This window comes from Arthrobacter sp. Y3221160 (assembly GCF_059092585.1).
In genome coordinates this window covers 113,055-169,106 of sequence record NZ_JBNHHU010000002.1, presented here as the reverse complement: position 1 = coordinate 169,106, position 56,052 = coordinate 113,055, and the positions used below count along the sequence as shown (strand labels likewise).

54 protein-coding genes, 3 tRNA genes and 1 riboswitch (2 of these 58 running past the window's edge) are annotated in these 56,052 nt (G+C 66.6%); of the genes, 43 read left to right on the top strand and 14 right to left on the bottom strand.

Features of this window, described 5'->3' with window-relative positions:
- The 3 genes in view from AC5RWG_RS13830 to hutI are tightly spaced (each overlapping or abutting the next) and all read left to right on the top strand, a layout consistent with a single transcriptional unit that may run on beyond the window.
- Nucleotides 1-419, top strand: the 3' end of a protein-coding gene (locus tag AC5RWG_RS13830; protein ID WP_494026406.1) for an allantoate amidohydrolase. The gene continues 781 nt to the left of window position 1, outside the view; only the last 419 of its 1,200 coding nucleotides appear in the window; its start codon lies beyond the left edge, outside the window; the stop codon is at nt 417-419.
- Entirely contained in the window at nt 416-1,834 is a 1,419-nt protein-coding gene (locus tag AC5RWG_RS13825; RefSeq protein ID WP_494026405.1) for a formimidoylglutamate deiminase, read from the top strand. Before AC5RWG_RS13830 ends, AC5RWG_RS13825 begins: the two co-directional genes overlap by 4 nt.
- Entirely contained in the window at nt 1,831-3,060 is a 1,230-nt protein-coding gene (hutI, locus tag AC5RWG_RS13820) for an imidazolonepropionase (RefSeq protein WP_494026404.1), read from the top strand. The genes AC5RWG_RS13825 and hutI overlap by 4 nt, the downstream gene beginning before the upstream one ends.
- 44 nt (nt 3,061-3,104) lie before the next feature.
- Here hutI and AC5RWG_RS13815 read toward each other — a convergent pair whose 3' ends face one another.
- Nucleotides 3,105-3,761: a GntR family transcriptional regulator gene (locus AC5RWG_RS13815; protein WP_494023759.1), complete on the bottom strand. Its 657-nt coding sequence runs from the start codon at nt 3,759-3,761 to the stop codon at nt 3,105-3,107.
- A gap of 160 nt (nt 3,762-3,921) precedes the next feature.
- On the opposite strand from AC5RWG_RS13815, the gene AC5RWG_RS13810 reads away from it, so the two are divergent.
- The 9 genes from AC5RWG_RS13810 (at nt 3,922) to AC5RWG_RS13770 (ending at nt 12,637) form a co-directional block, all read left to right on the top strand.
- Nucleotides 3,922-5,001 carry an aromatic ring-hydroxylating dioxygenase subunit alpha gene (locus tag AC5RWG_RS13810; RefSeq protein ID WP_494026403.1) on the top strand — a complete coding sequence of 360 codons (1,080 nt, stop codon included), beginning with the start codon at nt 3,922-3,924 and terminating at the stop codon, nt 4,999-5,001.
- 8 nt (nt 5,002-5,009) lie between these two features.
- The gene (locus AC5RWG_RS13805) at nt 5,010-5,459 is read left to right on the top strand and encodes a hypothetical protein (RefSeq protein ID WP_494167166.1); all 450 of its coding nucleotides are present in this window, start codon (nt 5,010-5,012) and stop codon (nt 5,457-5,459) included.
- Nucleotides 5,447-6,517 (top strand): succinylglutamate desuccinylase/aspartoacylase family protein, encoded by a 1,071-nt coding sequence (locus tag AC5RWG_RS13800; RefSeq protein ID WP_494167165.1) that lies wholly within the window; start codon nt 5,447-5,449, stop codon nt 6,515-6,517. The genes AC5RWG_RS13805 and AC5RWG_RS13800 overlap by 13 nt, the downstream gene beginning before the upstream one ends.
- A 66-nt stretch (nt 6,518-6,583) precedes the next feature.
- Nucleotides 6,584-7,531: an ABC transporter substrate-binding protein gene (locus tag AC5RWG_RS13795; RefSeq protein ID WP_494139642.1), complete on the top strand. Its 948-nt coding sequence runs from the start codon at nt 6,584-6,586 to the stop codon at nt 7,529-7,531.
- Nucleotides 7,532-7,549: 18 nt separating this feature from the next.
- Entirely contained in the window at nt 7,550-8,488 is a 939-nt protein-coding gene (locus AC5RWG_RS13790; RefSeq protein WP_494139641.1) for an amino acid ABC transporter permease, read from the top strand.
- Nucleotides 8,485-9,282, top strand: coding sequence for an amino acid ABC transporter ATP-binding protein (locus AC5RWG_RS13785; protein WP_494139640.1), 798 nt, complete (start codon nt 8,485-8,487; stop codon nt 9,280-9,282). The genes AC5RWG_RS13790 and AC5RWG_RS13785 overlap by 4 nt, the downstream gene beginning before the upstream one ends.
- Nucleotides 9,283-9,290: 8 nt before the next feature.
- Nucleotides 9,291-10,259: a PDR/VanB family oxidoreductase gene (locus AC5RWG_RS13780; protein ID WP_494167164.1), complete on the top strand. Its 969-nt coding sequence runs from the start codon at nt 9,291-9,293 to the stop codon at nt 10,257-10,259.
- Between the two features lie 122 nt (nt 10,260-10,381).
- Nucleotides 10,382-11,650, top strand: coding sequence for a M20 family metallo-hydrolase (locus tag AC5RWG_RS13775; protein ID WP_494139638.1), 1,269 nt, complete (start codon nt 10,382-10,384; stop codon nt 11,648-11,650).
- A 207-nt stretch (nt 11,651-11,857) separates the two neighbouring features.
- Nucleotides 11,858-12,637, top strand: a complete 780-nt coding sequence (locus AC5RWG_RS13770) for a CPBP family intramembrane glutamic endopeptidase (RefSeq protein ID WP_494139637.1) — start codon at nt 11,858-11,860, stop codon at nt 12,635-12,637.
- A gap of 84 nt (nt 12,638-12,721) precedes the next feature.
- On the opposite strand, the gene AC5RWG_RS13765 is transcribed toward AC5RWG_RS13770, so the two are convergent.
- Nucleotides 12,722-13,363 (bottom strand): VOC family protein, encoded by a 642-nt coding sequence (locus tag AC5RWG_RS13765; protein WP_494002488.1) that lies wholly within the window; start codon nt 13,361-13,363, stop codon nt 12,722-12,724.
- A 227-nt stretch (nt 13,364-13,590) separates the two neighbouring features.
- Nucleotides 13,591-13,705: riboswitch (SAM riboswitch) on the top strand.
- A 67-nt stretch (nt 13,706-13,772) separates the two neighbouring features.
- Here AC5RWG_RS13765 and AC5RWG_RS13760 point away from each other — a divergent pair.
- Nucleotides 13,773-15,098, top strand: a complete 1,326-nt coding sequence (locus AC5RWG_RS13760; RefSeq protein ID WP_494014236.1) for a bifunctional o-acetylhomoserine/o-acetylserine sulfhydrylase — start codon at nt 13,773-13,775, stop codon at nt 15,096-15,098.
- Between the two features lie 80 nt (nt 15,099-15,178).
- Nucleotides 15,179-16,249 carry a homoserine O-acetyltransferase MetX gene (gene metX / locus AC5RWG_RS13755; RefSeq protein WP_494139719.1) on the top strand — a complete coding sequence of 357 codons (1,071 nt, stop codon included), beginning with the start codon at nt 15,179-15,181 and terminating at the stop codon, nt 16,247-16,249.
- 95 nt (nt 16,250-16,344) lie between these two features.
- Here the strand turns inward: metX and AC5RWG_RS13750 are convergent, their stop codons facing one another.
- Together AC5RWG_RS13750 and AC5RWG_RS13745 are read right to left on the bottom strand one after the other, a co-directional pair.
- Nucleotides 16,345-17,511: a winged helix DNA-binding domain-containing protein gene (locus tag AC5RWG_RS13750; RefSeq protein ID WP_494139636.1), complete on the bottom strand. Its 1,167-nt coding sequence runs from the start codon at nt 17,509-17,511 to the stop codon at nt 16,345-16,347.
- Between the two features lie 12 nt (nt 17,512-17,523).
- A complete protein-coding gene (locus AC5RWG_RS13745; protein WP_494139635.1) occupies nt 17,524-18,366 on the bottom strand; it encodes an SGNH/GDSL hydrolase family protein in 843 nt (280 codons plus the stop codon).
- 152 nt (nt 18,367-18,518) lie between these two features.
- On the opposite strand from AC5RWG_RS13745, the gene AC5RWG_RS13740 reads away from it, so the two are divergent.
- Both AC5RWG_RS13740 and AC5RWG_RS13735 read left to right on the top strand, forming a co-directional pair.
- Nucleotides 18,519-19,583, top strand: coding sequence for an alpha/beta fold hydrolase (locus tag AC5RWG_RS13740; RefSeq protein ID WP_494167163.1), 1,065 nt, complete (start codon nt 18,519-18,521; stop codon nt 19,581-19,583).
- A gap of 148 nt (nt 19,584-19,731) precedes the next feature.
- Nucleotides 19,732-20,382, top strand: a complete 651-nt coding sequence (locus tag AC5RWG_RS13735; RefSeq protein ID WP_494167162.1) for an alpha/beta hydrolase — start codon at nt 19,732-19,734, stop codon at nt 20,380-20,382.
- A gap of 18 nt (nt 20,383-20,400) precedes the next feature.
- Here the strand turns inward: AC5RWG_RS13735 and AC5RWG_RS13730 are convergent, their stop codons facing one another.
- A complete protein-coding gene (locus AC5RWG_RS13730) occupies nt 20,401-20,628 on the bottom strand; it encodes an RNA-binding S4 domain-containing protein (protein ID WP_494002482.1) in 228 nt (75 codons plus the stop codon).
- 185 nt (nt 20,629-20,813) lie between these two features.
- Between AC5RWG_RS13730 and AC5RWG_RS13725 the strand changes: the two genes are divergently transcribed.
- The 4 genes from AC5RWG_RS13725 to AC5RWG_RS13710 all read left to right on the top strand — a co-directional run bounded on the left by AC5RWG_RS13725 (nt 20,814) and on the right by AC5RWG_RS13710 (nt 25,339).
- Nucleotides 20,814-22,202: a glycine--tRNA ligase gene (locus AC5RWG_RS13725; RefSeq protein ID WP_494014230.1), complete on the top strand. Its 1,389-nt coding sequence runs from the start codon at nt 20,814-20,816 to the stop codon at nt 22,200-22,202.
- Between the two features lie 83 nt (nt 22,203-22,285).
- Nucleotides 22,286-23,194, top strand: coding sequence for a GNAT family N-acetyltransferase (locus tag AC5RWG_RS13720; RefSeq protein ID WP_494002480.1), 909 nt, complete (start codon nt 22,286-22,288; stop codon nt 23,192-23,194).
- A 3-nt stretch (nt 23,195-23,197) separates the two neighbouring features.
- Nucleotides 23,198-24,601 carry a YibE/F family protein gene (locus AC5RWG_RS13715; RefSeq protein WP_494167161.1) on the top strand — a complete coding sequence of 468 codons (1,404 nt, stop codon included), beginning with the start codon at nt 23,198-23,200 and terminating at the stop codon, nt 24,599-24,601.
- Nucleotides 24,602-24,670: 69 nt separating this feature from the next.
- The gene (locus AC5RWG_RS13710) at nt 24,671-25,339 is read left to right on the top strand and encodes an HAD family hydrolase (protein ID WP_494167160.1); all 669 of its coding nucleotides are present in this window, start codon (nt 24,671-24,673) and stop codon (nt 25,337-25,339) included.
- A gap of 124 nt (nt 25,340-25,463) precedes the next feature.
- On the opposite strand, the gene AC5RWG_RS13705 is transcribed toward AC5RWG_RS13710, so the two are convergent.
- From AC5RWG_RS13705 to AC5RWG_RS13695, 3 genes are read right to left on the bottom strand one after another with little or no spacing between them, the layout of a single operon-like run.
- Entirely contained in the window at nt 25,464-25,949 is a 486-nt protein-coding gene (locus AC5RWG_RS13705; protein WP_494167159.1) for a hypothetical protein, read from the bottom strand.
- Nucleotides 25,946-26,974, bottom strand: coding sequence for an aromatic ring-hydroxylating dioxygenase subunit alpha (locus tag AC5RWG_RS13700; RefSeq protein WP_494167158.1), 1,029 nt, complete (start codon nt 26,972-26,974; stop codon nt 25,946-25,948). Before AC5RWG_RS13700 ends, AC5RWG_RS13705 begins: the two co-directional genes overlap by 4 nt.
- Before the next feature lie 10 nt (nt 26,975-26,984).
- A complete protein-coding gene (locus AC5RWG_RS13695; RefSeq protein ID WP_494167157.1) occupies nt 26,985-28,070 on the bottom strand; it encodes a pyridoxal phosphate-dependent aminotransferase in 1,086 nt (361 codons plus the stop codon).
- Between the two features lie 297 nt (nt 28,071-28,367).
- Between AC5RWG_RS13695 and AC5RWG_RS13690 the strand changes: the two genes are divergently transcribed.
- From AC5RWG_RS13690 to AC5RWG_RS13640, 11 genes are all read left to right on the top strand, one after another.
- Nucleotides 28,368-29,312, top strand: a complete 945-nt coding sequence (locus AC5RWG_RS13690; protein ID WP_494167156.1) for an ABC transporter substrate-binding protein — start codon at nt 28,368-28,370, stop codon at nt 29,310-29,312.
- Nucleotides 29,313-29,361: 49 nt separating this feature from the next.
- Nucleotides 29,362-30,282, top strand: coding sequence for an amino acid ABC transporter permease (locus AC5RWG_RS13685; protein ID WP_494167406.1), 921 nt, complete (start codon nt 29,362-29,364; stop codon nt 30,280-30,282).
- Entirely contained in the window at nt 30,279-31,046 is a 768-nt protein-coding gene (locus AC5RWG_RS13680) for an amino acid ABC transporter ATP-binding protein (RefSeq protein ID WP_494167155.1), read from the top strand. Before AC5RWG_RS13685 ends, AC5RWG_RS13680 begins: the two co-directional genes overlap by 4 nt.
- 22 nt (nt 31,047-31,068) lie before the next feature.
- Entirely contained in the window at nt 31,069-31,803 is a 735-nt protein-coding gene (locus tag AC5RWG_RS13675; protein WP_494167154.1) for an IclR family transcriptional regulator, read from the top strand.
- 192 nt (nt 31,804-31,995) lie between these two features.
- On the top strand, nt 31,996-33,114 hold the full coding sequence (locus AC5RWG_RS13670) for an alpha-hydroxy acid oxidase (RefSeq protein WP_494167153.1): 1,119 nt from the start codon (nt 31,996-31,998) through the stop codon (nt 33,112-33,114).
- Between the two features lie 93 nt (nt 33,115-33,207).
- Nucleotides 33,208-34,605, top strand: coding sequence for an FAD-binding oxidoreductase (locus AC5RWG_RS13665; RefSeq protein WP_494167152.1), 1,398 nt, complete (start codon nt 33,208-33,210; stop codon nt 34,603-34,605).
- A gap of 219 nt (nt 34,606-34,824) precedes the next feature.
- Nucleotides 34,825-36,006 carry a tRNA dihydrouridine synthase DusB gene (gene dusB, locus AC5RWG_RS13660; RefSeq protein WP_494167151.1) on the top strand — a complete coding sequence of 394 codons (1,182 nt, stop codon included), beginning with the start codon at nt 34,825-34,827 and terminating at the stop codon, nt 36,004-36,006.
- Nucleotides 35,999-37,294, top strand: coding sequence for a deoxyguanosinetriphosphate triphosphohydrolase (locus AC5RWG_RS13655; protein WP_494167150.1), 1,296 nt, complete (start codon nt 35,999-36,001; stop codon nt 37,292-37,294). The genes dusB and AC5RWG_RS13655 overlap by 8 nt, the downstream gene beginning before the upstream one ends.
- Nucleotides 37,295-37,402: 108 nt before the next feature.
- Nucleotides 37,403-39,502 (top strand): DNA primase, encoded by a 2,100-nt coding sequence (dnaG, locus tag AC5RWG_RS13650; RefSeq protein ID WP_494167149.1) that lies wholly within the window; start codon nt 37,403-37,405, stop codon nt 39,500-39,502.
- A gap of 80 nt (nt 39,503-39,582) precedes the next feature.
- Nucleotides 39,583-39,655, top strand: a tRNA-Asn gene (locus tag AC5RWG_RS13645).
- Nucleotides 39,656-39,776: 121 nt separating this feature from the next.
- Nucleotides 39,777-39,849: transfer RNA gene (locus AC5RWG_RS13640), tRNA-Asn, on the top strand.
- A gap of 50 nt (nt 39,850-39,899) precedes the next feature.
- Here AC5RWG_RS13640 and AC5RWG_RS13635 read toward each other — a convergent pair.
- Nucleotides 39,900-41,318, bottom strand: coding sequence for a GH1 family beta-glucosidase (locus AC5RWG_RS13635; RefSeq protein ID WP_494026391.1), 1,419 nt, complete (start codon nt 41,316-41,318; stop codon nt 39,900-39,902).
- Between the two features lie 207 nt (nt 41,319-41,525).
- On the opposite strand from AC5RWG_RS13635, the gene AC5RWG_RS13630 reads away from it, so the two are divergent.
- The 6 genes from AC5RWG_RS13630 to AC5RWG_RS13605 all read left to right on the top strand — a co-directional run bounded on the left by AC5RWG_RS13630 (nt 41,526) and on the right by AC5RWG_RS13605 (nt 46,971).
- Nucleotides 41,526-42,458 carry a phage holin family protein gene (locus AC5RWG_RS13630; protein WP_494026390.1) on the top strand — a complete coding sequence of 311 codons (933 nt, stop codon included), beginning with the start codon at nt 41,526-41,528 and terminating at the stop codon, nt 42,456-42,458.
- Between the two features lie 89 nt (nt 42,459-42,547).
- Nucleotides 42,548-43,177: a CDP-alcohol phosphatidyltransferase family protein gene (locus AC5RWG_RS13625; protein ID WP_494023776.1), complete on the top strand. Its 630-nt coding sequence runs from the start codon at nt 42,548-42,550 to the stop codon at nt 43,175-43,177.
- A 42-nt stretch (nt 43,178-43,219) separates the two neighbouring features.
- Nucleotides 43,220-44,134, top strand: a complete 915-nt coding sequence (locus AC5RWG_RS13620; RefSeq protein ID WP_494002471.1) for a DMT family transporter — start codon at nt 43,220-43,222, stop codon at nt 44,132-44,134.
- A gap of 52 nt (nt 44,135-44,186) precedes the next feature.
- Nucleotides 44,187-45,383 (top strand): glycosyltransferase, encoded by a 1,197-nt coding sequence (locus tag AC5RWG_RS13615; RefSeq protein ID WP_494026389.1) that lies wholly within the window; start codon nt 44,187-44,189, stop codon nt 45,381-45,383.
- A gap of 88 nt (nt 45,384-45,471) precedes the next feature.
- A tRNA-Ile gene (locus AC5RWG_RS13610) sits at nt 45,472-45,545 on the top strand.
- 235 nt (nt 45,546-45,780) lie between these two features.
- A complete protein-coding gene (locus AC5RWG_RS13605; protein ID WP_494026388.1) occupies nt 45,781-46,971 on the top strand; it encodes an acyl-CoA dehydrogenase family protein in 1,191 nt (396 codons plus the stop codon).
- Here AC5RWG_RS13605 and AC5RWG_RS13600 read toward each other — a convergent pair.
- Nucleotides 46,968-47,474, bottom strand: a complete 507-nt coding sequence (locus AC5RWG_RS13600; protein WP_494026387.1) for a murein hydrolase activator EnvC family protein — start codon at nt 47,472-47,474, stop codon at nt 46,968-46,970. The two genes, AC5RWG_RS13605 and AC5RWG_RS13600, sit on opposite strands and share 4 nt — an antisense overlap.
- Before the next feature lie 375 nt (nt 47,475-47,849).
- Here AC5RWG_RS13600 and rpsB point away from each other — a divergent pair, with 375 nt between their 5' ends.
- The 6 genes from rpsB to AC5RWG_RS13570 all read left to right on the top strand — a co-directional run bounded on the left by rpsB (nt 47,850) and on the right by AC5RWG_RS13570 (nt 52,872).
- Nucleotides 47,850-48,734, top strand: coding sequence for a 30S ribosomal protein S2 (rpsB, locus tag AC5RWG_RS13595; RefSeq protein WP_494002468.1), 885 nt, complete (start codon nt 47,850-47,852; stop codon nt 48,732-48,734).
- A gap of 117 nt (nt 48,735-48,851) precedes the next feature.
- The gene (gene tsf, locus AC5RWG_RS13590) at nt 48,852-49,691 is read left to right on the top strand and encodes a translation elongation factor Ts (RefSeq protein WP_494002467.1); all 840 of its coding nucleotides are present in this window, start codon (nt 48,852-48,854) and stop codon (nt 49,689-49,691) included.
- A 169-nt stretch (nt 49,692-49,860) separates the two neighbouring features.
- A complete protein-coding gene (gene pyrH, locus AC5RWG_RS13585; protein WP_494023778.1) occupies nt 49,861-50,604 on the top strand; it encodes a UMP kinase in 744 nt (247 codons plus the stop codon).
- A 94-nt stretch (nt 50,605-50,698) separates the two neighbouring features.
- Complete coding sequence (frr, locus tag AC5RWG_RS13580) at nt 50,699-51,256, top strand: ribosome recycling factor (RefSeq protein WP_494014218.1); 558 nt, start codon at nt 50,699-50,701, stop codon at nt 51,254-51,256.
- A gap of 23 nt (nt 51,257-51,279) precedes the next feature.
- Nucleotides 51,280-52,182, top strand: coding sequence for a phosphatidate cytidylyltransferase (locus AC5RWG_RS13575; RefSeq protein ID WP_494002465.1), 903 nt, complete (start codon nt 51,280-51,282; stop codon nt 52,180-52,182).
- A gap of 99 nt (nt 52,183-52,281) precedes the next feature.
- Complete coding sequence (locus AC5RWG_RS13570; protein ID WP_494002464.1) at nt 52,282-52,872, top strand: DivIVA domain-containing protein; 591 nt, start codon at nt 52,282-52,284, stop codon at nt 52,870-52,872.
- A 16-nt stretch (nt 52,873-52,888) separates the two neighbouring features.
- On the opposite strand, the gene AC5RWG_RS13565 is transcribed toward AC5RWG_RS13570, so the two are convergent.
- The 4 genes in view from AC5RWG_RS13565 to AC5RWG_RS13550 are tightly spaced (at most 47 nt apart) and all read right to left on the bottom strand, a layout consistent with a single transcriptional unit that may run on beyond the window.
- Nucleotides 52,889-54,394, bottom strand: coding sequence for a sodium/solute symporter (locus AC5RWG_RS13565; RefSeq protein WP_494026386.1), 1,506 nt, complete (start codon nt 54,392-54,394; stop codon nt 52,889-52,891).
- Nucleotides 54,391-54,912, bottom strand: a complete 522-nt coding sequence (locus tag AC5RWG_RS13560) for a DUF485 domain-containing protein (protein ID WP_494014216.1) — start codon at nt 54,910-54,912, stop codon at nt 54,391-54,393. The genes AC5RWG_RS13565 and AC5RWG_RS13560 overlap by 4 nt, the downstream gene beginning before the upstream one ends.
- Entirely contained in the window at nt 54,909-55,631 is a 723-nt protein-coding gene (locus AC5RWG_RS13555) for a LytR/AlgR family response regulator transcription factor (protein ID WP_494002461.1), read from the bottom strand. The genes AC5RWG_RS13560 and AC5RWG_RS13555 overlap by 4 nt, the downstream gene beginning before the upstream one ends.
- Nucleotides 55,632-55,678: 47 nt before the next feature.
- Nucleotides 55,679-56,052, bottom strand: partial view of a sensor histidine kinase gene (locus AC5RWG_RS13550; protein ID WP_494002460.1) — the end only. 844 nt of this gene lie beyond the right edge of the window; 374 of the gene's 1,218 nt are visible here — the last part of the coding sequence; its start codon lies off the right edge, out of view — the gene reads right to left on this strand; its stop codon occupies nt 55,679-55,681.

Genomic DNA, 56,052 nt, shown 5'->3' with positions numbered 1-56,052 from the left:
GCCTCCAGCCGGTGCCCGGCGGCACCAACGTGATCGCCTCGCGGGTGGACCTGTGGCTGGACGCCCGGCACCCGGACGACGCCGTCACCGCGCACCTGGTCGAGGCCATCCACGGGAAGGCCCAGAAGATCGCCGCCTTCGAGGGCTGCTCCGTCTCGCTGACGGAAGAGTCCTACAGCGGAACCGTGCACTTCGACTCCGCGTTGCAGCGCCAGCTGGAGAACGCCCTGCCCGGCGCGCCGGTGCTGGCCACCGGTGCCGGGCACGACGCCGGCGTGCTGGCCTCGCGGGTGCCGTCCGGCATGTTGTTCGTGAAAAACCCCTCCGGCATCTCGCACTCCCCGGAGGAATACGTGGAGCCCTGGGACGCGGACGCCGGCGCGGAAGCCTTGGCGGATGTGCTCGAGGCACTGCTGTGAGCAGCATCTGGTGCGAACGCGCCTGGCTGGGCCCCGCCGGCGTGGCCGAGGGAGTCCTGCTGGATTGCGACGACGCCGGGACCATCACGCAGGTGGGCACGTCGCCCCGGCCCGATCCGGCCGACGCCGTGCTGGTGCTCGACGGCGTGGTCTTCCCCGCCGCCGCCAACGCGCACTCGCACGCATTCCACCGGGTGCTGCGGGGCCGCACCCACGCCGGCCGGGGCGACTTCTGGACGTGGCGGGAGCAGATGTACCGCGCGGCCGGGACACTGACCCCGGAGAACTACGAGCGCCTGGCGACGGCGGTGTTCGCGGAGATGGTGGCGGCCGGCTTCAGCAGCGTGGCGGAGTTCCACTACGTCCACCACCGCCCGGACGGCAGCCCGTACGGGCCCGGAAGCGCGGCCGGCGGGAGCCGCGGCGGGCACCGGTCCGGTCCGGCGGGCGATGATCCGGAGACCCCCGGGTACGGCGGGCACGCGATGGAACTGGCGCTGTGCCGGGCCGCCGAGGCGGCCGGCATCCGGCTGACCCTGCTGGACACCTGCTACCTGGCCGGCGGCATCGGCGTCCCGCTGGCGCCGGAGCAACAGCGCTTCGGCGACGGCGACGTGCAGGCCTGGCTGACCCGGCTGGACTCGCTGCGCCGCGTGGTTGCAGACCGGTTCGACCCGGCGCGGATCACGGTGGGCGCCGCCCTGCACTCGGTCCGCGGGGTGCCCGAGGCCGCGCTGCCGCTCATCGCCGAGCACCTGCCCGAGGGCCTGCCGCTGCACATCCATCTCTCCGAGCAGCCGGCCGAGAATGAGGCCTGCCTGGCCGCCTACGGGGTGACGCCGGCCGGCCTGTTGGCCCGGCACGGGCTGCTGTCGCCACGCCTGAGCGCGGTCCACGCCACGCACCTGACCGCGGGTGACATCGCGCTGCTCGGGGACGCCGGTGCCACCGTGGTGATGTGCCCGACCACGGAAGCCGATCTTGCCGACGGCATCGGCCCGGCCCGGGAGCTGGCGGACGCCGGCGCCCGCATCGCCGTCGGCACCGACCAGCACGCCGTCATCGATCCCTGGCTGGAGATGCGGGCGCTGGAACACGGCGAACGCCTGGCCAGCGGCCAGCGCGGCCGGTTTGCGCCGGCCGAGCTGCTGGATTCGGTGTCCGCCGGAGCGACCTCCGCGATGGGCACCCCGGTGGCCGGCATCGCCGTCGGAATGGCCTGCGATCTGGTGGCGGTGAACCCCGGCAGCGTGCGCACGGTAGGCTCGGAGCCCGGGCAACTGCCGCTGAGCGCCAGCGCAGCGGACGTTTCCGCCGTCGTCGTTGCCGGTGACCTGCTGGCCGTTAACGGCCGCCACCGGCGCCTGGGTTGGCCGGCCGAGCTGCTGGCCGACGCCCTGAAGGAGTTTGAATGAGCACTGTCGTCACCAACATCGGCGAACTGCACACGCAGGACCCGGCCCGCGGCGCGGACTCCGTGCTGCACGACGCTGCCGTGATCATCGAGGGGGAGCGCATCTCCTGGCTCGGGCCCGCGGCGCAGGCCCCCGATGCCGACGAACAGTTCGACGCCGGCGGGCGGGCCGTGTTGCCGGGCTGGGTGGATTCGCACACGCACCTGGTCTTTGCCGGAGACCGCACCGCCGAGTTCGAGGCACGGATGGCCGGCCAGTCCTACCAGGCCGGCGGGATCGCCGTCACCACCGGCGCCACCCGCGAGGCCAGCGACTACGACCTCACGCGCCTGCTGCTGGCCCGGGTGGCGGAGGCGGCCGCCGGCGGCACCACCTACCTGGAGACCAAGACCGGCTACGGCCTGGACGTGGAGCAGGAGGCCCGCAGCGCCCGCATCGCGTCCACCGTGGCCGACGAGGTCACCTACCTCGGCGCGCACCTGGTGCCGGCCGGCATCGACGCCGACGACTACACCGACCTGGTCTGTGGGGACATGCTCGCGGCGGTGAGGCCGTACGTGCAGTGGGCCGACGTGTTCTGCGAACGCGGAGCCTTCACCGAGGCCCAGTCACGCCGGGTGCTGGCGGCCTGCCGCGACGCCGGCCTCGGACTGCGCGTGCACGGCAACCAGCTGGGTGAAGGTCCCGGCGTGCGGCTGGCCGTGGAATTCGGGGCAGCCAGCGTGGACCACGTCAACTATTTGAACGACGGCGACGTCGCCGCGCTCGCCGGCAGCTGGGCCGGCTGGGACCGGGCCAGCGGCACGGGGGAGCGCGGCACCGTGGCGACCTGCCTGCCGGCCTGCGACCTGTCCACCCGCCAGCCGCTGGCGCCCGGCCGGCAACTGCTCGACGCCGGCGTGGAAATCGCCCTGGCGTCCAACTGCAACCCGGGGACCTCATTCACGAGTTCCATGAACTTCTGCGTCACCACCGCCGTCCTGCAGATGGGACTCAGCGTGCACGAGGCGGTCCGGGCCGCCACCTATGGCGGGGCGCTGGCGCTCGGGCGGCATGCCGGGGTAGATGCCGAAGGCCAGCGTGCCGTGGGTTCCCTCGCCGTCGGCCATCGGGCCGACCTGCACCTGCTCAACGCCCCGTCGGCCACCCACCTCGCCTACCGACCCGGCATGCCCCTGACCGCCGCGGTGTGGCGGGCGGGCGTGCGCTCGGCCGTGGGGGCCTAGGGCGTCCGGTCCGCCACCCGGCTCCTGAGGTCCGGGAGCGGCCGTCAGCCGATGTGCTCGTACCGGTTGGGGTCCTTGACGTCGTGGCAGTGCGCAAGGACCTCGACGGCACGCTCGGCGTCATGGTCCTTCAGTGCCTGGAGAATGCTGCGGTGGTCGTGGATGACCTTGGCCTGGTGCTCCGGTCCCTGCCGGTACGTCAATGTGATCCGGTGCTGGATGGGATGGTTCCAGATGGAGGAGATCACGCCGCGCAGGTAGTCGTTGTCCGAGGGTTCGATCAGGGCCAGATGGAAGGCCCTGCCCAACCGGAAGAGTTCACCGCTGTCCTGCGGGTCGACGATTTCCGTCTCGTCCACGAGGCCGCCGAGCCGCACGAGTTGCTGCGGCGTGTAGGACCCAATGGCGTCCCGGACCGCGAGTGATTCCAGGGCGTAGCGCACCTTGAAGACGTTCTCGATCTCACGCTCGTCGAGCTGGTTCACGATATAACCCTTGCCCGGGACGAGGGTGGTCAGTCCTTCCAGCGTCAGCTGGGTGAGCGCGTCGCGGACGGGCGTGCGGGAGACACCGTATTGTGCCGCCACGGACTCCTGGGCCAGGGCTGAACCCGGTTCGATGGATCCGCTGATGATGTCGGCGCTCAGCTGCTCGTGGACCCGGACCGCCAGCGGCCTCACGTCATTCGGTATCGCAGCCACGATGGCCTCCTTTTGGGTTTCATTGAGTGCACTTTATAGCCCTGCCGCCAAGCAGGACATGGATTTCGAGGCAAAAGCGGCCAAACGCGTAACTTGCCAACGTTTAGCTGAAAGTGCTTGACGTCACATTGCGGCTCTGAATACAGTGTATACACACCTGTTGGAGGAGAACCTTAAAATGTATGTGCTGAACACTTGGTACGTGGCGGCGTGGTCGACGGAGGTCACCCGCAAGCCGGTGCGGCGGGTCATCTGCGAGCAGCCGATCGTCCTGTTCCGGACCCAGGACAACGAAGCCATTGCCCTTGCGGACCGCTGCGCGCACCGCGCCTTCCCGCTCTCGGAAGGCCGCACCATCGGCGATTCGGTGGAGTGCGGCTACCACGGTTTCACCTACGGCCCGGACGGCATGTGCACCAAGGTGCCGGCCCAGTCCTCGATCCCGGAGCGCGCGAAGGTGCGCAAATACCCCGTGGTGGAGCAGGACGGATGGATCTGGGTGTGGACCGGCGATCCGGAACTGGCCGACCCGGCCGACGTCCCGGACACCCACTGGATGGTGGACCCCGAGTGGGCCACCGTCACCCATTCGTACCACTTCAAGTGCCGGGCCGACCTGATCCACGACAACCTGCTGGACCTGACCCACGAGTCCTTCCTGCACAAGACCACCGTGGGCGACGACTACATCTACGAACACGGCATCACCGTGGAAGTCGAGGGCAACGTGGTCAGCGTCGACCGCCTGATGCCCTCGGTCGAAGCGCCGCCGCTCTATGCCGAAACCATGGACGCCCGCGGGCTGTTCGACCGCTTCCACTGCACCGAGTTCTTCGTGCCCAACCTGCACGTTCTGCACTCCGGCATCACCGGGGAGGGCAAGCCGCGCGAAGAGGGCTTCCTGATCAAGGTCCTCAACGGGATCACGCCCATCGACCAGCACAATTCCTGGTACTACTACGCCTTCAGCCGTAACTTCGCCGTCGACAACGAGCAGGCGACAGAGGATCTGCGCGTTGGTTTGGCCACCGTGCTGGACGAGGACGCATCCGCGCTGGAGGCCCAGGAGATCGGGATGCAGACCCGGCCCGAGGGCGAGTTCGATGTCCTGATCGCCCAGGACGGCGGCGTCGCGAAGGCGCGGCGCATCCTGGCCGCGCTGATCAAGAAGGAGCAGCAGGCCAAGTCCGCGATGGGTTCGGCCGCCCGCCGGGAGCCGGTTGCTCCCGTGACGGCCTAGGCGCCGGCATGTGGATGCTGATCAGGGCAAACGCCCTCGGTGCGGAGACCTCGGCGGACTCGGGAGCCAAGATCCTGGCGGCATGCCCGGATTCCGCGGAGCGCGGCGACCCGTGGCGCTGGACGGTGGAACTGGATGAATCCGGCCCCGAGCCCGCCGTCGCACTTGAAGCCGATGAGAACTACATCGCTTCCGACAGCCGGCGCTACACCGGCAACTACACCGGCACCCTGCAGCGCGGGCCCGGCGAGCAACTGCTGGTGACCGGACTGGCCGGCGAGGCGCTCGTCGCCGCGCAGGGCGGCCCCTGGCAGCGCTGGCTGCGCGCCGGTGACACCTTCATTGTTGAAGGCGAGGACGGCGAGGAGATCCGGCTTTCACTGGCCGGGGGCGCATCCGCGGTCCAGGTCATCACCCTCGCCCCGCGGAAGGCCAAGGTGCTGCGGTGGGTCCCCTGACCGCCGGTGGCAGCGTCGACGCTGCCCGGCGCATCACGGATCATGCCCTGCATGGGATCGAGCTTGGCAGGCCCGGCAAGCAGTTGGGTTTTGCCGGTCTGTCGCATTCAGACAACGTCCATGACAACGGGCTGATCCCGGTTCCCCTGGCAGTGATTTCTTCGGGGCCGGGACCGACGGCGCTGCTGGTCGCCGGCACGCATGGCGATGAGTATGAAGGCCAAGTCGTGTTGCATGAACTGATCCGTTCTTTGGAGCCCGAGGACGTGACCGGGACGGTGATCATCGTGCCGGCGGCGAACGCCCCGGCAGTGCGTGCCGGTACAAGGGTGTCGCCGATCGATGGGGGGAACCTCAACCGTAGTTACCCGGGCGGGCGGCGCGGGGGACCCACCGACCAAGTTGCCGACCTGATCGCAGGGACGCTGCTGCCGCTAGCCGACGTTGTGATCGACCTGCATTCGGGCGGATCCAATTCCACGTACCTGCCAAGCATGTTTTTGTACCGGGGCCCGGACGAGCAGGCGTGGGCGCGGAAAGTGGCCGCGGCTCGGGCGATGGGATTGCCCTATGCGATAGCCGTGCCACCCCGGCTTGAACCTGGTTCGCTCAGTTCCGCCGGCGACGACGCAGGTGCACTGACGCTTTCCACCGAACTCGGCGGGGGAGGCACGATACATCCGGGCGTCTTGGCGGGCGGGCGGCGCGGCGTACGCTCGCTGCTGGCCCACATGGGAATCATGCCGGCACAGTACGACACCGTCCTGCAACCGGCAGCCGCGGAAGCAGCCGAACCCGTCTGGCTGGAGTTGGTGCCCGATTCCCCAGTGATGGCCACCACTGCCGGGCTATTCGAACCCCTGGTGGAACTGGGCCACCGGGTCCGGGCCGGTGACCCGGTTGCACGGGTCCATGCCATCGATGACCTGCAGCGGCCGCCGCAAACCTACACCGCCCCGGTGAACGGCATGGTGGCCATCCTGCGCAGGCCCGCACTCGTCTCGCTCGGCAACTACATGCTGCACGTAGCACCCGAAATTGAAGCACCGAGGCACTGACCGTCTCCTGGTCAGTGCGGATATCCAAAACCGGACAACGCTGTCCGGACTTCGAAAGGAAAATCCATGCGTCATTCACGTCAACGCGCCCCCCGATCAACCGTCCTCGCCGGTTCAGTCCTGCTGGCCCTGTCACTGGCTGCCTGCACCAACGCGTCCCAGGCCGTGCCGGAACCTGCAGGTTCCGCTGCTCCGGGCGGCTCCAATGCTTCCTCGGAGGCTGTGGCCCTCAACGAGGCGGCCAGAGACTTGCTGCCGGAGGAGATCCGGGCCGCCGGAACCCTGCGCGTTGCCTCCGACCCGACCTACGCGCCGTTCGAGTACTACGACACGGATAACAAGACCATGATCGGCTACGACGTCGACTTCTCGGACGCCATCGGTGCTGCCCTGGGCTTGGAGATTGAACACGTGCCCGCGACCTTCGACACCATCCTGCCGGGCCTGGCCTCCGGAAAGTACGACATGGCCATGTCGACCTTCTCCATCACCCCGGAACGCGAGAAAATTGTTGACTTCGTGCCGTACCTCAACGGGGGCTCTGGCGTCGCCGTCCTTCCCGGGAACCCCCAGAAGATCTCGATGGATCCCATGAGCATGTGCGGCAAGAAGATCGCCGGCCAAAAGGGATCGATCCAATCCATGGAGTACCTGCCCGAATTCTCCAAGGAATGCACGGCAGCGGGCAAGGAACCCATCACTATTCAGAACTTTCCCGGGCAGACGGACGCCAACCTTGCCCTGACTTCCGGTCGCGTAGACGCTGTGGTCGCAGACAGCGTTTCCTTGGCCTACCAGGCAAAGGAAGCCGGGGATAAATTCGAGTTGGCCGCCGGCGAGGACTACGACCCGATCCCCACCGGCATCGCCCTTGCCAAGGACGGCGGGCTGCAGGAAGCGGTTACTGAGGCCACCCGAGGCATTCTGGACAGCGATTACTACGAGGAAATGCGCGCCAAATGGGCCCTCCCGGAGTCGGTTCTGATCACCTCCGAAGCCCTCGACAAGAAGTAGCGGAGAGGAAGCATCCGCATGACTGCCGTGACTACCCGAAACGAGCAAGTAGCCCCTGCCGGCGATGGTTACACCGTCGTCAAGGCAAAGCATCCCGGTCGGTGGCTGTCCGCAGCCGTCATCATAGTGATCGCCGGGCTGCTTTTACGATCCGTGATGACGAACCCCAACTTCGGATGGGACGTCGTGGGCCTGTACCTGCGCGACGTGTCCATCGGCCGCGGCATCCTCGTCACGCTTGGCCTGACGGCGATCAGCATGGCCATCGGCATCGTGCTCGGGGTCGTCTTCGCAGTCATGCGGCTCTCCGTCAATCCGGTGGTACGTAGTGCCGCGTTTGCGTACGTTAACTTTTTCCGGGGCACGCCGGTGCTGGTGCAGCTGCTGTTTTGGTTCAACCTGGCTGCGCTGTACCCGGTTATCACCCTCGGCATTCCGGGCATTGAACTGGACGCAAACCAGTTGATCACTCCCATGACGGCAGCGATCCTCGGTCTTGGCCTGAACCAAGGTGCCTACATGTCCGAGATTGTCCGGGCGGGCATACTGTCCGTTGACCACGGGCAGACAGAGGCAGCCGAGGCCCTGGGTATCACCCGCATGCAGACCATGCGGCGGGTGGTGCTGCCCCAGGCAATGCGCGTCATCATCCCTCCCACCGGCAACGAAACCATCGGCATGCTCAAGACCACGGCGTTGGTCAGCGTGATCTCGGTGCCGGAGCTCTTGTACTCGGCGCAGATTATTTACGCGCGGACCTTCGAGACCGTCCCGCTGCTGATCGTCGCAAGCCTCTGGTACCTGTTGATTACCTCGGTCCTGACCATCGGCCAGTACTACCTGGAGCGGCGATTTGCCCGCGGCAACCAGCGGAACCTGCCGCCGACGCCGCTGCAGCAGTTGAAGCGGTTTTTCGCCACCCATGACGCGCTCTCCTTGAAAGGCGGCAAGAAATGACGGTTACCCACGGCGTTGAACCGATGGTGAGGGCCAACGCGATCTGCAAGAACTTCGGTTCCAATCAGGTATTGAAGGGCATTGATTTGGAAGTGCAGCCGGGGGAAGTGGTCTGCCTGATCGGCCCCTCGGGATCCGGCAAGAGCACGTTCCTGCGCTGCATCAACCATTTGGAAACAGTCGACGGCGGCCGCATGTGGGTGAATGGCAAGATCGTGGGTTACGACCTTAAAGGCAGCAAGCTGTACGAACAGAGCCACAACGACATTTGCAGCAGCCGTACCGAAGTGGGAATGGTCTTCCAGCAGTTCAACTTGTTCCCGCACATGACGGTGTTGGAGAACCTGATCGAAGCACCACGGCTTGTCCGAAAGGAAAAGAAAGCCACGGCCGTGGCCCGGGCGATGGGACTGTTGGAAAAAGTAGGTCTGGCGGAAAAAGCCGAGGCTTACCCGAGGCAGCTCTCCGGCGGCCAGCAACAGCGGGTGGCCATTGCGCGCGCCCTGTGCATGGAGCCACGGCTGATGCTCTTTGACGAGCCGACCTCGGCCCTTGACCCGGAGTTGGTGGGTGAGGTCCTGAAGGTGATGAAGGACCTGGCCAACTCCGGCATGACGATGGTCGTGGTGACGCACGAGATGCACTTTGCCCGGGACGTCGCGGACCGGGTGGTGTTTATGGCGGACGGCTACGTAGTGGAGCAGGGGCCGGCCCGCGAGGTGATAACCAACCCGAAGAACGATCGCACCAAGGCCTTCCTGGCCTCTGTTCTCGCCGAACCGGCAGCAGCCTGATACCCACCGTGAGGGCAATCATGAATGAAGATTTTTTTGACGTCGAAGTTCGCTCAATCCGGCAGGAGTCCAACTGTGTAGTCTCCCTGCAGTTGGAACATCCGCTGGGCGAGGATCTGCCGGAGTGGGACGCCGGCTCACATGTGGACGTCCTCCTTCCCAACGGCCTCTTGCGCCAATACTCGCTCTGCTCTGAGCGGACGAACCGTGCTGCCTGGCGGCTGGGCATACTCCGCGAACCCGACGGGCGCGGCGGCTCGGCCTACGTGCACGACATGCTGAGGCCGGGAACCAAAATTCAGGTCCGGGGACCGCGCAACAATTTCGTCCTGGCACCTGCCGGCAGCTATGCCTTCATCGCCGGCGGCATTGGCATTACCCCCATCCTGCCGATGATCCGCGAGGCCGCCGCCCTCGGAGTCCCATGGCGTCTGCTCTATCTGGGGCGGAGCCGCTCGTCGATGGCGTTTCTCGATGAGATCCAGTCGCTTGGGGGAGACATCCATATCCACGCGGATGACGAAAGCGGCTTCTACCCGTTGGCAGAACTGTTGGGGGACCTACCCTCGGAAACACACGTTTACGCCTGCGGTCCCGGGCCATTGCTAAATGTCATCCAGACGATTGCCGACGGGTGGGAAGTCCCTGCGCGTTTTCATTGTGAGCGCTTCACCGCCACCGGCGATAACTTACGTATGCCGGTGGGCGGCAATTCGGCGTTCATCGTTGAACTGGCCGATGGGACGGAGGTCCCGGTGGGCTCGGATGAGACCATCCTGCAGGCCCTTGAGTCGGTCGGGATCACCCCTTTGAGCTCCTGCCGGGAGGGAATCTGCGGCACCTGCGAAACTCCTGTGCTGGGCGGCGAAATCGACCATCGTGACTCGCTGCTCTCCGACGACGAACGCGAGTCCGGAGACACCATGATGATCTGCGTCTCCCGGTGCAAGGGCAAGCGTCTGCTGCTGGATTTGTAGGCGAGCGCCTTGCAGCCGAAGGCACCACAGCCCTTCATCTCACACCAGGCCCTTCCCCCAGCCGGTGAACAGACGGCAGCCTTAAGGGTGAGTGCGTAAAACGCCGCCTTAGGAGTAGAAACATGCAGGATGCGGCATCGCTGGAGCCGGTCCAGGAACGTCTATGGGCCGATCTGATAGATCTCTCACAACTACGAGAATCCGACTCACCTGGGTGGAGCCGCCCGGTCTTCAGCGATCCTTATTCGGCGTCCCGCATCTGGGTACAATCCCGCATGCGGGACGCCGGCCTCGAAGTCACTGTTGACCCTGCAGGAAACATCGTCGGCCGACTCCGAGGGCGCTATTCCGGCCCGCCGCTAGTCACCGGGTCACACACCGACACCGTGGTAGGAGGCGGACGATTCGACGGGATCGTCGGAGTGCTTGGAGGCATAGAAGCTGCGCGCCGCTTCCGCGAGACTTCCACGATGCTCAATCATGATCTGCTGGTCGTCGACTTTCTGGGTGAAGAAGCGAACCCCTACGGTGGATACTGCCTCGGTAGCCGTGCGGCAGCTGGCGCGATGAGGACGGAGGATCTGAACCGTACAGACTCAGTTGGCAACAGACTGGGCGACGCGGTGGCACGCTTCGGCGTGGATCCAAACGGCATGCTTGCACGCTCGTGGGCGCAAAACGAACTACACGGGTACCTCGAACTGCATGTGGAGCAAGGCCCGATCCTTGAGCAGAAGGGAATCGATGTAGGAATTGTTACCTCAATCGTTGGCGTTCACACGCTGCTCGCCACCTTTCTCGGCAGATCGGATCATGCCGGCACTCGTAACATGGATGACCGGCGGGATGCATTGGTCGCTGCAGCCAAGGCCGTCCTGGCCGTCGAACGGGAGGCCTGTGAAGCACCTGTCCATGCGGTCGCGACCAGCGGCAACCTGCTCGTTGAAGCAGGTTCTGGAAACGTGATTCCGGGTCGAACAACGCTGATGGCAGAATTCCGCAGCGACAATCAGATCTGGCTCTCTGGTGTGCGGAGAAGGGTAGCCGATCAAATCCTTCGGCAGAGCGCCGAAAGCGGAGTGGAAGCACTCCTTGACTGGGCGGCGGAAACTCCTGTCGTACCGGCTAACGCATCAGTACAGAACGTGACGGCATCAGCACTCGATGGCCTCGGGCTCCCCTGGATGCCCATGCCGAGTGGCGCCGGTCACGACGCTGCGCACCTGGCAGCCCGCTGCCCTGCTGGAATGATCTTCATCCCATCTCACAACGGCCGAAGCCATTGCCCGGAAGAGTGGACAGACGCCGTGCACATCAGTAGAGGAGTGCATGTGCTGGCAGCCAGCCTTCTAAAAATGGATCGGACGGAAACCTTGAAACCTGATTTCTAGCCGCGCGATTCCTGGCGGTCATTACACTACTGGCACCTAGCCGGTTTCTAATGGACTCCCGTCTTGGGTGGCGAGATCGATCACCGCGACCCGCTGCTCTCCGACGATGAACGCGAGGCCGGAGACCCCATGAGGATCTGCGTCTCCCTCTGAAAGCACTCCACGCCTTGTATCTGCGCCCGCGGTTCTCTTGGGAAGATGGGGGCTATGGACAAGCAGAAGGTCGCCACCGCGAGCACGCCGCGCACGGTCAAGTACTACCGGGCGGAAGTGCTCATCGTCCTGGGACTCTCGCTCGGGCAGTCGGCGGTCTATGCCGTGGTGAACCTGCTGGAAAAAATGACCCGCGCTCCGCTGGCCTCGCAGACGACCACGCTGAACCCGGTGCTGAACGAGCGGGAGCTCTTCGATTTCGTGTACCAAATGCTCGGCATCGTCTTTGCGCTGGTGCCGGTGGCCTTGGTGCTGTTTTTGATGACCGTTCCCGGACGGTCGGCCTTCCGGGCGATCGGGTTCACGTTTTCCCGGCCCCGGCTGGACTTCGGCTTGGGCTTCCTGCTCGCGCTGGTGATCGGTGTCGGGACGCTGGGCGTTTATGCCGCCGGCCGGGCCCTGGGTATCACCACCGCCATTGTCCCGGCGGCCCTGGACGAATACTGGTGGACGGTTCCGGTGTTGATCCTGTCCGCGCTGCGGCATGCGGTCCTCGAAGAGGTGGTCATGGTGGGCTATCTCTTCAACCGCTTCGCGAGGTTCGGCTGGGGCATTTGGTCCGCGATCTTCGTCAGCGCCGCCCTGCGCGGGACCTACCACCTCTACCAGGGCATCGGGCCGGGCATCGGGAACTTCCTCATGGGTTTGGTCTTCGGCTACGCCTATACAAAGGCCAAGCGGGTGATGCCGCTGGTGGTGGCGCACGCGCTGCTGGATATTGCCGGTTTCGTCGGCTACACACTGCTGGGGCCGGCCATCGGCATCGGCACGTGAAACCGGCCGGGCAGCGCAGCGGCGCCCGGCCTTGCGATCAGGGCGCCGCTGCGGCGATCGACGACGTCGATCCTCTCGAAAGACTTACAGTTCGACGATTCCGTTGGCGGTTTCGAAGCGGACGGACAGGATGCCCGGCGTACCGTTCGGTGCCGTCCAGGCGACCTTGACGTCGTCCAGCAGGCCGTCGACCGGCGTGCCTAGCCAGTCCGCCACCCGCTCGGAAGAGCCGGCGATGGTCAGGCCGATCAGCTTGACCGTGGCGGGGCGGGCGTTGGACGGGTGCAGCGGTTCGGTGCCGTCATCCCAGCGCAACATGTAGGGCACCTGCGGGTCGGCGATGAGGCCCTTGATCCCGATCTGCTGCCAGCTCAGTTCCTGCCCATCCGGGAACTTGCGGTTGCCGGGAACCGCGTGGCGGCCCAGCCGTTCTTCGAACGGGGTCAGGTCGTCGACCGCCACGCACCAGCCCATCCAACCGCCGCCGGCTTCCGACCGCGCCCGCACTGCCTGGCCAAAGGGGGCCTTGTCGGAAGCGGGGTGGTCGAGCACCTCCACGACCTCCAGGTAGTGGTGGTCGGTGAGGGGGAAGATCATATTGCGGGTGCCGAAGCGGGGGTGAACCCCGCCCTTGACGGCGTCGATGCCCAGGGCTTTGGAGATCCGCTCTGAGGTGGCAGCCAGACCGTCGGGTTCAGCGGCATAAGAAACATGGTCGAAGCGCATGGCATTATCTTGGCACTTTGTGAACCCGCTCTCGACTTAGGGTGACCTAAGTCACTCAATTTGCGGCTCGTGGTGAACGCGCCGTTCCGGACAGCAAATCCGCCTCCCCGGCACGCGCCGGCAACAGTGACGAAGCGGACGGTCGGACAGGCGGTCCGGAGACCGGTGCCCAGTCATAAGGTGTCATATTGTTGCGGCCGCCGGCTTGTCTGCGGAGACTGGAGGCAGGTCATGAGTGCCAGCGCAAAACCCCGGTTTGCTGGCCGGCAACCCTCCAACCGCGGTGGGGTGCCCCGGGTGAAGACCAGGCAGCCGCCATAAGGCGGTGCGCAAGCGCGGGTCACACCCGGGACAGACATGCCGGCACGGCCGGATCCCGGATGGCCCCTTCCAGTGAAGGAGTTGCACCATGTCCAACGCCGATTGGTCCTTTGAAACCCGTCAGATCCACGCAGGGCAGGAGCCGGACGCCGCCACGGGCGCCCGCGCACTGCCGATCTACCAGACCACGTCGTTCGTGTTCCCCAGCGCGCAGAGCGCGGCCGACCGGTTCGCCCTGTCCGAACTGGCACCCATCTACACCAGGATCGGCAACCCCACCCAGGAAGCGGTCGAGACCCGGATCGCCAACCTGGAGGGCGGCGTCGGCGCCCTGCTGCTTGCTTCGGGCCAGGCCGCGTCGACGTTCTCCATCCTCAACCTGGCCGAGGCCGGCGACCACATCGTGGCCAGCCCCAGCCTGTACGGCGGCACCTACAACCTGCTGCGCACCACGCTGCCCAAGTTCGGCATCGAGGTCACCTTCGTCGAGGATCCGGACAACCTGCAGCAGTGGCGCGATGCCGTCAAGCCGAACACCAAGGCGTTCTTCGGCGAGGTCGTCTCCAACCCGCGCCAGGACGTGCTGGACCTGGAGTCGGTCAGCGCCATCGCCCACGAAAACGGCGTGCCGCTGATCGTTGACAACACCTTGTCCACCCCGTACCTGATCCGCCCGATCGAGTGGGGGGCCGACATCGTGCTCCACTCGGCCACCAAGTACCTCGGCGGCCACGGTACGGCGATCGGCGGCGTGATCGTCGACGCCGGCACGTTCGATTTCGCCGCCGACCCCGAAAAGTTCCCGGGGTTCAACACGCCGGACGACACGTACAACGGGCTGGTCTTCGCCCGCGACCTCGGCGTCAACGGCGCTCTGGGCGCCAACCTGGCCTACATCCTCAAGGCCCGGGTGCAGTTGCTGCGCGACCTGGGGTCCGCCATCTCGCCGTTCAATGCCTTCCTGATTGCCCAAGGGCTGGAGACGCTGAGCCTGCGCGTGGAGCGGCATGTGGCCAACGCTCAGAGGGTGGCCGAATTCCTGGAAGAGCACGACGACGTTGCCTCCGTCGCGTACCTCGGCCTGCCCTCCAGCCCCTGGTATGAGCGCGGCCGCAAGTACGGCCCGAAGGGGACCGGCGCCATCGTCGCGTTCGAAATCAAGGGCGGCATCGAGGCCGGCAAGCGCTTCGTGGACGGCCTTGAACTGCACTCGCACGTGGCCAACCTGGGCGATGTGCGCTCGCTGGTGATCCACCCGGCGTCGACCACCCACGCCCAGCTCTCGGCCGCGGAGCGGGTCGCGGCCGGGGTAACCGACGGGCTGGTCCGCCTGTCGGTGGGCATCGAGAACGTCAACGACATCATCGCCGACCTGGAGGCCGGTTTCCGCGCCGCCAAGGGTGCGGACGACTAGGCAAGCAGGTAGAGCGCAGCGTGACGATAGTGCAACCGCAGGAACTGGTGGAACAGGCGACCGACGGCATCCTGCGCCGGATGCCGGTTGGTGCGCTGGAGTTGGAAGCCGGCGGCTATCTGCCCGAGGTGGTCCTCGGCTTTGAAACCTGGGGCACCTTGAATGCGGACGCGTCCAACGCCGTCCTGATTCAGCATGCCCTGACCGGCAGCACGCACGTCGCACGCGGCTGCTCGGACGAGGACGGTTGGTGGGACGATCTGGTGGGCCCCGGTGCCACGATCGACACGGAGCGCTATTTCGTCGTGGCCGCCAACATGATTGGCGGCTGCTACGGCTCCACCGGTCCCTCGTCGCCGGCTCCGGACGGGACGCCGTGGGGTTCACGCTTCCCGTTCGTCACGATCCGCGATTCGGTCCGGGCCGAGGCGCGGCTGGCCGACGCGCTGGGGATCCGGCGCTGGCACACGGTGCTCGGCGGGTCGATGGGTGGCGCCCGCGCGCTTGAATGGGCGGCTACGTTCCCGGAGCGCACGGCCCGGTGCGCCGTCCTGGCGTGCGGCGCCGCGAGCACCGCCGAACAGATTGCCTTCGCGCAGGCGCAGGTCGCGGCCATCCGGCTGGACCCGTACTTCTCCGGCGGCGACTATTACGGGGGCCCCGCTCCCGAGGCTGGACTGGGTATCGCCCGGCGGATCGCGCACATCAACTACCGCTCGGAGCCGGAGCTGGAGTACAGGTTCGGCCGCAAGGCGCAGGCGGAGGAGCAGCCGTTCGGCGGCATTACGCCGTCCGCCCGTGGCCGCTATGCCGTGGAAAGCTACCTCGACTACCAGGCGGACAAGCTCGTCGCGCGCTTCGACGCCAACAGCTACATACTGCTCACCGAGGCCCTCATCAGCCACGACGTTGCCCGGGGCCGGGGCTCGCTGGAGCAGTCGCTGGGCGGCCTCACCGACACGCAGTTCTTCGTCGCCGCGGTGGATTCCGACCGCCTGTACTTCCCGGAACAGTCGCGGCAGCTGGCCGAGGCGCTGCCCGGGGCGGTCAAGGTCCACACCATCGAGACGCCGCTGGGCCACGACGGTTTCCTCACCGACATCCACCAGCTGCACGAGGCCCTCACCGAGGCGTTCTTCGCGCCCGCCTGACTTTTCGGCCCGCGTGACAGCGGCCTCGGTACGACGTCGGTGCGCGCCCTCCGCGCCGATTGCCACCGCCGCGCCCGATCGGGGGGAGCGGAGCGTCAGGTCAGTTCGAGCGATACCGGCCGCCGCAGGAAGGCCGCGTACCGTTCCACCGCGTCGTCCACGGCCTGCCGCTCCGGCTCGGTGAAGAACCGCAGCGGCTTGAGCCGCAGCTCGGCGGAGCCGGGCCGGAGGACGTGTCTCCAGTTGCCGGCCATCCGTCCGTCCAACAGCAGCACGTGGATCGGCACGTCGCCGCCCGGCGCCGCCGGCGCGCTGCCGCCCAGATAGCCGCGGGTTTTGGTGTAACCCATGACGTATTCGTCGTAACACTGGATCAGGTCCGCCCGCGGGTGTCCGTCGCCCGCCGCGGCTGCGGCGCCGCCGATCGTCCCGGCGGCGGGGGAGTACCAGAGCTGTTGCCCCTCGGTTTCGAACAGTTCCAGTCCGTCTCGGCCCCCGGCTTCGAGGCCGCGCTTGACGTCCGCCTGAGGCAGTTTGGACCAGTCGGAACAGTCCTTCAAGGTCGCCGGTCCGCGGCTGGTGAAGTACCGCCCGGTCAGTTGGGCCAGCGCCGCGTCGCGGTCGAAGTCCGCGGCCAGCGGCGGTACCCGCTCGTCGAAGGCCGCATACGTTTGCTGCACGGCGCCCGACCTGGCCGTCCGCGGAGGCCCGTTCACCAGCACCCGATCCATTTCCGCATGGAACACCAGGTGCCCCAGCCGCTGCCCGCGCAGCGTCGCTCCGTTCAGCCTCGCGCCGTCGTCCTTCAGCAGCGCCGCCTGGGCGAGCCGGGCGGCGAGCTCGTCCCTGGTGAGGTGCCGGCCTCCGGCGACGGCCGCGGCCAGCACGTCATTGCTGCGCGCCACCGTTGCCTCATCCAGTCCCAGCTGCCGGTCCCGGCCCTTGTTCCCTGCCTTGAGGCGGGGGCCGGAGAGCAGCATCAGCCAGCGTAGGTCCCCAGCCGCCACAAAGTGCCAGGTGGGCCGCAGGACATGCGTGCGCAGGATGCGTCCGCCGGCGATCGCCGCATCCACCTCCGCAGCGTTGTCCCGTGCCGGTCCGCCGCAGCGCTGGGCCAGCGACCAGCGGGCATAGGCATATTCCTGGGACTGGAAGGCGAGCAGCCAGCGCAGGGCGGCGGCGGCGTCGTCCCGGGGGCTGTCCCACAGCCGCTGTGCCCGCAGCCGGTGACGGCGGATCTCCTGGGGACTCGGCTGCTGCACCGGCTGCTCCTGTTACCCGGCCGCGCCGGGAGGCATGCCCGGACCGAAGAAGGGGTCGGCGGCCGGCCGCTTGGGCAGGATCCCGTCGCCCGAGGACTGGTGGCGGACCCGGCGCAGGACCCACGGGACCAGGTGCTGGCGGGCCCATACCAGGTCCTCGGTGCGGGCGGTGCGCCAGTTCTTGGGTGGCAACGGTTTGGGCGTCTCGGGCTGCAGCGAATGCTCCACGTTGAGGGCGTCCAGCACCATGGCCGCGATGGTGTGGTGCCCCAGCGGGGAGAAATGCAGCCTGTCAGGTGCCCACATCTGCGGTGCCTTCAGCTGGCGCAGCGCCCACATGTCGGCCACGACGGCGTTATGGCGTGCCGCCACCGTGCGCAGGTTCTCGTTGTAGATGGCCGCCTTGCCGCGGACACTGCCGATGACGGGCGTATCGCCGATGTCGGGCGCGGTAAACAGGACGATGGTGGCTTGCGACGCTGCCAGCCGGGTGACGGCGCGGTCGAACTTCTCGGCCAGGGCGTCCGGGTCGCCGCCCGGCCGGATCACATCATTGCCGCCCGCGCAGATCGAAATGAGGTCCGGCTGCAGGGCCAGGGCCGGTTCGACCTGTTCATCGATGATTTGCTGCAGCAGGCGGCCGCGGATCGCGAGGTTCGCGTAGGCGAAGTCATGGTGGCCGCGGGCGAGTTCCTCGGCCACGCGGTCGGCCCATCCGCGGTGTCCGCCCGGGCTCCCGGGGTCCGGGTCGCCGATGCCTTCGGTGAACGAGTCACCCAGGGCAACGTAACGGCTCCAGGGATGGCGGGCCGCGGCGATGGGCGCTTGTGTTTCGGAAAGGGACAAGTTACTCACAAGTACATTCTCCCAAGAAGGCGCGGGGATGCACAGGCGGTGGGAACCAATAGCTGAATCACCTTTCAGAAAGTGATGGTCAGCGCTCGGTTTACCGACTACTGTGTGCTTGACGCGGCCAACGGCGGCCGCCTCGACCTCGAGGAGCAGGGATGGAATTGCTGGCGGGAATCGTGGCGCGGCGTGTGCCGACGGAGCGGCTGACGGTGAACATCCTCGAGCGCGACGGCGACCGGCCCGACGGCACGCCGGTGGTCCTGGTGCATGGGAATGTTTCCTCCGCGCTGTTCTGGCAGGAGGCGATGCAGGCGCTGCCGGCCGACTACCGCGTGCTCGCCGTGGACCTGCGGGGTTTCGGCCCGACGGACCCGGCGCCGGTGGACGCCGGCCGCGGGCTGCGTGACTTTTCGGACGATCTTCATGCCACGCTGGAAACCCTGCAACTGGCGCCCGCGCACCTGGTGGGGTGGAGCATGGGCGGTGGCGTGGTGATGCAATACGCGCTGGAGCATCCGGTCCGTAGCCTCACGCTTCAGGCTCCGGTCTCGCCGTACGGCTTCGGCGGGACGGCTGGACCGGAGGGGCGCAGGCTCACCGCGGACGACGCCGGCACCGGCGGCGGGGGCGCCAACCCCGACTTCGTGGCGCGGTTGGAAGCCAGGGACACCAGCGGCGACGCGCCTGCCTCGCCGCTGTCGGTGTACCGCTCGACCTATGTGCACGCCGGGTTCCAGTCGCCCTACGAACACATCTGGGTTGAATCGATGCTCAGCACCAAGACCGGCCCCGACAACTATCCGGGCGATTCCGTCCCCTCGCCGAACTGGCCCGGCTTCGCTCCCGGACGCAGGGGGGTGCTGAACACGATGGCGCCGGGGGTCTTCGACGCCAGCGGCATTGTTGACCTGGCGGACAAGCCGGACATCCTCTGGATCCACGGCGACAGCGACGCAATTGTCTCCGATGCTTCCTTCTTCGACCTGAACTGCCTCGGCAAGGCCGGTCTGGTGCCCGGCTGGCCGGGGGAGGAGGCGGCCCCGCCGCAGCCGATGGTCGCGCAGACCCGGGCGGTGCTGGAAAAGTATGAGGCCAACGGCGGGCGCTTCACCGAGGTGCTGCTCGACAACTGCGGACATTCGCCGCACGTGGAGTATCCGGAACGGTTCGTCGCCGAGCTGACGGCGCACGTCGAAGCAAGCGGTTCGTCGCCGAGCTGACGGCGCCCGTCGAACGGAGCGGCGGGGCCGGCCAGCCCGCGGGCGGCACCCTCCCGGGCACCGGCTCGGGTGCCCGGGCCCTGGGAGATCCGACACCTTAGAAGCTTTAACTTTCAAGCAATGGGCTCTTTGTGCCATCATGGAACCCATGACTGAAACTGCTTATCAGCCCGTCGTTGCCTGGTCCAAACCCGAACAGGAGCGGGCGGGGACGCCCCTGCTGGTGCTCTTCCACGGCTACGGATCCCACGAGCAGGACCTGATGGGCCTGGTGCCCGGACTGCCGGAGGAATTCACCGTGGCGGCGGTGCGCGCGCCGGTGGCGATGGGACCCGGCTTCACCTGGTTCCCCCTGATGCACGAGCCGGACTTTTCCGTGGGCAAGGTCACGAAGGCCGTCAGCGACGTGGTGTCCTGGCTGGACGGAGTTAAGGACCAGCACAGCAGCGTTTCGGTGCTGGGTTTTTCCATGGGCATGGCGGTGGCCACCTCGGTGCTGCGGCACCGCCCGGAGGAAATCGCCGCGGTGGTCGGCCTGTCCGGCTTCGCCGTGCCCGCCGGGGGCAACGATTTCTTCCGCGACGATGCGGTCAAGGCGATCAGGCCCCCGCTCTTCTGGGGCCGGGACCAGGCGGACCAGGTCATCACCCCGGACAAGATCGAGTTCACCCACGCCTGGACGAACGAGCATGTGGACCTGACCAAGGTCCTCTACCCCGGCATCGGCCACGGAATCAACGCCCAGGAACTGGCGCATGTGAAGGAGTTCCTGACCTACAAGGTGCTGCAGGGGAAGTAGCAAACGGCTGCGTGCGGGTCAGCCGCGGCTGACCCGCACCGTTTGGCCGTTGCAGCTGACCGTATCGCCGGCGTGCAATTGCCGGCCGCGGCGCGTTTCGATGTCACCGTTGACCTGGACGAGTCCGTTCTCGACGAACTCCTTGGCCTGGATCCCGTCGTCGGCGAGGTTGGCCAGCTTCAGCAGCTGGCCGAGCCGGATCATCTCGTCGCGGATCGGCACGTCATGGATATCGTCGGAAGCCATGGAACCATCATGCCTGATGCCTGTCGATGCATCCGCGCGGTTCGGGTTCGGGTTCCCGTTTTCGGTAGGCTAACGTTGTAGCTTCGCTATGCGCCGATCCGTGCCTGCAGCAGCCGGGCGGATCTGTGCCATGACAACCCTCGGACCGCACCCAGCGGCCCTGGAGAGATACGGAGAACCACCTCATGGCAGCAGCCAAATCAGCCCTCGATTCGATTATTTCGCTGGCCAAGCGCCGCGGCTTCGTGTTCCAGGCTGGTGAAATTTACGGTGGATCCCGCTCCGCATGGGATTACGGGCCGCTCGGCGTCGAGCTGAAGGAAAACATCAAGCGCCAGTGGTGGCAGACGATGGTCCGCGGCCGCGACGACGTGGTCGGACTGGATTCGTCGGTCATCCTGCCGCGCCAGGTCTGGGAAGCGTCCGGCCACGTGGACGTCTTTTCCGACCCGCTGGTGGAGTGCCTGAACTGCCACAAGCGCTACCGCGCCGACCACCTCGAAGAAGAGTACGAGGAGAAAAAGGGCCGCGCCCCGGAAAACGGGCTGAAGGACATCGCCTGCGTCAACTGCGGCACCAAGGGCGAGTGGACCGAACCCCAGGAATTCTCCGGCCTGTTGAAGACCTTCCTGGGCCCGGTCGCCCAGGAAGAAGGCATGCACTACCTGCGCCCGGAGACCGCGCAGGGCATCTTCGTGAACTTCAACAATGTCCTGACCACCTCGCGGAAGAAGCCGCCGTTCGGCATCGGCCAGATCGGCAAGAGCTTCCGCAACGAGATCACCCCGGGCAACTTCATCTTCCGCACCCGCGAGTTCGAGCAGATGGAAATGGAATTCTTCGTGGAGCCCGGGACGGACGAAGAGTGGCACCGGTACTGGATCGACGCCCGGCTGCAGTGGTACGTGGACCTGGGCATCAAACGCGACAACCTCCGCCTCTTCGAGCACCCGCTGGACAAGCTGAGCCATTACTCCAAGGGCACCACCGACGTCGAATACCGCTTCGGCTTCCAGGGCTCGGAATGGGGCGAGCTGGAAGGCATCGCCAACCGGACGGACTTTGACCTGTCCACCCACTCCAAGCACTCCGGCACCGACCTGAGCTACTTCAACCAGGCCACCAACGAGCGCTACACCCCGTACGTGATCGAGCCGGCCGCCGGGCTCACGAGGTCCTTCATGGCCTTTTTGGTGGACGCGTATACCGAGGACGAGGCACCGAACGCCAAGGGCGGCGTGGACAAGCGCACGGTGCTGCGGCTGGACCCGCGGTTGGCCCCGGTCAAGGCCGCCGTGCTGCCGCTGTCCCGCAACGAGGACCTCTCGCCCAAGGCCAAGGAGCTGGGGGAGGCGCTGCGCAAGAACTGGAACATCGACTTCGACGACGCCGGTGCCATCGGCCGCCGCTACCGCCGGCAGGACGAGATCGGCACGCCGTTCTGCATCACGGTGGACTTCGACACGCTCGAGGACCAGGCGGTGACCATCCGTGAACGTGACTCGATGGCTCAGGAACGGGTCTCCCTGGACAAGGTCGAAGCATATCTGGCAGCCCGCCTGATCGGCGCCTGAACCGGCCGCGGACCGCGCGTCCGCAGCCGCTGCGGCAACCGTCCGGCCGCCCGATCAGGGCAGCCCACCCCTAAAGGAGAACCATGGCCCAGCTGACCTACCGTGACTGGCGCGAGGACGATGACCTGGCCCTGCTGGAGGTCTGGGGCGACCCGGAAACCGGCCAGGCCGGTCACTTCCGTGCCATGCTCCGCCCGTCCGCCGACCAGCCGTGGTCGCGGTGCATCGTTGCCGAAGACCAGGGGATAGCCGTTGCCGCCGGCACCGTGTACGAGACCAGCCTGCATCCGGACCGGCTGTGGGTGTACGTCGAGGTTGCCCGCGACCACCGCGGCGCCGGGGTCGCCCGTGACCTGCTGTCACGGCTTCGCGCCGAGGCCGAGCACGCGCCCTCGGGCGTGCGGAAGCTGCGGGCGAAGGTGGAGCCGGACACCTCCGGCGCCGCCTTCGCCCGGGCCGCCGGCCTGACCCAGATCCAGAGCTCGCGCGTGGTGCTGGTCTCGCCCGGCGCGCTGCCGCTGCCCGACCTCGGGGAAACCGGTCCGCAACTGGAGGAGGCGGCCACCGGGTCGGTGGAACTGACCCGGGCCGTGGCCGACTTCTACAACTCGGTGCACGTGTGGGACCGGGCGGACATGACCGTGGGACGCGCCCAGCAGATGCTGCTCAGCGAGAGCGCGGGGGCCGGCGGCGCGGTGGTGCTGCGCAGCGCCCCCAAGTCCGACGGCGGCACCATCCAGGCTTTCGCCGTCAGCTACACGCACGAGCGCACGGACGCCCCGGCGGACGTGCTGCTGGGATACGACACCGCGCTGCCGGCCGAGGACGCCGAGGCCGCGGTGCGGGCGCTGCTGGCCATGCTGGTGGCGCAGTACCCGGTGCAGCTGGAGGTGGACGACTCGATGACCGCTGTGCTGGCCGTGCTGCAGCCGCTGCTGGACTCCGGTCTCGCGCGCCAGCTGGGTCCGGAAACCTCCATCGTCAGCGACTGACGGATGGGGCACAGCCACAGCCATGGGACTTCCACGCCCGGCGCCGCCGCACTCGCCGCGCGGCGGCGGGCCAACGTGCTCCTGGCGGCCATCCTGCTGCCGGTCACCGTCCTGACCCTGGTGGGCATGATCCTGCTCTGGCCCTCCGGGGACGGAGCCGGAGCCGAGGTCCCCGACCCCTATGCCGCGGCGCCCGGGGTGACCTTCGACGTCGGCACCGTGCAGAGGGTGGAGCTGGAAGACTGCCCCACCTCGCAGGCGGCGGTGGACGCCGGCATGGAAGCACAGGAGTGCCTGGTCGCCTACACCCAGCCCGACGCCGGCGGCTCGCCGCTGCCCGTGGAGATCACGCCGGAGATCGCGGCCTCGCGCGGCGTCGAGGCCGGCGACACCATCCGCTACCTGAATCTCTCCGGCGTCATGGGCGGGCAGGAGGGGGCCTACGTCTTCGTGGACTTCGTGCGCAGCGTCCCCATGGTGCTGCTGGCCGTGCTCTACGCCCTGGTCGTGGTGGCCGTCGCCCGCTGGCGCGGCTTCCGCGCCATGCTGGGGCTGGTGGGCGGTTTCCTGGTCCTGGCGCAGTTCATCCTGCCGGGCCTCATGGAAGGCAAGCCGCCGCTGCTGCTGGCGCTCATCGGCTCGGTGGTCATCATGGTCGGGGTGCTCTACTTCGCCCACGGCTTCTCCGCCCGCACGTCCACCGCGTTGCTGGGCACCCTGTTCGGCCTGGGCGTGACCGCCCTGCTGGCGGCCTGGGCCACCGACGCCGCCTACCTGACCGGCGTGGACGACGACTACACCTACCAGCTGATCAACCTGGGCGGCAGCCTCTCCGTCTCCGGGCTGATCATGTGCGGGTTAATCATCTCCGGACTGGGCGTGCTCAACGACGTCACCATCACCCAGTCGTCGGCGGTGTGGGAAATGTACGAACTGGCTCCCGGTGCCTCTGCCAGGCGCCTGTTCACCGGGGCCATGCGCGTGGGGCGGGACCACATCGCCTCCACCGTCTACACCATTGCCTTCGCCTACGCCGGCGCGTCCCTTCCGGTACTGATCCTGGTGTCGCTGCACGACCGGCCGCTGTTCGCCACGTTGACCAGCGGGGAACTGGCCGAGGAGATTGTGCGCACCCTGGTCGGATCCATCGGCCTGGTCCTGGCCATCCCGATCACCACGTTGATCGCGGTGCTGGTGGTCAAGGCCACCGGCATCCGTGGTCCGGTGGCGGCGGGGGAGCGGTCAGGCCCCCGGCACCTCATGGCCGGAGCCGCCGCCGATCCCGACGCGGGGGTAAGGGGGCCCGGCGGGGCCGCCGCAACCCGCGCGCCCGCCGACGCAGGGGTGCGGGACCCCGGGGCGGAAGCCGCGGCGGGCCACGGCAGGCCCGCCGACCCGAGCGGCTAGACTGCACACATTGGTGCCGTGTCCGGGCCGGTGCCGAAAGAACCATCGCCGTCGTCGGGAGGAGTGTTTATGAAGGGCGTGCTGTTTGACGTGGACGGGACGCTGGTGGATTCGAACTACCTGCACGTGCTGGCCTGGTGGCAGGCCTTCCGGCAGGCGGGTCTCGACGTCCCGATGGCGGCCATCCACCGTTGCGTGGGAATGGGCGGCGGCAGGCTTATCGCGCAGCTGCTCGACGAGGACCGCGACCAGTCCCGGGACGAGGACCTCAAGGCCGCCCATGGAACCGTCTTCTCCACCTTTTGGCCGGCCCTGCGCCGCTTCGACGGTGCCCGCGAGCTGGTGCGCCGGTCCGCCGAGGAGGGATTGGCCGTCGTGCTGGCCTCATCCGCCGAGGGAACGGAGCTGGAAGTGCTGCGCCGCGTGATCGACGCCGACGGGTCCATCACCGCCGCCACCAGCTCCGCGGACGCGGAGAACAGCAAACCGGCGTCGGACATCCTGCAGGCGGCCCTGGACGCGGCGGGCCTGCAGCCCGCAGACACCGTTTTCGTGGGCGATGCCGTGTGGGATGTCCAGGCGGCCGGAGACCTCGGGATTCCGTGCATCGGCCTCGAATGCGGCGGGACCCCCGCTGCGACACTGCTCCACGCCGGTGCGGCAGAGGTGTACCGGGACCCGCAGGACCTGCTCGAACACTTCACGGACAGCGCCCTCGGCGGCCTGCTGCGCAACTGACGCAGGCCACCGGGCGCAACGAACAGAAAGCGCCCGGGGCCTGCCCCCATAAGGTGAAGAACTCGTTCAGATCTTATAGGTGACGATCGGCGTGCCCGTCGCGGGCCAAACAGACCAGGAAACCCTAAGGAACCCAGCCTATGGCGCCGACGCCCTCCAGCCGCACGACGGCCACGGAGGCGGCCGCGCCATCGTGCGGTTCGAGTGACAAGACGAACGGATCATCACCCTCCAGGATCATTACGTCCAGCTCGCCGAGCCGGTGGCGGCCCTCGGCGAGCGCCAGACCGCGGCCCACGATGACAGCCACTACCTCCTGCGGCCCGCGGTCGATCCCGTGTAGGTCGTCTACCTGGAGCACCTCGATCGACGGCGTGGCAGCTGCCGGATCGGCGCACACTTCCAGCCGTGAGACGGATCCATCGCCGCGCGGCAGCTTCGCACTGACCCGCCGAACAGGGTGCGATTTGTCGGCCTCCGGACGATCCGCCGGGAGCAGCCGGAGGTCCCATTGCCACAGCTCACGCCGGGGTGTGTCCGGGGAGGCGGCAATCTCGAGGCAGCCGTCGTCGACGTCGCGGTGCGAATTTGACCTTAACAGCAGCCTCATGCCAGTTGCCCGCTGTTCGCCAGTTCCTTGGCCTCGGCGGCTAACATGCGGGACATCAGCCGGCGGGCCTTGGCCACACCGGCGTCCTGGGCAATCAGCACATCCGGCAGATGGGCCGGGCGCCGCTCCATCTTCTTCTGCTGCAGAGCCAAGGCGTCCTCGTCTTCGCGCAAGACGTCCCCGAGGCTCTCCTTGAGCAGCGCGTTGATGCCCTCGTCGCCGACCGCGAAGTTGCGGCAGAAGGCGTAGAAGTACCAAGCTGTGCTCTCAGTTTCGGGGGTGATGGCATTGAGGACCTCGAGCAGGTGCCCCTCCTCGCGCGTGCCTCCCGGCTCCACCACACCTGCGTGAATGACGTGCAGGCTTGGCAGCTGGAATTCAGTGGTATGCCAGCGGTCGACCAACGTCATCCCGGTCGCCTTTTCGAACAGCGGGGATGGGTGGCACCGCGGCATCCAGCGGTCAACGCTGACGACATTTCCATCGACTTCGACGGTAATTCCGTTCTCATAAACCGCCTCGTCCCCGACCGTGGACTGGTGCAGGAAGCTTTCATGCGTCAGATCCAGCAGGTTGTCGTGGATCAGGTCTGCGCTGCTGCGGAAGAGCAGCATATGGGTGACACGGTCCCAATCTGGATCAGTCATCCAGTGCGTGTCCGGCACGGGCGTGCTTCCCGCCTTGTCCGGATCTCCCATCCAGATCCACACCCAGCGGTGAGATTCGACCACCGGAAACGCCTGCACGAGAGCGCGCTCAGGGATGCGCTCCTGCGCGGGCACTTTGACGCAAACTCCCGAACAGTTGAATTCGAATCCGTGATATCCGCACTGGATGTTGTCGCCGATCAACCGGCCCTCCGACAACGGGTAAGCGCGATGGGCGCAACGGTCATCCAAGGCGGCGATGCTGCCGTCGAGCTTGCGATAAAGCACCACGTCTTCACCGAGGACGGTGCGTTTCATCGGTTCGCGCGTGACTTCCTCGGACAGGGCGATGACGTACCAGGCATTTCGAATGAACATGGATTCTCCTTTAGGCAAGGCCGCTGGCGGCGGCGGTCGACAAAGTATTGGTTTCTTCGACGTCAAGAGCATGCTTGAGCAATTCCAGCCCTCGCGTGGAGGGCACACTGATGCGAACGGTCCCGGGAACTCCCAGCGCAGTTCCGGGTCGGACGGACACTCCGTGGTCGAACAGACGGGCCACAAGCTCCTCCTCATCCGGGGCCTCGACGAGCACGAAATTGGCCTGCGACGCAACGGTTGTGTAGCCGGCCTGCTCCAAGATCCCGACCAGTTCGGTACGCAGGCGCAGGGTGTGGTCACGGACAGCGTGCTTGTGCCTCGTGTCCCGCAGGGCGGCCAGGGCGGCGGCCTGGCCCAGCGATCCCACGGAGAATGGAGCGCGGATTTTCTGCAGAGTAGCGATGATGCTGCGGTGGGCCACCAGATAACCGACCCGCAGTCCGGCGAGACCGTGGATTTTGGAGAAGGTGCGCAGCACTGCCACCCTGCCGCCATCAACCAGCGGCAAGGCGCTCTGTTCGGCGGGGTTCTCCGCGAAATCGATGTAGGCCTCGTCCACGACCACCAGTCGGGCCGGGCTCCGGGCCACAAACTGGCGAATATCCGCCAGTGAGCGGACGGTGCCCGTGGGGTTGTGCGGGTTCACGACATAGGCGATATCTGCGTCGACATCTGCCATGGACTCAAGGTCGTGCGCCCAGTGGCGCAGCGGTACCTGTGTGAGCCGCGCGTTCACGGTGTAGGTGCTGATGCGATCAATCTGGTAGGCCGGATCGGCGCAGACCGCGTGCCCTCCGTGGGCTAGGTATGCCGACGCCAGGAGGAAGATCAGCTCATCCGAGCCGTTGCCAACCAGGATCTGGTCCGGGTCTACGCCGTGCAGGCCGGCCAGTTCGGCCCTGAGCTCGTCCGCCAGCGAATCCGGATAGCGGTGGACCCTGGCTGCGGTCCTGGCGATGGCCGCTGCAACGGCAGGACTGGCTCCCAACGGCGATTCGTTGGAGGCCATCGAACCTTCGGGGCTCGTGGCGTGCTGGCCCGGCCGGTAGGCCTGAATTCGGTCGAGCCATGGTCGTTCAGTAATGGGCATCATGCGGGCCTTCCAGCTATGAGGACTTGTGTGGCGACGGAGAATCGTCCGCCGAATCAAAAAATTTCCCGCCAGGTCTGGTGTGGTGCACTAGATTTCTCTATATGTGACCAGGGTCTTTATATGCGGACACGCTAATGACGGCTTTGAGGGATGTCAATGGTTGCGAGCGACCCGCTAGGAAAAGAAATTAAGCGTTGACAGTGACCTGGCACACTCCTAGTATTTCCCTAATGCCGAATGGCGTTCAGATATACGAACTTTCCGCGTTCCACTCGCCACTTACTCGGGAGGACCCGAATGACTTCCATCGCGCCACGCAATTACCACCAAGCTGCCGTTCTACTCGCCGTGCCGATCCTGACCGGACTCCTGCTCAGCGGATGCGGATCGTCTTCGGACAGCGGCAAAGACGCCGCCGCCGCCGGCAACGCCGCAGGCACCGCAAACACTGCTCCGCTTTTCGAGCAGCTGCCCGATGACGTCCAGCAGGCGGGGACCATCCAGATCGGTTCCTCCATCGATTACCCGCCGTTCGAGTACTACGAGGAAGGCGATAAGTTGGCCGGCTTCGAAGTCGAGCTGTCCCAAGCGCTGGAAAAGCAGCTTGGTGTCACCTTCACGTGGAACAATGCCAGCTTCGACACGCTGCTTCCGGCTTTGACCACCAAGCGATATGACGTCATTTTCGGCGCTGTGAATGACACCGCGGAACGAGAAGAGGCCTTCGACCTCGTTTCCTACCTCCAGTCCTCACAGGGATTCGTCGTGCAGACAGGCAATCCCGCAGGCATCACCGAGGTTGAAGACCTGTGCGGAAAGCCAATCGCGGCCGTACGCGGAGGTGTGCAGCAGCAATATCTGGAGGCCCAATCGAAGGTCTGCGTCGACGCGGGCAACAAGGCCATCGAGGTCCTCACCTTCGACGGCAACGCGGCCGAACAGCTTGCGGTGAAACAGGGCAAGGCAGCTGCCATGCTGGAGAACTATCCCACTGCGGCGTACTTCGCCGCTCAGTCCGAAGGGGAACTTGAGGTCGTGGAGGGATTGCAGGTCGAGAAACGATTTTTCGGAATGGTCTTCAGTAAGAAGGACAGCGAGCTGCGCGACGCCCTGGCCGAGGCATGGCAAGCAATCATCGACGACGGCTCCTACACGGCGGTGCTCGAAAAGTGGAATCTGGCCAGCATTGGGATCGAAGAAGCCACTGTCAACCCTGTCAGCTCGGGTGTGAACCCCAGCTAGTGAAGCCGTCAGCGCAGGCTACCGAGCCAGAAGACAGGAGCACGTGGTGATGATCGATAACAAGGTAGAGGCGGGGCCCGGTGCGGCGTCCGCGCCCGTCTCAGTGAAGCAACTCACCGTTGTTCCGCTGCGTCATCCGGGGAGATGGGTGATGGCGGGGCTGATCTTGGTACTGCTGGCGCTGGTTGGTCGGGCGTTTCTCGCCGCGGACATAGATTACGGCGTCGTCGTCAAGTACCTGACCGCCGCCGGAATCCTCGAAGGCGTGCGCAATACGCTGGTGCTTCTGCTGCTGTCCATGGCACTGGGCCTGGTGCTGGGCGTGCTGACCGCGGTCATGCGGCAGTCTCCGAATCCGGTTTTGCGTTCCGTCGGCGGGGGCTATGTCTGGTTGTTCCGCGGCACACCGCTGCTGGTGCAGTTGCTCATATGGTTCAACCTTTCCATCATCTTCGAGACCTTCACCATCCCGGGGCTGTTTTCCGTTCCCATGAACACGCTGATGACGCCGTTCGTCGCGGCGCTCCTCGGCCTGGGAATCAACGAAGGAGCCTACATCTCCGAAATTGTCCGCGGCGGGATCCTCTCTGTGGACCACGGCCAGCGGGAGGCCGCCTCGGCGATTGGGATGTCGCGGGCCAAGACCATGCGCCGGATCGTCCTGCCGCAGGCACTGAGAGTGATCATTCCGCCCCTTGGCAATGAGTTCATCGCCTGCCTCAAGTTCACGTCCTTGGCGTACACCATCTCTTACAGCGAGCTGCTGCACTCGGCCAATAAGATCTACACCGCTAATTTCAAGGTGATCGAGCTGCTCTTCACGGTAGCCATCTGGTACATCGCGTTGACCACGGTGTTCAGCATCCTCCAGCAGTTGCTGGAGGAACGTCTCAACCGGGGCATCCCGGGATCCAGGACCAGCTTTTGGCACAAACTCAGGCAGAATCTGGCATTGAGGAGGACCGCATGAGCAACAACATCATGGTCAAGGCGGAGCAGGTGACGAAGTCGTTCGGCGACCTGCAGATCCTCAAGGGAATTGACCTGGAGGTGACGCGGGGCGAGGTGCTGTGCATCATTGGCCCATCCGGTTCCGGAAAGTCCACCTTTCTGCGGTGCATCAACCATCTGGAGAAAATCGACGGTGGCCGGCTGTCCGTCAACGGCTCCCTGGTGGGATACCGGCAAAAGGGAGACAAACTCTACGAAATGCGGGACAAGGACGTTTGTTCGGAACGCGCCAACATCGGCATGGTATTCCAGCATTTCAACCTATTCGGTCACATGACCGCCCTAGAAAACGTCATCGAGGGTCCGGTGCAGGTCAAGGGAATGAGCAAGAAGGAGGCCACAGGCAAGGCCCTGGTCCTGCTGGAGCGGGTGGGCCTCGGGAACCATGCCAAGGTGTATCCGCATGCGCTGTCCGGCGGCCAAAAGCAGCGCGTCGCCATCGCCCGTGCCCTGGCCATGGAACCACAACTGATGCTATTTGACGAGCCGACTTCCGCGCTGGACCCCGAGCTGGTGGGTGAGGTGCTTGACGTCATGAAGGACTTGGCCAGGTCGGGAATGACTATGGTGGTCGTTACCCACGAGATGGGCTTTGCCCGCGAGGTCGGGGACGGAATAGTGTTCATCGACAAGGGCCGCGTAGTGGAGCAAGGCGATCCGCGTGAGGTTCTGGCCAACCCGAAAGAGGAACGCACCAAGGCGTTCCTGAGTGCGGTCCTGTGATGAAAGGACTGGAAGAAGCACGATGAGCACCTCGGTTCTGCGCGCGTTGGAAATCCTGGAACTATTGTCCAAGGCGGACAGGCCGATGGCCCTGACACCGATCGCGGAGCAGTTGGGCATCCCGAAGAGCACCGCGCATACGATCCTGCGGGCGCTGGTCAGCAGGGAGTTCCTGGTGGTTGGCGAACACGCGTCCTATTCCATCGGATTGAAGGCCTTCGAAATTGGCGCGGCGCATCTGCGGTCCGTTAGCGCCCTTGACATCGTGACGCCTCAGCTCGTGGAGCTCACGCACGGCCTAGGCGTCACCTCGCACTATGCGATCCTGGACGCCACTGATGCCGTGTACCTCGTCAAGGAAGACCCACCGGGATTGGGCATCAAGCTCGCCAGCTCAGTAGGCGCCCGGCTGCCGGCGCACCTCACCGCCGTCGGAAAAGCTTCGCTGGCCTGGCTGCCCGAAGGCGAGCTCGCGAGCCACCTGCCGTCGGACCGCGGCGTGGGCAGCCAATTCCTCGACGGGCTTGCCGAGGAGTTGGCGAAGGTGCGCAAACAGGGCTTCAGTTTGGACGACGGCGATACGGCGGCCGGAGTGCGCTGCGTTGCCGCGCCAGTGTTCAACCCCTCAGGTCCGCCCGGCGCCATCGGGGTCAGTTACCTGCTTGGATCCCCGCTGGAGCTGGGCGCGGTGTCCGCGCAGGTTGTCCTGGCTGCCGAGCGTTCGACGGCGCAACTGGGCAAGCGGACCAGCAGATGAACTTTGGGAATTCGAGAAAGGGCAAAGCATGAACCTCACTGAGGCTAGGAGCCATTGTTGGCGCCAACAAAGCGGCGCCGGGGCGCCGGGATGAAAATATCGGAAGCCGCGCAGCTAGTTTCGCTGAAACTACCATCCGGAACGCGTACCAGCCGCAGGCTCAGCCGTTGCCTGACCGTAAATGATGTGCGCGTGGCCGCGAGGCGGCGCTTGCCGCGGTCGATCTTTGACTACGTCGACGGCGGCGCGGATGAGGAACAGTCGCTGCGGGACAACGTGGAGTCCTTTGGCCGGTACCGGTATGTGCCAAGGGTGCTATCGGATGTCAGCTCGCCGGACATCTCCGCCACGGTTCTGGGCCGGAAGACGGCTGCGCCGCTCGGCTTTGCTCCGACCGGCTATACCAAGATGATCAATCCGCTTGGGGAGCCGTCAGTCGCGCGCGCCGCCGGCGCCGCAGGCATCCCGTATGCGCTTTCCACGATGGCCAGCACTTCCCTTGAGAACCTGGCCTCCAGCCCCGGGGTTAACACTGAGGACTTGTGGTTCCAGCTCTACGTCTGGAAGGACCGGGCCCTGACCATGGACTTGGTCCAGCGCGCAAAACAGAGCGGATACCGCGTTCTGGAAGTCGCGGTGGACACAGCCGTTTCGGGCAACCGGGTACGCGACGTTCGCAACGGTCTGACGATTCCGCCGGCCTTGACGCTGGGCAGCATCCTGGACATCGGCCGGAAACCGAGCTACTGGGCGGGCATGCTGGCCAGCCCGGTGCTGGAATTCGCCAACGTCTCGGACGGCGCAGGCGGAGGCTACACCATTGAAAACATCAGCGACCAGTTTGACCCAGCCGTGACCTGGCAAGACCTGGAGCGGCTGCGGGAAGCCTGGCCGGGCAAGCTCGTCATCAAGGGGCCGATAGGGGACGTGGACGCTAAACGGGCCCAGGCTTTGGGCATCGACGGCGTTCACCTGTCCAATCACGGCGGCAGGCAGCTCGACCGTTCAGTCGCCCCCGTCGCCCTCGTCCGGCCGGTCCGAGCTGCGGTAGGCGACGATTTCGCAATCTTGCTGGATTCCGGCGTGCGCCACGGTTCGGACATCGCAACGGCCATCGCGCTCGGTGCTGACGCCTGTTTCGTGGGCCGTCCGTATCTATGGGGACTCGTGGCCGGTGGCCAAGAAGGCGTCGAACATGTTGCAGGACTGCTCATGAGCCAGTTCCGCCGGACACTTCAGCTACTGGGCGTGACCAGCGTCGATGAGCTGCGCGAGGCCGGCCCCGGCATCTTACAGCCGCCGGCCGGATAACCTGCCAGCTGGGTTCTGCTGGCCAGCGAATCAGACAGAGCGTACTGACAACAGAGCCGGCCCCGCGGGGGACCGGACCGGTGAAGGGAACCAATGGACGTCGTTCAACAACTTGCGGCCGCCCTCCCCGGGCGGGTGCAGACCGATCCGGGGCTGCTGGAGGCATGTCGCACGGACCGTTCCGGGCATGTTGCGGACGGGAGCCCGCTGGCGCTGGTCCAGGCCCGTTCCGTTGAGGACGTACAGGCGGTGTGCCGGATTGCTCACCAACACGATACGCCTGTGGTTACCCGCGGCGCCGGAACCGGACTGGCTGGCGGCGGTATTGCCGGTGCCGGTGAAATCGTTCTCTCCACCGCTCTCATGACGCGGATACTTGAGGTATCAACGTCCAACCAGTTGGCTGTCGTCGAACCCGGCATCCTTAACGGAGACTTGAACCGGGAGCTGGCAAAGCAGGGACTCTGGTGGCCGCCCGATCCTGCCAGCAAGGATATCTCCACAGTGGGTGGGAACATCGCCATGAATGCCGGCGGGCTGCTTTGTGCCAAGTACGGCGTGACGCGTGAAGCCGTGCTGGCGCTGAAAGTGGTTCTGGCCGATGGGCGGCTGATCTCCGTGGGGCACCGAACGGTCAAGGGCGTCACCGGCTACGACCTGTGCGCCCTAATGATCGGTTCGGAGGGTACGTTGGGCGTTATCGTGGAGGCCACGCTCAAACTGCGTCCCGCCGTCGCCGGGACCGTCGCGACCATTGCGGCCTTCTTCGACTCCGTGGACCAAGGCGCCGCGGCCGCGGCGCGGATCACGGCTGCGGGCCTCCAGCCTGCGATGATGGAGCTGCTGGATACCCGCACGCTCGAATGTGTGAGCCGCTATACCGGGGTGGACCTGATATCGCGCGGAAACTCTTACTTCCTCATCCAGTGTGACGGCCCGGCGGCCGAGGCTGAGGCCGCGGCGATGGAGGCCATCATCCGTGAGGAAGGCGGCCGCGCCGAAATCACCACTGACCCGGAAGAAGCTGAACGGTACGTGGATGTCCGCCGGCAGGGCTTCCCCTCGCTTGAAGCGATGGGAACGATGTTGGTCGAGGACGTTGCGGTTCCGCGGGACGCGATGACCGCTGTCTTCGGCAAGGTCGCAGAGCTGGAAACCAAGTACCAGGTCATGATTCCCACTACCTGTCATGCGGGAGACGGGAACCTGCATCCCAGCTTCGTGTTCAGCGGCGATACTGTACCCGAAGCGGTGTGGGCCGCGGCAGGCGAACTGTTCAACTATGCGCTCAGCCTGGGAGGCACACTCTCCGGAGAGCATGGCATCGGGATCCTTAAACGGCGCTGGCTGGGCGATGAGCTCGGCGCTGAACAGCTGGAACTGCAGCGACAGATAAAGGCGGTATTCGACCCGCGGAACTTGCTGAATCCCGGCAAGGTCTTTGGACCCGCTCCCGAATTGGTAGCTTTCTCCCCGCCGGTTTCCTGCTGAAGTCGCCTTCCGGTACGGGCCAGGGAAGAATTCAGGCAGGAGTCGCGGGCTCCCGAAACGCTTGGCGTGCATCAGCATGTGCACAATTGAACTGTTGCCCGCACGGCGGCCCGGATGTCCCGTGGACGCGGAGGAACGGCGGCGAAGCCGACCGGGGCCGTTAGTCCACAGGCGCGGGTGCCGGCGGACGGATTTGCCCGGTTTTGAGAGAATGGTGGGGTGACACTTACCGCTGCCCCCGAATCGGCCGCCAAGCTCGAGCTTCCACCGCTCAAACTCGGCCCGATAACCGTCGACACCCCGGTGGTGCTGGCACCCATGGCCGGCATCACCAACAAGGCGTTCCGCCGGCTCTGCCGCCAGTACGGCGGCGGCCTGTACGTGGCGGAAATGGTCACGTCCCGCGCGCTGGTCGAACGCAACCGGGAGTCCATGCGGATCATCTCGCACGATGAGGACGAGGACGTGCGCTCCGTCCAGCTCTACGGCGTGGATCCCATAACCGTCGGCGCCGCCGTCCGCCTGCTGGTGGAGGAAGACCGCGCCGACCACATCGACCTGAACTTCGGCTGTCCGGTGCCGAAGGTCACCCGCCGCGGCGGCGGCTCGGCGCTGCCCTGGAAAACCGAACTGTTTACCGCGATCATCCAGGCCGCGACGCGCGAGGCGGCCAAGGGCGACGTGCCGCTGACCATCAAGATGCGTAAGGGGATCGACGACGAGCACCTGACCTTCATCGAGGCCGGCAAGATTGCCCGCGACGCCGGGGTGGCGGCCGTGGCGCTGCACGGCCGCACCGCCAGCCAGTTCTACTCGGGCAAGGCCGACTGGAACGCGATCGCGGAACTGCGGGAAGCCCTGCCGGACATCCCGGTGCTGGGCAACGGAGACATCTGGAGCGCCGAGGATGCGGTGCGGATGGTGCAACAAACGGGAGTGGACGGCGTCGTCGTCGGCCGTGGTTGCCAAGGCCGCCCGTGGCTGTTCGGCGACCTGCAGGCCGCCTTCGAAGGAACCGACAGGCGCTTCCGCCCGGGGTTGAAGGACGTCGCGGATAGCTTCTACCGGCATGCCGAGCTGCTGGTGGATTACTTCGAGGACGAGGGCAAGGCCCTGCGGGATATCCGCAAGCACGTGGCCTGGTACTTCAAGGGATACTCGGTGGGCGGAGAGCTGCGTGCCGCGCTGGCCCAGGTGCCTACCCTCGAAGTGCTGCGCGAACTGCTGGCCGAACTGGATGCCGACGCTCCCTACCCGGGGGCGGACGCCGAGGGCCCGCGCGGCCGGGCCGGTTCGCCCAAACGCACGGCGCTGCCCGACGGCTGGCTCTCCAGCCGGGAGCTGAACGCGGACCACAAGGCCATGATCGCCGCCGCTGAACTGGACGTCTCCGGTGGCTAAGGTTCGCACCGGGCGCCCGGCCCCGCCTACGCCGGGCTACACGGAGTTCGACCAGGAACGCTGGTACACGGAGGAACCGAAGAGCACCTACCGCACGCAGTTTGAACGCGACCGGGCCCGGGTTCTGCACTCGTCGGCACTGCGGCGGCTGGGCGCCAAGACCCAGGTGGTGTCCCCGGACACGGACGACTTCGTGCGGACGCGGCTGACGCACAGCCTGGAAGTGGCCCAGGTCGGCCGCGAACTGGGACGCACCCTGGGCTGCGACCCCGACGTGGTGGACGCCGCCTGCCTGTCCCACGACCTGGGCCATCCCCCGTTCGGCCACAACGGGGAGACCGCGCTTAACGCCGCGGCCCACGCCATCGGCGGTTTCGAAGGCAACGCCCAGACCCTGCGGCTGCTGACCCGGCTGGAGCCCAAGATCCTGCGCCCGGACGGATCGCCGGCCGGGCTGAACCTGACCCGGGCCAGCCTGGACGCGGCCTGCAAATACCCGTGGTCCGCCGACGACGCGCCGGTGATCCACGGCAAGCGCACCAGCAAGTTCGGCGCCTACGAAGACGACCTTCCCGTGTTCAACTGGCTGCGCGAAGGCGCCGCGGAGCGCCGGTCCTGCCTGGAGGCCCAGGTGATGGACCTCGCCGACGATATCTCCTACTCCGTGCACGACGTCGAAGACGCCATCGTGGCCGGGCGCATCCAGCTCAAGTGGCTGGACAGCCCCGACACCCGCAGCCGGGTCATCGGCTACACCCAGCAGTGGTACCTGCCCTCCAGCGACGCCCAAGAGGTGGACGAAGCACTGACCCGGCTGGAGCAATCCGGCGTCTGGGTGCGCGAGGCCGACGGCAGCCGCAAGGCCATGGCGGCGCTGAAAGACATGACCAGCCAGCTGATCGGCCGCTTCTGCTCGAGCGCGATGGAAGCCACCCGCTCCATCTACGGCCCGCAGCAGCTGACCCGCTACGGGGCGGAGCTGGTGGTGCCGCAGGAAACCGCCATCGAGATCGCGGTGATGAAGGGCCTGGCCACCACGTTCGTGATGACCGCGGACCTGCGCCAGCCGGTCTACGAACACCAGCAGGAGATCCTGCACGACCTGGTCAGCGAGCTCCACGCCACGGGGGAGAAACATCTGGAGGAGCCCTTTGCCTCGGATTGGCGGGATGCGGACGACGACGGCGGCCGCCTTCGCGTGGTCATCGACCAGATCGCCTCGCTCACCGATGTCTCCGCCCTGGCCCTGCACGAACGCCTGATGGGGGCCCACCGCACCCTCCTGTGAGGTTGCGGGCCGCAAGCAGCTTCCCTCCACAGGCGGCTGCACGCGGCGCCTCGACACAGGCCGCCGCGGTTCCGGCGCCGATTTGGCGCGGCTGCATACCATGGGACTATGGCCGGACTCATTAAGCGTGAAGACATCGATGAAGTCCGCCAGCGTACCGACATCAAGGAAGTCATCGACGGCTACGTCACGCTGAAGTCGGCCGGCATCGGGTCATTCAAGGGCCTCTGCCCCTTCCACGACGAGCGGTCGCCGTCGTTCCACGTCCGTCCGCAGGTGGGCACCTACCACTGCTTCGGCTGCGGCGAGGGCGGCGACGTCATCTCCTTCGTGCAGAAGATGGATCACACCACGTTCAGCGAGACCGTGGAGAAACTCGCCCACCGGATCAATTACACGCTCCGGTACGAAGACGGCGGCACCGGCCCCCGCCGGGAAGACGTGGGCAAGCGGCAGCGGCTGCTGGACGCACACAAGGTTGCCGCGGAGTTCTTCCGGGAGCAGCTCCAAAGCCCGGGTGCCGCGACGGCCCGGGAGTTCCTCTCCGGACGGGGCTTCGACCAGGCAGCCGCGGAGCAGTTCGCCGTCGGCTACGCCCCGCAGGGCTGGGACGGCCTGCTCAAGCACCTCAGCGGCCGCGGCTTCACCCAAGACGAACTGCGCATGACCGGCATGTTCTCCGGCGGATCGGACGGATCCGATGGCAGGAACAGCCGGATCTATGACCGTTTCCGCGGCCGGCTCATCTGGCCCATCCGCGACCTGACGGGGGCGACCATAGGATTTGGTGCCCGCAAACTCTTCGAGGACGACCAGGGGCCCAAATACCTCAATACGCCGGAGACGGCGCTCTACAAGAAGTCGCAGGTCCTCTACGGGATCGACCTGGCCAAACGGGACATCGCGCGCAACCGCCAACTGGTGGTCGTGGAGGGTTACACGGACGTGATGGCCTGCCACCTTTCGGGCATCGGGACGGCCGTGGCGACGTGCGGCACGTCCTTCGGCACCGACCACATCAAGATCGCCCGGCGCCTGCTCTCCGATGACGGAACCGGAGGGGAAGTGATCTTCACCTTCGACGGCGACGAGGCGGGCCAGAAGGCCGCGCTGCGCGCCTTCGAGGAAGACCAGCGCTTTGTCGCCCAGACCTACGTAGCCGTCGAGCCGAGCGGCGCGGATCCATGCGACCTGCGGTTGAGCCACGGCGAGGGTGCGGTGCGCGAGTTGATCAGCTCCCGCCGTCCGCTGTTCGAGTTCGCGATCAAGGCCACCTTGAAGAAGTTCAACCTGGACACGGTCGAAGGAAGGGTCCAGGCCCTCCGTGCCGCGGCACCCGTGGTCGCCGAGATCAGGGACCCCGCCATGCGTCCCGGCTACTCGCGCGAGCTCGCCGGCTGGCTGGGCATGGACATCGACGACGTCACCCGGGCGGTGGCCGGGGCCGCTAAACGGGGACAGGAAGCCGGGACGCGGGCGGCGGGCCGCGAGCGGGGCCAGCAGGACCGCGGGCAGGAATCGAACCGCGGCAACCAGCAGCCGCCCGGACCGTACCGGCGCGGCGGCGGGCAGCAGGGCCGGGACGCATGGAATCCGGGAAATCCTTCCCCCCGGCAACAGGACGGCCGGCCTGCCTACGGGCACGCCGCGCAGCACGGCTACGGCCGGGGCGCCGAGGCCGGCGGAGAAACGGACTACGCCCGGGAATCCGGCCAGTACGCGGCACCCCCGGCCTTTCCGCGGCCGGATCTGCGTGATCCCGTGGTCCGCCTGGAACACCAGGCACTGGAAGTGGCCATCCAGCAGCCCGGTCTCCTCGATGCCAACCAGTGGGAACAGTTCATGCAGGCCCGCTTCCTGGCGCCCGTGCACGTGGCCATCCACGGCGCCGTCCGGGCTGCGGGTGTTTCCGGTGCCACACCCTCGCAGTGGGTGGAGACCATCCGCCAGGAGGTCCCGGAGGAGCTGCGCACCTTCGTCTCGGAACTTGCGGTGACCCCGCTGCCTGCACAAAACGACGACGCCCTGCGGCTGTATTGCCGGGGGATCCTGAACCGGCTGCAGGACCTGCAGATCACCCACCTGAAGGCCGACAAGCTGGGCCAGTTGCAACGGATGGATCCAGCGTCCGATCCCGAGAGTTTCCAGCAAATCAACCGTGAACTGATGGAACTGGAAATGCAGCGGCGGGCCCTTCGCGCGGAGTAGGCCGGGCCTTCAATTGGCAAGTTCCGGCCTGCATTGAGTATGCTGTTGGAGGCCAAACCGCCGGTGGCGGATGGCAGCTTTCCCCCGTAGCTCAATTGGCAGAGCATTCGACTGTTAATCGAAGGGTTACTGGTTCGAGTCCAGTCGGGGGAGCGGACAAACACTGGATCCCCGCCTTCTGCAGGAGGCGGGGATCCTGTGCGTTTGGGGGCCATCGGCGCGAGGCCGATTTCGTCTCCGCGCCGCCGTCCTGCTAGAGTTTTACTCGCTTCAATCCCCCGTAGCTCAATTGGCAGAGCATTCGACTGTTAATCGAAGGGTTACTGGTTCGAGTCCAGTCGGGGGAGCTGCAAGGCAAAATCCCGCACCCCGCGCCGGCTGCGGGATTTTTCTTTGGCTAGGCCGAGGCGACCCGGTTGCCGGCGGCGACCTGCGCATACCAGCGGCCGCTGTCCTTGACGGTGCGCTCCAGGGTGGCGTAGTCCACCCGGGTTAGGCCGAAGCGTTTGCTGTAGCCCCAGGCCCACTCGAAGTTGTCCATCAGCGACCAGCCGAAGTAGCCGCGCAGGTCCACGCCGTCCTGGATGGCACGGTGGCACTGCAGGATGTGTGCGCGCAGGAACTCCAGCCGCTGCCGGTCATGCACGGCGCCGTCGGCCGAGACCTCGTCGTCGAAGGCCGCCCCATTCTCGGTGACGAAGAGCGCCGTCCCGGCCGGGCCGCTGTACTCGTGCTGCAAACGGACGAGCAGCCGGTGCAGTCCTTCCGGCTGGATCTCCCAGCCCATCGCCGTCGTGGGCAGCCCGCGGGGAACAGAGCTGACATGGTCGGCCGCGGGGTAGGGCGGCGCCAGCGGACGCTCGACCGGGGCGGCATGCGTGTTTTCCGCGTCCGGGCGGGGGTGCCCGGTCACCGCTTCACCGTGGTAGTAGTTGACGCCCAGCGCCTGGATCCTGGTTCCGATCAGAGCCAGGTCGCCGTCCCGAATCCTGGCTTCCAGTCCGTACGGCCCCACGTCCACCAGAAAATCCGCCGGGTAGGAACCGCGGAAGACGGGGTCCAGAAAGGCGCGGTTGAACTGGCCGTCGATGCGGCGGGCGGCGTCCACATCGACGGGATCCTCCGGATTCAGGGGATCCGCCACCGTGAAGTTCAGGGTGAGGCCCAGCTCTGCGGCCGGATCGCGGCGGCGCAGCTCGTCGGAGGCCAGCCCGTGCGCCAGCAGCAGATGGTGCATGGCCGCCAAGGCCTGCGGCCTCGACTGGATGCCCGGCGCATGGACGCCCGAACCATAGCCGAGGAACGCCGAGCACCATGGCTCGTTGAGCGTGGTCCAGACGCGTACCCGGTCACCGAGCGCCTCATGGACCGCCAGGGCGTATTCCGCAAAGCGGTAGGCGGTGTCCCGGTTCGCCCAGCCGCCGTTCTCCTGCAGCGCCTGCGGCAAATCCCAGTGGTACAGCGTGAGCCAGGGCTTAATGCCCGCCGCGCACAGTTCGTCCACCAGGCGCGAATAGAAATCCAGGCCGGCCGGGTTCACGACCGCGTCGTCCGGTTTGACCCGCGGCCAGGACGTGGAAAACCGGTAGGCACCCAGGTTCAGGGCTGACATCAGCGCGACGTCCTCGCGGTAGCGGCGGTAGTGGTCGCAGGCCCGTTCGCCGGTCTCGCCGCCCACGGTGGCCCCCGGCAGCCGGCAGAAGACATCCCAGATGGAATCGGTGCGGCCGTCGTCCCGGGACGCACCTTCGATTTGGTAGGCGGCCGTCGCGGCGCCCCACAGGAACTGCTTCGGGAATTGCACGACCTTGCTCATCACTGGTCCCTTGCGGAAACGGGCGCGGACACGGGCTGCCTGCCAGCCTAGTTCGCAGGGCAGGTGAACGTAAGCGTTTACTCATATTTTTTGTTCCACAGCCCTCCAGTGAAACTACTCCCTACGGCTGAGGGGCCAGACTGGGGCAGAATGATAATTTGAAGGTGTGGACACTCGCGCACTACCGACAAGATGGAGGCAGAGCCCATGACCGGTCCGGAAAGCCACGGAAGCACCGCAACCGGTGAGAGGACGTCCGGGAGCACCGCAACCGGTGCGGCGACTCCCGGCAGCACCGTCACCGGGTTGCGGCCGCCCGGGAGCGCTGCAGCCCGTGTCGGGCAGCCAGGGAGCACCGCTACCCGCGCCGGGCAGCCAGGCAGCTCCGCCGCCGGCGCCAGGTTGTCGACCGCGGGGCTGGCACGGCTCGCCGGCCAGCTGACCCCCCGCCAGCTTCAGGACGAGTTCTCGCTGGCCCTGCTCGAGCTCAAGGGCAAGGGCACCAAGGCAGGCATTGCCGCCGCGATCCTTGCGGTCGCGTTGGTGTTCCTGGTCCTGATGGCCATCTCCCTCTTGGTCGCCGCAATCATGGGACTGGCCCTCATCATGCCGGCCTGGCTGGCGGCGCTGCTCGTCGCAGCCGTGTTCCTGATCCTCGGCGGTATCCTGGCGCTCATTGGAATCTCGAGGGGCAAGAAGGCCATGCCGCTCCTTCCCGCCGAGGCCATCCGCGGCGTCAAGTACGACGTCGGCGTGTTGCGTGAGGGCAGCAGCTTCAATCCGGCGACACTGGACGAAAAGCCCCGGAAGGAGACCAAGGCGGAAAAGGCGGAGCGCAAGGAACCGCAGGAGCCGGCTCCGACGATGGACGAACTGCGTGCCCGTACCGCGGAACGCCGCGACCATTTGGCGGCAGTCAGGGACGATCTCGGCCGCCGCGTCGACCCCAAGCCCCGTGCGGAGCAGGCCAAGCGCCGGGCGAAGCATGCGGCAGATGCTGCCACGGAACGCCTGGTGGCAGGCGCCGAAGCCGTCAGCGAGGCCGGCCCGGAGCTGAGGGAGCGTTGGAAGCCACTGGCGACGCTGGCGGTTTCGCTGACCGCCATGGGCGTCATGCTCCGGCGGCTGCTGAAAAAATAACCATTACCACCGTCGCACGGCGGCACGGAAGCCGGCTGCAGCGCAGCCGGCTGCCCAGCGTGGAACGACGACTGAGGGGAGGGACGGCGTTGAGGATCATCGGTGCCGGGACGCGGCGCGACTTCGAGTACCGCGAGCTGCACACGTTCTGGACCATCCCGAACCTCATCACCGTCCTGCGTTTCCTTGCGGTGCCGCTATTTGTCTGGCTGATCGCCCGGCACTCGTATGGGGCAGCCACCATCACGCTGGTCGTGCTGGGATCCACGGACTGGGTGGACGGCTACCTCGCCCGCCGCCTCGACCAAATCTCCTCGGTCGGCAAGTGGCTGGACCCGGTGGCCGACCGGCTGGCCCTCATCATCGTGGCCACGACCTTTGTCGCGGCCGGCATCGCCCCGTGGTGGCTGCTGCTGTCCATCATCATCCCCGACGCGATCCTGCTCGTGTTCTCATTGCTCCTGTTCCATGGCAGCCCCGACCTTCCCGTGACACTCATCGGCAAGGTCCGGACGGCCCTGCTGCTGGCAGGCACTCCGCTGCTGCTGCTCCATCGGGTGGAGGGCTTCGGGCACGACTGGCTGCTGACCCTCGCCTACGCCATCCTCGCCGCGGGCTGTGCGGGGCACGTCCTTGCGTGGCTGGGCTACATGCGGGCGGCCTGGGGCAAGTACAAGCGCCGGCGCGAGGCCAGGCAGAACGATCCACTCCATGGTTGACCCGCGCTCCGGGCGGCAACGGACATTTTCTGACGGGACCCCATGGTCTGGTTAGCCATACTCTGTGCCCTGCTCGGTGCCTTCTTCCTCGCCCTCGGCACCCAGCGCCAAGCCAGTGCCGTCCAAGCCAATACGGGCGGCCTGGCGATGAGCGTCGCCGGTTTGCTGCGGATGCTCCGCAATCCCCGCTGGGTCCTGGGACTGCTGCTGTTGGCCGTCGGGATGGGATTGAACGTGTTTGCCTTGGTGAGCGCGCCGTTGACCGTCGTCCAGCCGATCGGCGCCATCGCGTTGGTGATCACCACGATCATCAATTCCAAGGACCAGGGGATCCGGCTGAACCGCGTGACGGTGGTGGCGATCTCAACGTGTGTGGCAGGAAGCGCCGTTTTCGTACTGCTGGCCGTCAACGTCACGGGCGCTAGCCATCGCGTGCGGGCCGAGGAGGAACTCTCAGCGGTCCTGCTGCTGGCCGTCGTCGTTGCCGTCTTCCTCTCGCTGGAACTGATGTTCCGGCACAGGCTGAATGCCTTCGCCTACATTCTGGGAGCCGGCATGTTGTTCGGTTTCGTTGCCGTGCTGGTGAGGATTATCGGCCTGCGGCTGCTGGAGCCGGGCGGCGGTTTCATAGCCAACGTACCGATCTACACGGTCATCGCGGTCGCCGCGGCCGGCGGCCTGGGGGCTTGGTTTGTCCAGAGTGCCTATGCCAGCGGCCCGCCCGATTTGGTCATCGCGGGGCTGACGGTGATCGATCCGCTGGTCGGCATCGCCATCGGCATTTTCATCCTCGGAGAGCTCAGGCCCGACGTCGAACCGGTGTTTGCGATTGGCATGGTGGGGGCAGGTTTGGTTGCTATTGTTGGGGTCATTGCCCTCTCGAGGCACCATCCGGACGTGTTGCAGAAACAGGAAGAAGCCCGGCGCCGGGCCCAAGCCTCGGGCAAGAAACCATAGGGCCGGCGCGATGACCAATACCGTGACCACGAAACAAGGAGTCCTGCCGCAGGTGAGCGACGACATCGGACCGAAACCCCTCAAGATCCTGATTGCAGCCGATACCTACCCGCCGGATGTCAACGGGGCGGCCGTCTTCGGGTACCGGTTGGCCACCGCGATGACCAAGCGCGGACACAGCGTCGACATCATCGCCGGGCGGTATGACAAGGGCCCGACCTTCGTGGAACACCGTGCGGAGGCGACGGTGCACCGGCTCCGCTCACACTCGGTGCCGACGCACGAGACGTGGCGCATCTGCTTTCCCTGGGAGATCAAACGCGACATCAAGCGGATCTTCGATGAGGTCCAGCCGGACGTCGTGCACATCCAGTGCCACTACATGATCGGACAGGCCACCATCGCCGAAGCAGTGCGACGGGGCATCCGCACCATAGCGACCAACCACTTCATGCCGGAGAACCTGGAGCCGTTCCTGCCGTTCCCGCAGTGGTTCCTGGACATCGTCGCGAAGAACTCCTGGCGCGACATGGGCAAGATCATGGGCAAGGCAGCCGTGGTAACGACGCCGACGCCGCTGGCCGCCAAGGCGATGCGTGATCACGCGTTCCTGCACAAGGTGATGCCGCTGTCCAACGGCATCGATGCCGCCGCCTATGAGCTGGCCCCCGGGGAAACGATTGAGAGGCCGGAGCACCCCACGGTGCTGTTTGTGGGCCGGCTGGCGGTGGAAAAGAACGTGGACACGCTGATCGAGGCGCTGGCCATGACGGACCCGGCGCTCAACGTCCATCTGGAGATCATCGGCGACGGCGACGAGCGAAAGAACCTCGAGGCGAGGGTTGCCGCGATGGGGCTTGGGCGCAGGATCGCTTTCCTGGGCCATGTGGACGACGCCGAACTGCGCCGGGCGTACCTGCGCGCGGCTGTGTTCTGCCAGCCCGGAACCGCCGAACTGCAGTCACTGGTGTCCCTGGAAGCGATGTCCGCCAGCAAGCCGGTGGTGCTGGCCAATGCGATGGCCCTGCCGCACCTCGTGGAGGACGGTGTCAACGGCTACCTGTTTGCCCCCCGCGATCCCTCCGACCTGGCGGCCAAGCTCAACGCCGTACTCGGCCAGAGTCCCCAGCGGATCGAGGCCATGGGCGAAGCCAGCCACGCGAAGGCGATGCGGCACGGCATCGACAAGACGATGGACACTTTCGAGCAGCTCTACCGCGGAGCCTCGGCGGACGACTTCCTCGACTAGGCCAACGTGCGCCCGCCGGTCGGGAGGACTTAGTATGTCTAAGGTGCCGGTAACGGTCCCCGCGCTGCGGGGCGCCGCCCGGCAGCGCGGGGCGGTAGCTCAGCCGGTCAGAGCAGAGGACTCATAATCCTTTGGTCGTGGGTTCAAGCCCCACCCGCCCTACGTCGAGAGAAGGCCCCGGACCAGAATGGTCCGGGGCCTTCGTCATGCCGCCCGCCGGACTCCCGCGGGACTCCAGGGATGCGGCTGCCCCGGCACCCCGGCCGAAGCTGCGGCCGCACGCGTTCGGCCGTTGCCCGATGACCGGTTCTGCGCTAAGTTACTGATCAGTAACTTGATCTTCTCCCCGGCGCCTCCTGCCCGGGGCCGCGACCTGTTCACAGAAAAGGAAGCCACTATGGGCCAGCTCGTCATCGATCCGAACGACCTTCCCTACGCCGATGGAGACTTCTACTCGTTCGAGGAGATGCTCTCGGAACCCGAACGCTCGCGGCTGCACGACATCCGCGACTGGCTGGCCAAGGAAGTCCGGCCGATTGCCGTCGACTGCTGGAACCGGGCTGAGTTCCCCCTGGAGATCATCCCGAAACTGGCGGACCTGGACGTGGTCAGCCCGGTCAGGCGGCAGGGATACTCCAACTTGTTCGCCGGCCTCGTCCACGCGGAGTTCACCCGCGCCGACACATCCATCGCCACGTTCCTGGGGGTCCACGACGGCCTGTTCGCCGGATCGATCGAAGTCCTCGCGTCGAAGGAGCAGCAGGAGGCCTGGCTGCCGGACATCTACGCCCTCAAGAAGATCGGCGCTTTCGGACTGACGGAACCGCTCGGCGGCTCCGACGTCGCCGGCGGCACGCGCACCACGGCCCGGCGCGACGGGAACGGCTGGGTGCTGAACGGGGCCAAACGCTGGATTGGCAACGCGACCTTCTCGGACTGGGTCGTCATCTACGCGCGCGACCTGGCCGACAACCAGGTCAAGGGCTTCCTCGTGGACACGGCCACCCCCGGCTATGCCGCGACGAAGATCGAGAACAAGATCAGCCTGCGCACCGTGCAGAACGCGGACATCACCCTGGAAAACGTGGTGGTCCCCGATGATTTCCATCTCAAGGGCGCCAACAGCTTCCGCGACACCAACAAGGTGCTGAAGGTGACGCGGCTTGCCGTAGCCTGGCAGGCGGTGGGGCAGCAGATGGCTGCCTTCGATGTGGCACGGCGCTACGCCGTGGAGCGGCACCAGTTTGGGAAGCCGCTGGCATCGTTCCAGCTGGTGCAGGACCAGCTGGTGCAGATCCTCGGCAACACCGTCGCCTCAATGGGCATGATGGTCCGCCTGGCGCAGCTGGAAGACGCCGGCCAGGCCAAGGACGAGCAGTCCGCTTTGGCCAAGGCGTTCACCACTGCGCGGATGCGTGAAAGTGTGGCCCTGGGCCGCAACATCCTGGGCGGCAACGGCATCGTGGCCGACTACGAAATGGCCAAGATCTTCGCCGACGCCGAGGCCATCTACTCCTACGAGGGAACCCACGAAATCAACTCCCTGGTGGCAGGCCGTGCGATCACCGGCTTGGCGGCGTTCGTCTAGCCATCCGGCACCGGCAGCAATACCGAAGGCCGCAGGTCCATGACGAACTGCAGGGGGTTGACATAAACGTCGCCGCGACGGACGCCCCAATGCAGGCATGCGCAATGGCTGCTCCCGGCAACCGTTCCTACCAAATCGCCCGACGCAACGGTATCGCCGGCCTGCAGTTCGGACGCGACGGCCAGCAGGCTGCTGCGCAGGCCGTTGCCGTGATCGATGGTGACCACCGGCCTGTCGACGACCCGGCCGGAGAAGCTGACCCGGCCGTCGGCGGGGGAGAGGACCGTCGCCCCGCCCGGAACCGCCAGATCGACGCCGCGATGTCCGCCCAACCACGGCTTCGGCGGCGGGTCAAAGCCGCGCACGATGGCGGGTTGCGGGCTGGCGGGCCAGCCCCACGGCGGCGAATAACCGGATCGGCCTGCCGGCTCGGGTGACCCGGCCGCGGCCAGCAGCACAGCAGAGGCCGCGGCGGCGGCCAAGCGCAACACGGACGGCGTCATGCAACCGATCCTCGCCGCTGCCCGTGGTCCGTGCCGCGGCGGCGCGGGACGGTGTGCGCAACCCCTTGGCCCGGCCGGCTGTGGAGGGCGGGAACGCGCAGGAACAGGGTGCCGCCTGTAGTACACTGGACGAAGCAGTTTTCCGTCCATGACCCATGTCCGGACGGAGGCTGACTACGCGTGTCTGAAATCCATCGGCTTGATCTCAGCGATGGAAGTGTGCCCAGGCGGTCCGGGAAACCGGTCCGGGCACATGCGCCGCCGAGCCGGCGGCGCCGACAGACGCCAGGAGCTTAGCCCGCCGGGCGACAAGCTAACAACCGTCTACAGGCAGCAGCCCAGGCCCAGCCCGGTGCTGCCGGAAGGAGTGACGACATGCCAGTCGTTACCATGCGCCAGCTGCTCGACAGCGGCGTACATTTCGGTCACCAGACCCGCCGTTGGAACCCGAAGATGAAGCGCTTCATCTTCACCGAGCGCAACGGCATTTACATCATCGACCTGCAGCAGTCGCTGTCCTACATCGACCGCGCCTACGAGTTCGTTAAGGCCACGGTCGCCCACGGCGGCACCGTCCTGTTCGTCGGCACCAAGAAGCAGGCCCAGGAAGCAATCGCCGAGCAGGCCACCCGTGTCGGCCAGCCGTATGTCAACCAGCGCTGGCTCGGCGGCATGATGACCAACTTCCAGACCGTCTCCAAGCGCATCTCGCGCCTGAAGGAACTCGAAGAAATCAACTTCGACGACGTCGCCGCTTCCGGCCGCACCAAGAAGGAACTGCTGCTGCTGCAGCGCGAGAAGACCAAGCTGGAAACCACGCTGGGCGGCATCCGCAACCTCACCAAGACTCCTTCGGTCATGTGGGTTGTCGACACCAAGAAGGAACACCTCGCCATCGACGAGGCCCAGAAGCTCGGCATCCCCGTGGTGGCCATCCTGGACACCAACTGCGATCCGGACGAAGTCGACTTCCCGATCCCGGGCAACGACGACGCCATCCGCTCCGTCAACCTGCTGACCCGCGTGATCGCCGACGCCGTTGCCGAGGGCCTCATCGCCCGCAACAACCGCGCCGCAGGCAACACCGAAGCGCCGGCCGAGCCGATGGCCGAGTGGGAGCGCGAACTGCTCGAGGGCTCGACAGAGGCCCCCGCCGCCGAAGCTCCGGCCGCCGAAGCTGCCGCTGAGGCCCCTGCCGCTGAGGCCCCCGCCGCCGAGGCCCCGGCTGCCGAAGCACCCGCCGCGGACACCGAGAAGTAAATCCGACTCACCGGGGGCGCCTTGCGCGCCGCCGGACTTCCGCTGGCGGCCCGGCCTGGCTCAGGCTGGCCGCCAGCGGCACCGAACACTACTTAATACGGGAGGACTGGAGTCCAAATGGCGAACTACACCGCTGCTGATATCAAGGCCCTGCGCGAGCGCACCGGCGCCGGCATGATGGATGTCAAGAAGGCCCTGGACGAGGCCAATGGGGATGCCGAGAAGGCCATTGAGCTGATCCGGATCAAGGGACTGAAGGGCGCCACCAAGCGTGAAGGCCGCTCCACCGCCGAAGGCCTGGTGGCCGCCAAGGTCATTGACGGAACCGTCGGCGTCATGATCGAGGTCAACTGCGAGACCGACTTCGTCGCCAAGTCCGCCAAGTTCATCGAACTCGCCGACAAGGTACTGGCCACGGCGGTTGAGTCCGGCGCCGCCGAGCTCGACGCCCTGCTGGCCGCCGACGTCGACGGCAAGCCGCTGGGTGACTTCGTCGTCGAGGAAGGCGCCGTGCTGGGCGAGAAAGTTGTCGTCCGCCGGGTCGCCCGCGTCGAAGGCAAGACCGTCGATGCCTACCTGCACAAGACGTCCAAGGACCTGCCGGCACAGGTCGGCGTCCTCTTCGCCGTCGACGGCGAAGGCGACTCGGCCTTCGAGGCAGCCCACGACATCGCCGTGCACAGCGCGGCCTACGCCCCGGCCTACCTGACCCGCGAAGAGGTCCCGGCCGAGACCGTGGAGAACGAGCGCCGCATCGCCGACGAGACCGCGCGCGCCGAGGGCAAGCCCGAGGCAGCACTCGCCAAGATCGTCGAGGGCCGGCTGAACGGTTTCTTCAAGGAAATCGTGCTGCTGGACCAGCCGTTTGCCAAGGACCCGAAGCAGTCCGTCGGCAAGGTGCTGGAGGCGGCCGGCGTCAACGCCACCGCCATTGCCCGCTTCCGCGTCGGAGCGTAACCTCGGTCGCAACGTTTAGGCGAACTGGCTGATTCAGATGACAAGGGGGTGGTCACCATCGGGTGACCACTCCTTTTTCATGTCCGGATCGGCCGCACGGCTTCAACCGTCGGGCAGCCGCGGCCAGTCACACCCTCTTTCCCCAGAACCACGCACGCCGGGAGGCACCATGGAATCCCAGAACACCCAGACCACCGCTGATACCGGGGCCAAACGCCGCCGCGTCCTGCTGAAGCTTTCGGGCGAAGTCTTCGGCGGGGGGAAGCTGGGCGTGGACCCGGACACCGTCCGGGGCGTCGCCAAGCAGATCGCCGCCACGGTCGGCCAAGTCGAAGTGGCCATCGTCGTGGGCGGCGGCAACTTCTTCCGCGGCGCCGAACTGTCGACGTCGGGCATGGACCGCTCGCGAGCCGATTACATGGGCATGCTCGGCACCGTCATGAATTGCCTCGCCCTCCAGGACTTCCTCGAGCAGGCCGGGGTGGACACCCGCGTGCAAAGCGCGATCACCATGGGGCAGATAGCCGAGGCCTACATCCCGAGGCGGGCCATCCGGCACATGGAGAAGGGCCGCGTGGTCATCTTCGGCGCGGGCGCCGGCCTGCCCTATTTCTCCACCGACACCGTGGCCGCCCAGCGCGCCCTCGAGGTGCACGCCGACGTCGTGCTCATGGCGAAGAACGGCGTGGACGGCGTCTACACGGCCGACCCGAAGAAAGACCCGGCCGCGGAGAAGCTCGACACCCTGACCTATGACGAAGCCATGCGCCGGAATATCCGGGTGATGGACCAGACCGCCTTCAGCCTGTGCCGCGACAACAAGCTGTCCATGGTGGTCTTCGGGATGGAGGGCGAAGGCAACGTGACCCGTGCGATTCTGGGCGAACGGATCGGCACCTACGTCACCGCCTGACTGGCGCCGGGCCGTCCGCCGGATAGCCTAGGATGGAAAGCAGAGCCAGGACCGCGGGCATCGCGGAGTGAATGAAGGACGTGAAGGAGAGACCGTGATAGACGAGACGCTGCGCGAAGCTGCCGAGAAGATGGACAAGGCAGTCGAAGTGGCCAAGGAAGACTTCGCCACCATCCGCACCGGCCGCGCCAATCCGGCACTGTTCTCCAAGGTCACGGTCGACTACTACGGCACGCCGACCCCGCTGCAGCAGTTGGCGTCCTTCCAGAACCCCGAACCGCGCACCCTGCTGATCACGCCGTACGACAAGTCGGCGCTGAACGACATCGAGAAGGCCCTGCGCGATTCGGATGTGGGCGCCAACCCGGCCAACGACGGCGTGGTGATCCGCGTGGTCCTGCCGGAACTGACCATGGAACGCCGCAAGGAGTACGTCAAGGTGGTGCGGGGCAAGGCCGAAGACGCGAAGGTTTCGATCCGTAACATCCGCCGCAAGGCGATGGACACCATCGGCAAGCTGGTCAAGGACGGCGAGGTCGGCGAGGACGAAGGCAGCAGGGCCGAAAAGGAACTGGACGCCAAAACCAAGTCGCACACCGACAACGTGGACGAGCTCCTCAAGCGCAAGGAAGCCGAGCTGCTCGAGGTCTGATGAGTACGGACCAGCCTCAACCCATGGCTGGCGATACGCCGGCTCCGGCGGCTGGTCCGGGACAGCGGCCGGCAGAACCCGGACGGCGGGCGCTGCGTGCCGCCGCCAAGCCCTCCCGTGCCGGGCGCAACCTGCCGGCAGCCATCGTCGTCGGACTCTCGCTGCTCATTGTTGTCCTGGTGGGTCTTTTCCTCCTGCCAGATGCCTTCGTGGTGCTGGTGGCCGGTTTCGCGGCCGTGGGCGTGTGGGAGGTTTCCCGGGCCCTGACGGTCAAGAACATCAAGGTGCCGCTGCCGCCGCTGTTCGCGGGGGCCCTCGCGATGCCCGTGGCCGCCTATTACGGCGGGCCGGAGGGGTTGGCCTTCGCCCTGGTGGCCTCCTGCGTGGCACTGATGGTCTGGAAGTGCCTGGACAGTACCGACGGCGCGGTCAGCAGTGTGCTCAGCGGCACCTTCATCCTCTGCTGGGTTCCCTTTTTCATCAGCTTCTCGCTGCTGTTGCTGCTGGAGGAGTCCGGCGCCCTAAAGGTGGCCACCATGCTGCTGCTGGTGGTCTCCAACGACACCTTCGGGTACCTGATCGGGGTGCTCTTCGGGAAGCACCCGATGGCACCGAAGATCAGCCCCAAGAAGTCGTGGGAAGGGTTTGCCGGTTCGGTGGGCGGAGCCGTCCTGGTCGGCGTCCTGTGCTCGGTGCTGGTGCTGGACCTTCAGTGGTGGTTCGGGCTGGTCCTGGCCGTGGCCACCGTGGCCGCCTCCACCGTGGGCGACCTGGCCGAGTCGATGGTCAAGAGGGAACTTGGCATCAAGGACATGAGCAACTTCCTGCCGGGCCACGGCGGGGTGATGGACCGGCTGGATTCCATCGTGTTTGCCGCCCCGGTGGCCTTCGTGCTCGCCTCGTTGCTGGCCCCGGGGGCCGTGTAGGCGCGCGGCCGCGGATACCCGGGGCCACGCGGCGGCCCGCATAGACTGGGCACCGTAGACAAGCGGAACGTATTGACGGAACAGGAACCACAGGACACCATGGCGCGACGAACCATTGATGCCGGCAAGGGCAGTGCCCCGTTCGACCACGTGGACCGGCGGAACTTCGGCTACAACGCACGCCAGGTGGACGACTTCCTAAGCCGGGCGCGGGAGTACTACAACAACCCCGAGCCCGACGACGCTCCCATCACCAGCCGCGATGTCCGGGCCATGACGTTCGATCCGGCCAAGGGCGGCTACGACCCGCGGGCCGTCGACGCCGCGCTGGACCGACTGGAGGACGTCTTCGCCCAGCGGGAGCGCGACGCGCTGATCAGTAGGGACGGCGAACAGGCCTGGCTGACGCAGATCGGCCGCGTGTCGGCGATGCTGCGCGCCCGCCTGCACCGCGCCCCGGGCGAACGCTTCCGCCGGCCGACGAAGCGGAACGCCGTCAGCTACAACGTGGAGGACGTCGACGCGCTGTGCGTGGAACTGCTGGGCTATTTCGAGCACGACCAGCCGATGAGCGTGGACGTGGTCCGCAGGGCCGTGTTCCGCGAGGCCAAGGGCAAAGACGGCTACGAGGAAAACCAGGTGGACGCGTTCCTGGACCGCGTCGTCGAGTTAATGGCCGCGATCGACTGACGGGGCCCGACCTCGTTCAGTCTCCGGGACGGGGCCAACCGGCCGGCTCCGGACTGTCCGCCCGCTCCGGGGTGTGCAGCCGTGCCATGACCCGGGCGGTTGTGGCCGGCCTGCGCGAAGCCGTCGCCCGGGAAACGGCCACCGTCACCAGGAATGCCGCCGGAACCGTCCAGGCCGCCGGCTGTCCCAACGGCTCGGCCCAGGCGCCCAGTTTCGGTCCCGCCACGGCAGCCGCCAGCAGCGAACCGCCGCAGAGCACCGCCCCCGACACCATGCCGGCAATGGCGCCGGCATCGGTGAGACCCCGCCACCAGATGCCCAGCAGCAAGAGCGGGCAGATGGTCGAGGCGGTAAACGCGAAGACCGTGCCCACGCTGCCGGCCAGGGCCAGCGATTCGGTGCCCAGGGCGATGCCCAGCGGCACGATGGCCGACAGCACGGCGGCCAGCCGGAAGCCCCTGACGCTGCCGCGGAACAGGTCCTGGCTGACCACCCCGGCCAGGGAAACCACCAGCCCGGAGGTAGTGGAAAGGAACGCGGCGAACGCGCCCGCCACCACGCAGGCGCTCAAGAGATCGCCGGCCAGGCCGTCCACAATGCGCCCCGGCAGCAGCAGCACCGTGGCGTCGGACTGGGTGCCGCCGGCCAGCCGCGGGGTGTGCAGCCTGCCGAGCACGCCGTAGATGGTGGGGAAGAGGTAGAACAGCGCCAGCAGCCCCAGCACCAGTTGCGTGGTGCGGCGGGCGGCGGCACCGTCGGGATTGGTGTAGAAACGCACCAGCACGTGCGGCAGCCCCAGCGTCCCGAAAAGCAGGGCGATGATCAGCGAGATATTCCGGTACAGGGATGCATCGCCGACGACATCCAGCGACGGGTCGAACGCCGCGCCGCCGCCGGTGGCCGACTGGCCCGAACCGGTGAGGACCAGCAGGATGAACACCACCGGGACGGCCAGGGCCGTGAGTTTCAGCCAATACTGGAAGGCCTGCACGAAGGTGATGGAGCGCATGCCGCCGGTGACCACGGACAGCACCACCACGACGACGACGGCGAGGGCGCCTGCCCAGCCCGGCAAACCCGTGGCGATGCGCATGGTCAGGGCGGCCCCGTGCAGTTGCGGCACGATGTAAAGCCAGCCGACCGCTATCACCAACAGGCTGGTGACGCGTCGCGCGGCAGTGGAATCGAGCCGGGCCGCGGCGAAGTCGGGAATCGTGTACGCGCCGGAGCGGCGCAGCGGGGCAGCCACGAACAGCAGAAGCATCAGATAGCCGGCGGTGTATCCGACCGGGAACCAGAGCGCGTCGATGCCCGAGACCAGGATCAGCCCTGCCACGCCCAAAAAGCTTGCGGCCGAGAGGTATTCGCCGCCGATGGCCGACGCGTTCCACCACGGCTTGACCGTCCGCGAGGCGACGTAGAAATCACCGGTGGTGCGGGAAATCCGCAGCCCGTAGATGCCGATCAGCACGGTGGCGGCGCAGACGGCGGCTACCGCCGCCAGCCCGGCGGCCGCGTTCACTGCCTCGTCCCCGGGTTAACCCGGTCGGCCGTCAACTCGCGGAAGCGGCGCTCGTTGCGGGCGGCCGCACGGTTGTAGAGCGCGGCACAGGCCAGGATGATCGGGTAGATCCCTATGCCCAGCAGCAGCCAGGGGAGCGGGACCGTGAACACGGTCAACGTGCCCGTGAGCGGTACCAGCGCGATCAGCACGGCCATGCCCAGCAGGATCAGCCCGAAACCGGCCGCCACCACCACGGCCAGGCGCAATTGGGAACGGACCAGGGACCGCACGAAGAGCTCGCCGACTTCCGACTGCTCGGCCACCTCGCGGGAGAAGGTGTAGCCGCCCGCCGGCCGGGGCGCGGCCGAACGCGGCGCGGTGACGCGGACCCGCTGCCGGAAACCGGCCGACGGAACCTGTGCATCGCCGTCGGGCAGCGGAGCGCCACCGTCGTTCACCGGTATGCCGCCGTGGTGCAGCGGGATGCCGCCGTCGTCACCTGGGGGAACCTCGCCGCGGCCGGGACCGCTGCTCATCCGCGCGGCCTCACCCGCGTGGCCTCCAGCCGGTCGCGGACGGCGGGCAGGTGACGCCGGCTGACGGGCAGTTCGGCACCGCCGACCAGGAGGCTGGCCCTGCCGGCGCTGGTCCGCATCTGCTGGATTCGGTCCATCGCCACAAGGTAGGAGCGGTGGATCCGGAGGTAGCCGGCGTCGGCCCACTGGCGCTCCAGGTCGTTGAGCGGCACCCGGATCAGGTAGCTGGCGTCGGCCGTGTGCAGCCGGGCGTAATCGCCCTGGGCCTGCACGTACTGGATCTCGTCCCGCCGGATCATCTTGGTGATGCCGCCCTGGTCGACGGTGACGACTTCCGGCTTGGCCGCGCCGCCGTCTTCCATCAGTTCGCAGATCCGGCGCACGGACTCCGCCAGCCGATCTGCCCGCACCGGCTTGAGCAGGTAGTCCACGGCGGCCAGCTCGAAGGCCTGCAGCGCCTTGTCCTCATCGGCGGTCACGAAGACGACGGCGGGCGGGCGGCTGAAGCGGGAAATGACCTTGGCGATGTCCAGCCCGGTCAGGGCCGGCATATGGATGTCCAGGAAGAGCGCGTCCACGTCGTGGCGCTCCAGGGCACGCAGCGCTTCGGCGCCGCTGGTGGCTTTGTGGACCTCCCCGATCCGGGAATCCCGGGCGAGCAGGTACGCCAGGGCCTCGACGGCAGGGGCTTCGTCATCGGCGACAACCACATTGACCATGCTCCACAGTCTATTAGGCCCCAGGGTGAAGCTTCGCGCGGGCCGCTTCAGTCCACCAGGTTCCCGGGCTGGAACTTGGGTAGCCGCAGCGTGACCAGCGTGCCGGCACCGGGCGCCGTGTCGACCACCAGGCCGTGTTCATCGCCGTAGACCTGCCGCAGCCTCACGTCCACGTTGCGCAAACCCACATGGTCGCCTTCGGCGCGACCGGCCAGCACGGTGCGCAGCCGCTCCGGATCCATGCCCACGCCGTCGTCTTCAATGGTCACCACGGCGTAGGCGCCGGCGTCGTGGGCGGTGATGGTGATTTGCCCCGGCCCTTCCTTGGCTTCGATCCCGTGGCGCACCGCGTTCTCCACCAACGGCTGCAGGGAGAGGAACGGGATGACGGTGCTGAGGACTTCGGGGCCGATCTGCAGGC

Excerpts from the sequence above, each read along its gene's own strand:
- hutI (WP_494026404.1), top strand. The coding sequence starts at position 1,831 with ATGAGCACTGTCGTCACCAACATCGGCGAACTGCACACGCAGGACCCG.
- AC5RWG_RS13805 (WP_494167166.1), top strand. The coding sequence starts at position 5,010 with ATGTGGATGCTGATCAGGGCAAACGCCCTCGGTGCGGAGACCTCGGCG.
- AC5RWG_RS13795 (WP_494139642.1), top strand. The coding sequence starts at position 6,584 with ATGCGTCATTCACGTCAACGCGCCCCCCGATCAACCGTCCTCGCCGGT.
- AC5RWG_RS13790 (WP_494139641.1), top strand. The coding sequence starts at position 7,550 with ATGACTGCCGTGACTACCCGAAACGAGCAAGTAGCCCCTGCCGGCGAT.
- AC5RWG_RS13785 (WP_494139640.1), top strand. The coding sequence starts at position 8,485 with ATGACGGTTACCCACGGCGTTGAACCGATGGTGAGGGCCAACGCGATC.
- AC5RWG_RS13775 (WP_494139638.1), top strand. The coding sequence starts at position 10,382 with ATGCAGGATGCGGCATCGCTGGAGCCGGTCCAGGAACGTCTATGGGCC.
- AC5RWG_RS13770 (WP_494139637.1), top strand. The coding sequence starts at position 11,858 with ATGGACAAGCAGAAGGTCGCCACCGCGAGCACGCCGCGCACGGTCAAG.
- AC5RWG_RS13765 (WP_494002488.1), bottom strand. The coding sequence starts at position 13,363 with ATGCGCTTCGACCATGTTTCTTATGCCGCTGAACCCGACGGTCTGGCT.
- AC5RWG_RS13760 (WP_494014236.1), top strand. The coding sequence starts at position 13,773 with ATGTCCAACGCCGATTGGTCCTTTGAAACCCGTCAGATCCACGCAGGG.
- metX (WP_494139719.1), top strand. The coding sequence starts at position 15,179 with ATGCCGGTTGGTGCGCTGGAGTTGGAAGCCGGCGGCTATCTGCCCGAG.
- AC5RWG_RS13740 (WP_494167163.1), top strand. The coding sequence starts at position 18,519 with ATGGAATTGCTGGCGGGAATCGTGGCGCGGCGTGTGCCGACGGAGCGG.
- AC5RWG_RS13735 (WP_494167162.1), top strand. The coding sequence starts at position 19,732 with ATGACTGAAACTGCTTATCAGCCCGTCGTTGCCTGGTCCAAACCCGAA.
- AC5RWG_RS13730 (WP_494002482.1), bottom strand. The coding sequence starts at position 20,628 with ATGGCTTCCGACGATATCCATGACGTGCCGATCCGCGACGAGATGATC.
- AC5RWG_RS13725 (WP_494014230.1), top strand. The coding sequence starts at position 20,814 with ATGGCAGCAGCCAAATCAGCCCTCGATTCGATTATTTCGCTGGCCAAG.
- AC5RWG_RS13720 (WP_494002480.1), top strand. The coding sequence starts at position 22,286 with ATGGCCCAGCTGACCTACCGTGACTGGCGCGAGGACGATGACCTGGCC.
- AC5RWG_RS13715 (WP_494167161.1), top strand. The coding sequence starts at position 23,198 with ATGGGGCACAGCCACAGCCATGGGACTTCCACGCCCGGCGCCGCCGCA.
- AC5RWG_RS13710 (WP_494167160.1), top strand. The coding sequence starts at position 24,671 with ATGAAGGGCGTGCTGTTTGACGTGGACGGGACGCTGGTGGATTCGAAC.
- AC5RWG_RS13705 (WP_494167159.1), bottom strand. The coding sequence starts at position 25,949 with ATGAGGCTGCTGTTAAGGTCAAATTCGCACCGCGACGTCGACGACGGC.
- AC5RWG_RS13700 (WP_494167158.1), bottom strand. The coding sequence starts at position 26,974 with ATGTTCATTCGAAATGCCTGGTACGTCATCGCCCTGTCCGAGGAAGTC.
- AC5RWG_RS13695 (WP_494167157.1), bottom strand. The coding sequence starts at position 28,070 with ATGATGCCCATTACTGAACGACCATGGCTCGACCGAATTCAGGCCTAC.
- AC5RWG_RS13690 (WP_494167156.1), top strand. The coding sequence starts at position 28,368 with ATGACTTCCATCGCGCCACGCAATTACCACCAAGCTGCCGTTCTACTC.
- AC5RWG_RS13685 (WP_494167406.1), top strand. The coding sequence starts at position 29,362 with ATGATCGATAACAAGGTAGAGGCGGGGCCCGGTGCGGCGTCCGCGCCC.
- AC5RWG_RS13680 (WP_494167155.1), top strand. The coding sequence starts at position 30,279 with ATGAGCAACAACATCATGGTCAAGGCGGAGCAGGTGACGAAGTCGTTC.
- AC5RWG_RS13675 (WP_494167154.1), top strand. The coding sequence starts at position 31,069 with ATGAGCACCTCGGTTCTGCGCGCGTTGGAAATCCTGGAACTATTGTCC.
- AC5RWG_RS13665 (WP_494167152.1), top strand. The coding sequence starts at position 33,208 with ATGGACGTCGTTCAACAACTTGCGGCCGCCCTCCCCGGGCGGGTGCAG.
- dnaG (WP_494167149.1), top strand. The coding sequence starts at position 37,403 with ATGGCCGGACTCATTAAGCGTGAAGACATCGATGAAGTCCGCCAGCGT.
- AC5RWG_RS13635 (WP_494026391.1), bottom strand. The coding sequence starts at position 41,318 with ATGAGCAAGGTCGTGCAATTCCCGAAGCAGTTCCTGTGGGGCGCCGCG.
- AC5RWG_RS13630 (WP_494026390.1), top strand. The coding sequence starts at position 41,526 with ATGACCGGTCCGGAAAGCCACGGAAGCACCGCAACCGGTGAGAGGACG.
- AC5RWG_RS13620 (WP_494002471.1), top strand. The coding sequence starts at position 43,220 with ATGGTCTGGTTAGCCATACTCTGTGCCCTGCTCGGTGCCTTCTTCCTC.
- AC5RWG_RS13605 (WP_494026388.1), top strand. The coding sequence starts at position 45,781 with ATGGGCCAGCTCGTCATCGATCCGAACGACCTTCCCTACGCCGATGGA.
- AC5RWG_RS13600 (WP_494026387.1), bottom strand. The coding sequence starts at position 47,474 with ATGACGCCGTCCGTGTTGCGCTTGGCCGCCGCCGCGGCCTCTGCTGTG.
- rpsB (WP_494002468.1), top strand. The coding sequence starts at position 47,850 with ATGCCAGTCGTTACCATGCGCCAGCTGCTCGACAGCGGCGTACATTTC.
- tsf (WP_494002467.1), top strand. The coding sequence starts at position 48,852 with ATGGCGAACTACACCGCTGCTGATATCAAGGCCCTGCGCGAGCGCACC.
- pyrH (WP_494023778.1), top strand. The coding sequence starts at position 49,861 with ATGGAATCCCAGAACACCCAGACCACCGCTGATACCGGGGCCAAACGC.
- AC5RWG_RS13575 (WP_494002465.1), top strand. The coding sequence starts at position 51,280 with ATGGCTGGCGATACGCCGGCTCCGGCGGCTGGTCCGGGACAGCGGCCG.
- AC5RWG_RS13570 (WP_494002464.1), top strand. The coding sequence starts at position 52,282 with ATGGCGCGACGAACCATTGATGCCGGCAAGGGCAGTGCCCCGTTCGAC.
- AC5RWG_RS13560 (WP_494014216.1), bottom strand. The coding sequence starts at position 54,912 with ATGAGCAGCGGTCCCGGCCGCGGCGAGGTTCCCCCAGGTGACGACGGC.
- AC5RWG_RS13555 (WP_494002461.1), bottom strand. The coding sequence starts at position 55,631 with ATGGTCAATGTGGTTGTCGCCGATGACGAAGCCCCTGCCGTCGAGGCC.